General features: G+C 64.8%; 47 protein-coding genes (1 of these 47 running past the window's edge). 8 read left to right on the forward strand and 39 right to left on the reverse strand.

Annotated features, from left to right (window positions below; all coding sequences use genetic code 11):
• On the forward strand, positions 1-390 hold a 390-nt coding region (locus H7007_RS10615; RefSeq protein ID WP_287155240.1), incomplete at its 5' end, for an inorganic diphosphatase.
• A gap of 116 nt (positions 391-506) precedes the next feature.
• Here the strand turns inward: H7007_RS10615 and H7007_RS10620 are convergent.
• A complete protein-coding gene (locus tag H7007_RS10620; protein WP_287155241.1) occupies positions 507-1,691 on the reverse strand; it encodes a thiolase family protein in 1,185 nt (394 codons plus the stop codon).
• 397 nt (positions 1,692-2,088) lie between these two features.
• Here H7007_RS10620 and H7007_RS10625 point away from each other — a divergent pair, with 397 nt between their 5' ends.
• Positions 2,089-3,246 carry a hypothetical protein gene (locus H7007_RS10625; protein ID WP_287155242.1) on the forward strand — a complete coding sequence of 386 codons (1,158 nt, stop codon included), beginning with the start codon at positions 2,089-2,091 and terminating at the stop codon, positions 3,244-3,246.
• Positions 3,247-3,588: 342 nt separating this feature from the next.
• Here the strand turns inward: H7007_RS10625 and H7007_RS10630 are convergent, their stop codons facing one another.
• From H7007_RS10630 to H7007_RS10680, 11 genes are all read right to left on the reverse strand, one after another.
• The gene (locus H7007_RS10630; protein ID WP_287155244.1) at positions 3,589-5,049 is read right to left on the reverse strand and encodes a flippase; all 1,461 of its coding nucleotides are present in this window, start codon (positions 5,047-5,049) and stop codon (positions 3,589-3,591) included.
• A gap of 456 nt (positions 5,050-5,505) precedes the next feature.
• Positions 5,506-7,434: an acetate--CoA ligase gene (gene acs, locus H7007_RS10635; protein ID WP_287155245.1), complete on the reverse strand. Its 1,929-nt coding sequence runs from the start codon at positions 7,432-7,434 to the stop codon at positions 5,506-5,508.
• Between the two features lie 687 nt (positions 7,435-8,121).
• Positions 8,122-8,976, reverse strand: coding sequence for an SDR family NAD(P)-dependent oxidoreductase (locus H7007_RS10640; protein ID WP_287155246.1), 855 nt, complete (start codon positions 8,974-8,976; stop codon positions 8,122-8,124).
• A 239-nt stretch (positions 8,977-9,215) separates the two neighbouring features.
• Positions 9,216-10,067 (reverse strand): SDR family NAD(P)-dependent oxidoreductase, encoded by an 852-nt coding sequence (locus H7007_RS10645; protein WP_287155247.1) that lies wholly within the window; start codon positions 10,065-10,067, stop codon positions 9,216-9,218.
• Between the two features lie 193 nt (positions 10,068-10,260).
• Entirely contained in the window at positions 10,261-10,593 is a 333-nt protein-coding gene (locus tag H7007_RS10650; RefSeq protein ID WP_287155248.1) for a 4Fe-4S dicluster domain-containing protein, read from the reverse strand.
• 12 nt (positions 10,594-10,605) lie between these two features.
• A complete protein-coding gene (locus H7007_RS10655) occupies positions 10,606-11,361 on the reverse strand; it encodes a nitroreductase (protein WP_287155249.1) in 756 nt (251 codons plus the stop codon).
• Between the two features lie 220 nt (positions 11,362-11,581).
• Positions 11,582-13,084 carry an acyl-CoA dehydrogenase family protein gene (locus H7007_RS10660; RefSeq protein WP_287155250.1) on the reverse strand — a complete coding sequence of 501 codons (1,503 nt, stop codon included), beginning with the start codon at positions 13,082-13,084 and terminating at the stop codon, positions 11,582-11,584.
• Between the two features lie 14 nt (positions 13,085-13,098).
• Positions 13,099-14,238 carry an acyl-CoA dehydrogenase family protein gene (locus tag H7007_RS10665; RefSeq protein ID WP_287155251.1) on the reverse strand — a complete coding sequence of 380 codons (1,140 nt, stop codon included), beginning with the start codon at positions 14,236-14,238 and terminating at the stop codon, positions 13,099-13,101.
• A 146-nt stretch (positions 14,239-14,384) separates the two neighbouring features.
• Positions 14,385-15,629 (reverse strand): thiolase family protein, encoded by a 1,245-nt coding sequence (locus H7007_RS10670; protein WP_287155252.1) that lies wholly within the window; start codon positions 15,627-15,629, stop codon positions 14,385-14,387.
• Between the two features lie 52 nt (positions 15,630-15,681).
• Positions 15,682-17,403, reverse strand: a complete 1,722-nt coding sequence (locus H7007_RS10675; protein ID WP_287155253.1) for an AMP-binding protein — start codon at positions 17,401-17,403, stop codon at positions 15,682-15,684.
• 156 nt (positions 17,404-17,559) lie between these two features.
• Positions 17,560-18,237, reverse strand: coding sequence for a TetR/AcrR family transcriptional regulator (locus H7007_RS10680; protein ID WP_287155254.1), 678 nt, complete (start codon positions 18,235-18,237; stop codon positions 17,560-17,562).
• A 774-nt stretch (positions 18,238-19,011) separates the two neighbouring features.
• Here H7007_RS10680 and H7007_RS10685 point away from each other — a divergent pair.
• A complete protein-coding gene (locus H7007_RS10685; RefSeq protein ID WP_287155255.1) occupies positions 19,012-19,569 on the forward strand; it encodes an HDIG domain-containing metalloprotein in 558 nt (185 codons plus the stop codon).
• Positions 19,570-19,792: 223 nt separating this feature from the next.
• On the opposite strand, the gene ispF is transcribed toward H7007_RS10685, so the two are convergent.
• The 7 genes from ispF to radA form a co-directional block, all read right to left on the reverse strand.
• Positions 19,793-20,281: a 2-C-methyl-D-erythritol 2,4-cyclodiphosphate synthase gene (gene ispF, locus H7007_RS10690; protein WP_287155256.1), complete on the reverse strand. Its 489-nt coding sequence runs from the start codon at positions 20,279-20,281 to the stop codon at positions 19,793-19,795.
• Positions 20,253-20,978 carry a 2-C-methyl-D-erythritol 4-phosphate cytidylyltransferase gene (ispD, locus tag H7007_RS10695; RefSeq protein ID WP_287155257.1) on the reverse strand — a complete coding sequence of 242 codons (726 nt, stop codon included), beginning with the start codon at positions 20,976-20,978 and terminating at the stop codon, positions 20,253-20,255. Before ispD ends, ispF begins: the two co-directional genes overlap by 29 nt.
• A gap of 252 nt (positions 20,979-21,230) precedes the next feature.
• The gene (locus tag H7007_RS10700; RefSeq protein WP_287155258.1) at positions 21,231-22,298 is read right to left on the reverse strand and encodes a PIN/TRAM domain-containing protein; all 1,068 of its coding nucleotides are present in this window, start codon (positions 22,296-22,298) and stop codon (positions 21,231-21,233) included.
• 142 nt (positions 22,299-22,440) lie between these two features.
• Positions 22,441-22,926: a CarD family transcriptional regulator gene (locus H7007_RS10705; protein ID WP_287155259.1), complete on the reverse strand. Its 486-nt coding sequence runs from the start codon at positions 22,924-22,926 to the stop codon at positions 22,441-22,443.
• 175 nt (positions 22,927-23,101) lie between these two features.
• Positions 23,102-23,497, reverse strand: a complete 396-nt coding sequence (locus tag H7007_RS10710; protein ID WP_287155260.1) for a nucleoside triphosphate pyrophosphohydrolase family protein — start codon at positions 23,495-23,497, stop codon at positions 23,102-23,104.
• A 127-nt stretch (positions 23,498-23,624) separates the two neighbouring features.
• Positions 23,625-24,698 carry a DNA integrity scanning diadenylate cyclase DisA gene (disA, locus tag H7007_RS10715; protein WP_287155261.1) on the reverse strand — a complete coding sequence of 358 codons (1,074 nt, stop codon included), beginning with the start codon at positions 24,696-24,698 and terminating at the stop codon, positions 23,625-23,627.
• A 119-nt stretch (positions 24,699-24,817) separates the two neighbouring features.
• Positions 24,818-26,179: a DNA repair protein RadA gene (radA, locus tag H7007_RS10720; RefSeq protein ID WP_287155262.1), complete on the reverse strand. Its 1,362-nt coding sequence runs from the start codon at positions 26,177-26,179 to the stop codon at positions 24,818-24,820.
• A 585-nt stretch (positions 26,180-26,764) separates the two neighbouring features.
• On the opposite strand from radA, the gene H7007_RS10725 reads away from it, so the two are divergent.
• Positions 26,765-27,154, forward strand: a complete 390-nt coding sequence (locus tag H7007_RS10725) for a hypothetical protein (RefSeq protein ID WP_287155263.1) — start codon at positions 26,765-26,767, stop codon at positions 27,152-27,154.
• 163 nt (positions 27,155-27,317) lie between these two features.
• Here the strand turns inward: H7007_RS10725 and H7007_RS10730 are convergent, their stop codons facing one another.
• From H7007_RS10730 to greA, 3 genes are all read right to left on the reverse strand, one after another.
• A complete protein-coding gene (locus H7007_RS10730; protein ID WP_287155264.1) occupies positions 27,318-29,792 on the reverse strand; it encodes an ATP-dependent Clp protease ATP-binding subunit in 2,475 nt (824 codons plus the stop codon).
• Positions 29,793-30,234: 442 nt separating this feature from the next.
• Positions 30,235-31,761 carry a lysine--tRNA ligase gene (gene lysS / locus H7007_RS10735; protein ID WP_350340645.1) on the reverse strand — a complete coding sequence of 509 codons (1,527 nt, stop codon included), beginning with the start codon at positions 31,759-31,761 and terminating at the stop codon, positions 30,235-30,237.
• Complete coding sequence (greA, locus tag H7007_RS10740; RefSeq protein WP_287155266.1) at positions 31,758-32,279, reverse strand: transcription elongation factor GreA; 522 nt, start codon at positions 32,277-32,279, stop codon at positions 31,758-31,760. The genes lysS and greA overlap by 4 nt, the downstream gene beginning before the upstream one ends.
• Before the next feature lie 722 nt (positions 32,280-33,001).
• On the opposite strand from greA, the gene acs (H7007_RS10745) reads away from it, so the two are divergent.
• Both acs (H7007_RS10745) and H7007_RS10750 read left to right on the forward strand, forming a co-directional pair.
• Positions 33,002-35,092, forward strand: coding sequence for an acetate--CoA ligase alpha subunit (acs, locus tag H7007_RS10745; RefSeq protein ID WP_287155267.1), 2,091 nt, complete (start codon positions 33,002-33,004; stop codon positions 35,090-35,092).
• A gap of 5 nt (positions 35,093-35,097) precedes the next feature.
• Positions 35,098-36,180, forward strand: coding sequence for a phosphotransacetylase family protein (locus H7007_RS10750; RefSeq protein WP_287155268.1), 1,083 nt, complete (start codon positions 35,098-35,100; stop codon positions 36,178-36,180).
• A gap of 449 nt (positions 36,181-36,629) precedes the next feature.
• Here the strand turns inward: H7007_RS10750 and H7007_RS10755 are convergent, their stop codons facing one another.
• The 13 genes from H7007_RS10755 to H7007_RS10815 all read right to left on the reverse strand — a co-directional run bounded on the left by H7007_RS10755 (position 36,630) and on the right by H7007_RS10815 (position 51,179).
• Complete coding sequence (locus H7007_RS10755) at positions 36,630-37,556, reverse strand: murein hydrolase activator EnvC family protein (RefSeq protein WP_287155269.1); 927 nt, start codon at positions 37,554-37,556, stop codon at positions 36,630-36,632.
• Between the two features lie 201 nt (positions 37,557-37,757).
• Positions 37,758-38,678, reverse strand: coding sequence for a peptide chain release factor N(5)-glutamine methyltransferase (gene prmC / locus H7007_RS10760; RefSeq protein WP_287155270.1), 921 nt, complete (start codon positions 38,676-38,678; stop codon positions 37,758-37,760).
• A complete protein-coding gene (gene prfA, locus H7007_RS10765) occupies positions 38,671-39,753 on the reverse strand; it encodes a peptide chain release factor 1 (protein WP_287155271.1) in 1,083 nt (360 codons plus the stop codon). The genes prmC and prfA overlap by 8 nt, the downstream gene beginning before the upstream one ends.
• Positions 39,731-40,690 carry a DUF1385 domain-containing protein gene (locus tag H7007_RS10770; RefSeq protein WP_287155272.1) on the reverse strand — a complete coding sequence of 320 codons (960 nt, stop codon included), beginning with the start codon at positions 40,688-40,690 and terminating at the stop codon, positions 39,731-39,733. Before H7007_RS10770 ends, prfA begins: the two co-directional genes overlap by 23 nt.
• A gap of 33 nt (positions 40,691-40,723) precedes the next feature.
• On the reverse strand, positions 40,724-40,966 hold the full coding sequence (gene rpmE / locus H7007_RS10775; protein WP_287155273.1) for a 50S ribosomal protein L31: 243 nt from the start codon (positions 40,964-40,966) through the stop codon (positions 40,724-40,726).
• Between the two features lie 536 nt (positions 40,967-41,502).
• The gene (gene rho, locus H7007_RS10780) at positions 41,503-42,768 is read right to left on the reverse strand and encodes a transcription termination factor Rho (RefSeq protein WP_350340646.1); all 1,266 of its coding nucleotides are present in this window, start codon (positions 42,766-42,768) and stop codon (positions 41,503-41,505) included.
• A 58-nt stretch (positions 42,769-42,826) separates the two neighbouring features.
• Complete coding sequence (gene fsa / locus H7007_RS10785; protein WP_287155274.1) at positions 42,827-43,474, reverse strand: fructose-6-phosphate aldolase; 648 nt, start codon at positions 43,472-43,474, stop codon at positions 42,827-42,829.
• A 170-nt stretch (positions 43,475-43,644) separates the two neighbouring features.
• Complete coding sequence (locus H7007_RS10790; protein ID WP_287155276.1) at positions 43,645-44,604, reverse strand: ATP cone domain-containing protein; 960 nt, start codon at positions 44,602-44,604, stop codon at positions 43,645-43,647.
• Positions 44,601-45,929 carry a 2,3-diphosphoglycerate synthetase gene (locus tag H7007_RS10795; protein WP_287155277.1) on the reverse strand — a complete coding sequence of 443 codons (1,329 nt, stop codon included), beginning with the start codon at positions 45,927-45,929 and terminating at the stop codon, positions 44,601-44,603. The genes H7007_RS10790 and H7007_RS10795 overlap by 4 nt, the downstream gene beginning before the upstream one ends.
• A 373-nt stretch (positions 45,930-46,302) precedes the next feature.
• Positions 46,303-47,133, reverse strand: coding sequence for a metallophosphoesterase family protein (locus tag H7007_RS10800; RefSeq protein ID WP_287155278.1), 831 nt, complete (start codon positions 47,131-47,133; stop codon positions 46,303-46,305).
• A 72-nt stretch (positions 47,134-47,205) separates the two neighbouring features.
• On the reverse strand, positions 47,206-48,399 hold the full coding sequence (locus tag H7007_RS10805; protein ID WP_287155346.1) for a cofactor-independent phosphoglycerate mutase: 1,194 nt from the start codon (positions 48,397-48,399) through the stop codon (positions 47,206-47,208).
• 90 nt (positions 48,400-48,489) lie between these two features.
• On the reverse strand, positions 48,490-49,545 hold the full coding sequence (gene thrC, locus H7007_RS10810) for a threonine synthase (RefSeq protein WP_287155279.1): 1,056 nt from the start codon (positions 49,543-49,545) through the stop codon (positions 48,490-48,492).
• Positions 49,546-49,877: 332 nt separating this feature from the next.
• On the reverse strand, positions 49,878-51,179 hold the full coding sequence (locus tag H7007_RS10815; RefSeq protein WP_287155280.1) for a homoserine dehydrogenase: 1,302 nt from the start codon (positions 51,177-51,179) through the stop codon (positions 49,878-49,880).
• Positions 51,180-51,668: 489 nt separating this feature from the next.
• Between H7007_RS10815 and hxlA the strand changes: the two genes are divergently transcribed.
• Entirely contained in the window at positions 51,669-52,967 is a 1,299-nt protein-coding gene (gene hxlA / locus H7007_RS10820) for a 3-hexulose-6-phosphate synthase (protein WP_287155281.1), read from the forward strand.
• Positions 52,968-52,980: 13 nt separating this feature from the next.
• Here the strand turns inward: hxlA and H7007_RS10825 are convergent, their stop codons facing one another.
• From H7007_RS10825 to H7007_RS10840, 4 genes are all read right to left on the reverse strand, one after another.
• Complete coding sequence (locus H7007_RS10825; protein ID WP_287155282.1) at positions 52,981-53,826, reverse strand: hypothetical protein; 846 nt, start codon at positions 53,824-53,826, stop codon at positions 52,981-52,983.
• 34 nt (positions 53,827-53,860) lie between these two features.
• Positions 53,861-55,111, reverse strand: coding sequence for a diaminopimelate decarboxylase (gene lysA / locus H7007_RS10830; protein WP_287155283.1), 1,251 nt, complete (start codon positions 55,109-55,111; stop codon positions 53,861-53,863).
• 23 nt (positions 55,112-55,134) lie between these two features.
• Positions 55,135-55,554: a secondary thiamine-phosphate synthase enzyme YjbQ gene (locus tag H7007_RS10835; RefSeq protein WP_287155285.1), complete on the reverse strand. Its 420-nt coding sequence runs from the start codon at positions 55,552-55,554 to the stop codon at positions 55,135-55,137.
• Between the two features lie 285 nt (positions 55,555-55,839).
• Positions 55,840-56,691 carry a deoxyribonuclease IV gene (locus H7007_RS10840; protein ID WP_287155286.1) on the reverse strand — a complete coding sequence of 284 codons (852 nt, stop codon included), beginning with the start codon at positions 56,689-56,691 and terminating at the stop codon, positions 55,840-55,842.
• A 711-nt stretch (positions 56,692-57,402) separates the two neighbouring features.
• Here H7007_RS10840 and H7007_RS10845 point away from each other — a divergent pair.
• Positions 57,403-57,671: the 5' end (the start) of an MBL fold metallo-hydrolase gene (locus H7007_RS10845; protein WP_287155287.1), read on the forward strand. 415 nt of this gene lie beyond the right edge of the window; only the first 269 of its 684 coding nucleotides appear in the window; it begins with the start codon at positions 57,403-57,405; its stop codon lies beyond the right edge, outside the window.

Consider the following 57,671-nt stretch of genomic DNA (forward strand, 5'->3'; position numbering starts at 1 on the left):
AAGCTCGACCGCGTGCTGTTCAGCGCCGTACATTACCCGGCCGACTACGGCTACGTGGAGGGTACCCTGGCCGAGGACGGCGACGAGGTGGACATCCTGGTCCTCCTCGACGAGCCCACCTTCTCGGGATGCCTCATCCAGGCCAAGCCCATCGGGCTCCTGCTCATGGAGGACGAAAAGGGCGTGGACAACAAGGTGCTGGCGGTACCGGTCAACGATCCCCGCTGGTCCCCGTTCACGGACATCGACCAGCTCCCTCCCCATCTGCTGGTGGAGATCGAGAACTTCTTCCTCACCTATAAGAAGCTGGAGGCCAAAGAGGTGCGGAGTAGGGGATGGCGGGATTCCGTCCAGGCCAGGGAATACCTCATACGGTGCAGGAGGGAATGAGAGTCGGGGAAGCTCGGAAAACCGGCCTCGAGAGGCCCCGAGAGTGGCCTTCACTGCCGGAAAACAACGGGGGCGCGGAGACTCCGCGCCCCCGCTCTATTCCCTGAAAGACCGGCTTATTCCACCTTCTCCCAGAGGGTGGCATTGGCGTTCCCGAAGCCGCCGCACAGGGTGGCGATGGCCCGCTTGGCCTCCGGGAAGTCCTTCTTCATGATGTTGCTCAGGGTGATGACGATGCGGCACCCGGACTCCCCCAGGGGATGGCCGAGGGCCAGCGCCCCGCCCCAGACGTTGATGTTGTCGAAGGGGGCGTTGTGGCCGATGCCCAGCTCGCGGATTACCGCCAGGGCCTGGGTGCCGAAGGCCTCGTTGAGCTCCCAGAGGTCGATGTCCTTGACGGTGAGACCCTTACGGGCCAGGAGTTTCTGCACGGCGTAAACCGGGCCGATGCCCATGACCGTGGGGTCGCAGCCGGCCATGCACCCGCCGCCGTAACGGAGGTGGTAGGAAAGGCCCAACTCGTCGGCTTTCTCCCGGCTCATGAACAGGGCCGCGCAGGCCCCCACGGTGAGAGGGGAGCTGGTGGCCGCGGTGACGATGCCATCGGGCTTGAAGGCCGGCTGCATCTGGGCCATCTGCTCCAGGCTGGGATTGTCGCGGATCCACTGGTCGCGATCGCAGAGGAACTCGTTGCCGTTCTCGTCCAGGGCGGGAATGGGCACGATCTCGTCCTTGAACTTCCCGGCGTCACGGGCGTCGCGGGCCCTGATGTGGCTCCAGTAGGCCATGAGCTCCGCGTCGGCGCGGGAGACGTTATAGATCTCGGCTATCTTCTCCGCCGTGGCCCCCATGGGCAGCTCCAGGGGATTGTAGTACTGGGCGATGCGGGGCGGGATATCCATGCCCGCGGCCATGGGCACGTTCATCATGTCCTCCACCCCGGAGGCGATGAAGATCTCCCCCTCCCCGGCCATAATGGCCCGGCAGGCGTGCTCGATGGCCGACATGCCCGAGGGGCACTGCTGGTTGATGCCGTTGGTGGGCACGCTCTCCGGAAGCCCGGAGGCCAGCCAGCCCAGGCGGGCGATGTCGTTCTGCATACCCGTCTGATTGGCGGTGCCGCAGAACACCGCGTCCACGTCCTCCGGCTTCACCTGGGGATTGCGCTCGAAGAGCGCCTTGTAAACATAGGTGAGGAGCTCGTCCGGACGAAGGTGTCGGGCCCATCCCTTCTCCTTGTGCGCCCGGAAGTTAGGGGTCCTCACGCCGTCCACCAGGACCGCTTCCCTGATCTCTGCCATGTCTCTTACCTCGCTTTCCTCTTCTCCGATACTTACCTCGAAAACACCTCTTGACGGAGATGGCCCTTCCGGCTTCGCCAGCCGTTCACGGCCGCTCTTGCCGGATCCGGACCTCCGCGATCCCGACATCTGGCGCCCGCTCCGCACCTCCGGAAGGTTTACCGGGGATGCAAATAAGGCAGGGGATATTATAACAGATTTATGACATCCGAGTACCCGAAATGCGGTATCCGGGGACTAGGCCCCGGCCCCTCTTCGAGGGCCGCGTTTCCCGCTGCCCTAAGGGTCCTTGCCCTTCCGGATCCACCCCCCGCGCCCGCTCCCGTCATGCCCTGCTCCCGTCCTTTATTGTAGAATGACGACATACACCCGGCCTGCTGGAGTCGACCGGGGTGAGGTGGGATGCAACCTGGGGCACGGCCCTCCGGTAAACACGGACATCTTCGGCACCTTCAGGGATGCGCCGGGCATGAAGGGAGGAGCCATGGAAGGCATGGAGTTCTGTCCGCGATGCGGGACGCCCCGCCAGTTCGTGGACAACCACGAGTGGCTGGAGAACGGGGTGATAGTGCAGAGGGGAGACCGCAGCCACCGTATGGTGCTCCTGGAGAGTGCCAATCTGGACCACCTGTATCGAGGCATAGAGGAGATCATAGGCCTGCCCATCGAGCGCATCGTCATCGAGACCAAGCGCAGGGCCACCCGCGAATACATCGACCGCCTGGTTCCGGAGGAGGTCAAGGATATGGTGGCGCGCAAGGAATTCGACATGAACCTCCTCATCCAGGCCAATAACAACCTCGCCCGCATCATGGGATACGGCGACGTGCAAGTGCTGGGATACCGTTTCGAGCAGGACGAGGGCGACTTCATAAGGCAGAGGGTGAGGAACCCCTACTCCATACCGCTGTGGTGCGGGGACCTGGCGGGAGCGACGGAGGCGGTAACCCGTCGCGACAACGACGTCGAGTACAAGATCGTCTCGCCCGGCGAGGTGGAAATCAACGCTTTCCCGGCGGAACACCCTCCCCAATTCCAGGGCCGACTCCAGCTCAAGGAATACCATCTCCTCGCGGGCGATGTGGAGTTGGATCGGTGCGGCACCTGCGGCGGCCCGGCCGGCCTCTCCGCCTTCAAGTGGAACCTGGAAGAGGGGACCATCACGGACCTCGCCACCGGGAGGCGCCTGGCCATGCTCGGACCCGCCTACCAGGAAGCCGTCTTCGATGAGCTGGAAAAGGAGCTCGGAGAGGATATACCCCGTATCATCGTCGAGGCCCAGAGGCGCTTCGTCAGGTCGGGATTCTATAAGGCGCAGGAGATCGAGAGCGAGGAGCAGTTCCGCAGGCTGCTGGCCCTGCGCGGGCTGGGCAACCTCCGCACCCTATCCCTGAAAGACGGCCGTCTCCGCGTCCGCCTGGAGAACGCCGCCCTACACCTCATGTTCGTGGGACTCCTGCAAGGGTATGTGGAGACCATCACCGGACGGGATTCCTCGGCGGAGTGGGAACTCTCGCCGGAGGGGGTCCTGGAACTGGAGATAACCGCCCGCTGATGCGGCTCACGAAATCCCGCACGCTCCGCCGCGACATATGGTCATGGGCTCCGGAGACGGAGATGACCGCCCTCCGACAAAGCGTGAAACGTACGGCGCACCGAACCTCTCGCTCCCGCAGGAGAAAACAGGTTTTCACTCGCCGCTTCCGGCCGGATACGGCACCTCCCGGCGCCGTCCTCCCCGCAGGCCCGAGAACACCCCGCGGGTAATGGGCCCACCCCGGATATCCCGCACGACACACGCTGGTCTAATTCTCAGGTCTCGAGATCGCCCCGCTGGTAATGGGCTCACCCGTGTGCGGTACCCGTCCGCGCGAATCCCTCGAGCAGGCTTTTCGCGTCAGGCCCGGGAAACGGCGCGCCTGGGAAGCACGGACATGAATATCCTCCAGTCCGCGGCGTCGAAGGTGCGCAGGGCGAAGAGGGCGCCCAGGTAGGCGGCCACGTACACCGAGGCCAGCCCGAAGAAGGGGAGGGCCGAACGCAGGGGAAGGCACAGGAGAGCGGCCGTCAGCGCGGCCAGGGCGGGCTTCCAGTTCCCCAGCATGCGGGGGTGGACGCGCACGTGCTTCCAGGCGAGGAGGAGTACCAGCCCGAGCATGGCCGCTTCGGAGACCAGGGTGCTCACCGCAGCGCCCATGAATCCCATGACCGGGGCCAGCAAAAGGCAGAGGAGGACGTTCACCCCCGCGCAGGCGAGGATGGCCAGCATGCTGAGCCTGTGCTTGTAATGCGCGTTCAGGAGGTCGATGAGAGGGATGTAGGTGAAGCTGAAGAGGGGGATGGCGGCCAGAACCCAGAGCGCGGAGCGGGCGGAGGCATAGGAATCCCCGTAAACGGCGCTTATCACCTGAGGGGCGAAAAGGGCCATCATCGCGCAGAAGGGGAGGCTCACGCAGGCCAGATACTTGACCACCCTGCGGATCACCTCCCGGTTGCGCTGGGCCGAGGTCCTGCCTGTTCTGGAAAGATATGGGAACACAGCGGTCATGCAGGTGGCGGGCACCACGGCCATGGCCCAGATGATGCGGTAGGCGGAGCTGAAGAGGCCGGCTTGATAGTCGCCCTTGAAGGCGGACACCAGGACGGTGTTGGTGTAACCGAAGAGGAAGGTCACCAGGCCGATGACCCCGAAGGGGAGCGCGCCGGCCACCATCCTCTTCCAGAAGGCCAGGTCGAGGGTGAAGACGGGCTTTCCCATCTTCCGGGTGAGGATGATGAAGTCCACCCCCATGGAGACCACCGCTCCCACCATCAGGGCATAGGAGATGCCCACCAACCCGAAACCCCGCAGGAGGAGGACGGAACCCACGCCGAAGGTCAGCAGGATGTCCACCAGGTCGGAGAGGGCCTGGTATTTCATGACCTCGAAGGCCTGGAAGACGGCATCGAAGAAACGCCTCAGGCCGGTGAAGACCACGAAGCTGAGCCCGATGAGGAAAAGGGGAAGGCGAGTGTCGGAGGACCTGGCGGTCAGGGCCACGATGGCGTAGATGATACCCGCGCTGGCCACGCCGGTGATCAGCCTCAGGACCGTGAGGTCCCCGACGTAGCGGGCCACCTCGCCACGGTTGGCGGCCAGCTCCCTCACCACCAGCTTGGGCAGGCCCAGCTCACCGATGATGAGCAGGATGTAGGCCAGGGAGAGGGCGAAGGAATAGGCCCCGAAACCCTCCGTTCCCAGCCTGCGGGCCACGAGCACGGTGAAGATGGGCATGAGTATCGCCCGGAAGGTCCCCCCTCCCATGATGAGAATTATATTTCTGGCGATCCTCTTCCCGTCTTCCAAACCGCGCTCCATCGGCCTTCCTCAGGCTTCCTCGCTCGCCCGGAGGCGAGCCCCTGCCGGCGGCGCCTCCTCCCCGCATAAACACGGCGGGGACTCACCCCCGCCCAAGGGCTCCGGGAAGCCGGAGCCACCGGACAAGTATGAAGCCCCCGTTTGGTTAAGTCAATCGGCCGTCGAGAAGTTTTTCCTTAACGGATCAAGCAAAAGGCCCGTCGCTCGGTCGCCGTGGAGATTATCTCCTGGGAGGGGGCAGGGGTCCTCCCGGTGGAGGGGGCAGGGGTTCCGCGCCTGGAGGCCCCGTGATCGCAGACCCGCATATTCCCGGCTTTACGCTATGGCCCCTGGATTCCTCGCACGGGTTCTGGGAGACCTTGTAAGGCCCCGGAAACGGTTACCCCCGGCATGGAGGTCAACGGCTTCTTATCCTTTAACGCCCGCGGGATTCGGGCCATCCGTCCTTTGGAAGGCTCATTCCTCCAGGGTGGACAGGTCGCCGACCTCCTGGCCCAGCTCCCGGGCCTTGAGCAGACGGCGCATGATCTTGCCGCTGCGCGTCTTGGGAAGGCTGTCCACGAAGGCTATCTCGTCGGGCACGGCGATGACCCCCATGGTGGAGCGCACGTGGTCGCGCAGCCGGTCGGCCAGGTAGTCGCTGCCCTGCACCCCCTGAGCGAGGACCACGAAGGCCTTGATGCGCTCACCCTTGATCTCGTCCGGAAGGCCGATTGCCGCCGCCTCGGACACCGCCTCATGGGATACCAGGGCGCTCTCTATCTCCATGGAACCCAGGCGGTAGCCGGCCTTCTTTATCACGTCGTCAACCCTTCCCTGAATCCAGAAGTAGCCGTCCCCGTCCACACTGGCCGCGTCGCCCGCGAAATACTTGCCCGGAAATCGGCTCCAGTAGCTCTCGTATTTCTCGCGGTCACCGTGAACGGCGCGCATCATGGCGGGCCAGGGGTTGAGGAGCACCAGGTACCCTCCCTTACCCGGGGGCACCGGATTTCCCTCCGCGTCCACCACCTCTGCCCTCTGCCCCAGAAAAGGGCGACCCGCGGAGCCGGGTTTGAGCGGCAGGGGCACCAGGGGAGTGATCATGTGCATCCCGGTCTCCGTTTGCCACCAGGTGTCCATAATCGGGCAGCGGTCTCCGAAGGCCTTCCGGTACCAGATCCAGGCCTCGGGGTTGATGGGCTCCCCAACTGAGCCCAGGAGGCGCACCCTCTCCATGGAGAACTTGGCCGGCCAGGCCTCCCCGAAATGCATCAGCGCCCTCACCGCAGTGGGCGCGGTGTAGAGAACGGACACCCCGTAGGCGTCCACGTTGTAGTAGAGGCGCGCCGGGTCGGGGTAATCCACGGCTCCCTCGTAGATGAGCTGGGTGACACCGTTGAGCAGCGGCCCGTAGACCACGTAGGAATGGCCGGTTATCCAGCCCGGGTCCGCGGTGCACCAGTAGACGTCCTCGGGCTTGAGATCGAGGACCAGCTTTGTGGTGGCGTAAACTCCCACCATGTATCCCCCGTGAACGTGGACCACGCCCTTGGGCTTCCCGGTGGTGCCCGAGGTATAGAGGATGAAAAGCGGATCCTCGGCCTCCATCTCCGCGCACGGCTGGTAGCGTTCGGCAAGGGCCAGAGCTTCGTCCAGGTATACGTCCCTCCCGGTGACCATCATCACCCGGTTACCGGTCCGCCTGACCACCAGAATCCTCTCCACGCTCGGGCAGTAGCGGATGGCCCTGTCCACCACCGACTTGAGCTCCACCACGCTCCCGCGGTAGAAATAACCGTCGGCGGTGATCACCAGCCTGGCCTCCGCGTCCTGCATCCTCTCCGCAAGGGCCTTCTCGCTCAAACCGGAATAGACGAGGGTGTGCACCGCGCCGATGCGCGCCGTGGCCAGCATGGCCACCACCTGCTCCGGGATGCGCGGGAGGTATATGGCCACGTGGTCTCCTTTCCTCACCCCCATACGCGCCAGGGCGCTTGCCAGGCGATTGACCTCATCATATAGCCTGGAATAGGAATAGATCCGCCGCACCCCGTTCTCTCCCTCCCAGTAGAAAGCCACCTTGTTGCGCACCGGGGTCTCCATGTGGCGGTCCAGACAGTTGTAGACGATGTTGCAGCTCGCTCCCTCGAACCAGCGGGCGTCGGGGCAGTCCCAGCTGAGCACCTTGTCCCAGGGCCGGAACCAGTGCAGGTGGGAGGCCATGTCCTCCCAGAACTCCTCATAGTTGTCGGCCGCCCAGACATAGAGCTCCTCCAGGTCGGAAATCCCCTTCTCCCGGGCATAGGACATGACGTTGGAACCCAAAACCTCCTCGGGACGAGGGTGAAAGAGCCTCTCCTCCTTTAGCACCCGGTCCGTGGTCTCCCAGTCCATCTCCGACATGTCCACCCTCCTCGCTTCTTCATGCGTCATGAAACCTTCATCCGTCATGAGACCGTCTCCACCGTCCTTTCGGGTTGCGCACGGTCCCTCCCGGGTCTTTTACGGATCCCGGTTTCCGGCTCATGCCCCCTTCCCAATCATCACATAGCCTTCATCCTCCATTATTCGCCCCATGACGTTGATCGAAACGCGCTCCGTCCGAACTCGCCCACCCCCGTCGACCTGTCTGAAGAGAGAGGAATAAGAATGCCTTGGCGCGAGAGGCGACGACAACGAGCCTTAGTTCAGCTTCCAGGTCATCAAAGGGAGCTATGAGCTCCTACGGTACGTCTGGAAGCAGGTTGCCGCCGGCCGTCTGACACGGGCCTTCCCGCCATGTCCAACCTCGCTGCCGGATACCTTGATCGGCAGGCGCCGCCGGCCCTCCCTTGATCCACGAAAAGAAATCTCTCGAATGAGGACATCGGACTCCATACCGATGTCGGCAGCTTGTGTAAAAACCGGAAATTTCCAGGATTTCCAGGAGAGGTAGATACCGTGCCCTTCCCGACGAAGTTCCCACTTGTGAGACGAACCATTTTACCGACAGGGGGAATTCCCATGTCCATCAAAGGAGATCCGTACCTCCCCGCAAGGAGAACGATCCCCGCCACCCGAACCGATGCCGGCTCCGGCGAGTCCGGCGGCTCACAGGAGGCGGCGTCCCACCAAAGAGGCCACCCGGAGGCAGGACATTGGGGCCAAACGCTTGAGATAGTAGAGGAGGTAGGCTTCCCTCCCCAGGAGGACGAGGAATTTCCCTTCCGCCACCGCCTCCACAATCTTCCTCCCGGCGACCTCGGGGGCCATGCCCCTCTCCCGGAGTATGGCCGCATAGCGCTCCTCGTTCTCCCGCTGCTTCTCCGTGCGGTAGTGATTGCGGCCCCGAAAACCTATATCCGTGCTTATGGCCCCCGGGCAGACTACGGTCACGCCCACCCCGTGGTTGCGCGCCTCCGCCCAGAGCATCTCCGAGAGCCCCATGACCCCGAATTTGGTCACCGTGTAAGCCACGTGGAGGGGCAGGGCGGCGAACCCGGAAACGGAGGCGACGTTCACGATGTGACCCTCTCCGCGCCGTATCATGTGGGGGAGGAAGAAGCGGCACCCGTAGATCTCGCCCATCAGGTTCACGCCCACTATCCACTCGATGTCCTCCACGGGAATGACGTCCAGCTCACCGGAAACGGCCACCCCGGCGTTGTTCACCAGGATGTCCACCCCGCCAGGAAGGGAATTCAGTTTGTTGGCAAGTTCTTCCATGCGAGAGCGCACGGAGACGTCCACGGTCTCCGTCACGCATTCGGCACCAAGGGCACCGACCTCCCCGCGCACTCTCTCCAGACCCTCCGCGTCCACGTCCACGGCCACCAGGTCGCAACCCGCCCGGGCCAGGGCAAGCGCGATCCCCCTTCCCAGGCCCGAGGCGGCACCGGTGACCACAGCTCTCCTCCCCCGGAACCAGTCCATGCCTTTCCTGCGCGGCAGATTCGCTCCGGTCATCGCCCGGGCCTTCTTTCACCCTCTCGAGATACCACCTTCGCTCACATCCGGGAAGGTGGATCGGAATCCTCGCCGTCCGGTAAGCTCGCGTCCGCAAACGAGGGCGCAGGGCCCTCGCTCCCACTCATGAGCATCTCCTGCTGTGCCTGGATGAATCTTCCGGCAAGCGCTCCGGCTCAGGGGACTCGGCCTCATGACAAAAGAATGCTTTACCGTCGACGGCACGGGAAGTTCGCGGGTCACTGAACGAGCCCCTTGCGCGCCATCCACAGAAGGAGACGCCTCCCCAGGTCGTCCCGGTTGAAGAAGGCCAGCGCCCCGTGATAGAACCCGGGCCGCAGGCGCTTCAGAGCCCAGAAGAAACGCCCCGAGAACTGAGGCACGACGTAGAGGCGCCCGCGCTCCACGGCTCTCACCACGGCCTCCGCCACCTGTTCGGCACTCATGCGGGCGAAGCGGAATGTGGTCTCGGCGAACTCCTTCTCGAAGGCGTCGGTATAACGCATGCTCTCCAGGAGGCGGGTGTTGAAGAACATGGGGCAAACCGCGGTCACCTCGATGCCGAAAGGAGCCAGCTCACTGCGCAGGGTCTCCGAAAGGGCGACGACCGCCGCCTTGGTGGCGTTGTAGGGGGCCATCTCCAGGAGGGTGAGGAGTCCCGCCGCCGAGGCCACGTTGACGATGTATCCGCCGCCCTGGGCCTTCATGCGGGGGATGAAATAATGGCATCCGTAGAGTACCCCCCAGAAGTTGACCCTGAAGACCCATTCCCAGTCCTCGAGGGGGATGTCCCCCACGAAGCCGGTGGACACCACCCCGGCGTTGTTCACCAGCACGTCCACGCCTCCCCAGGAGCGGAAGAAGTGCTCGGCCATGGCCTCCACCTCCTCCGGCCTTCCCACGTCCACCCGGTATGCCTCGCCTTCGCCGCCCCGCGCCCGCACCAATTCTAGGGTCTCCCGCGCTCTCCCCTCGTCGATGTCCGCGGCGCCTATGCGGCACCCCCTGGAGGCCAGGGCCAGGGACAACGCCCTGCCCAGCCCGGACCCCGCCCCGGTGATCACCACCCTCTTTCCGTCGAGCTTGTACATCTGCGCCCCCTTCCCTTCTATCCCGGTCTGTCACGGACCGCCGACCGCCTTCGCGCCTGACACAAGCCTCGGTGTGGCTCCTGAAAATGCGCATCCCATTTTTCACCGAATTGTGGGGGGAGGAATGGCGGCCCTTGAGATGTGCCGATCTCCCCAATACCCCACAGGGTATCACAATTCAAGACCTGACCCCTTAGAAGTTCCTTGGTGGGACCATCTCCGCGCGGTGGAGCACCTTGTAGAAGCCGCCGAAGTCGTATCCATGCGCGGCCTTGATAGCCCCTCGCCTGCAGATGGCGGCGCAGTCGTTGCAGGACATGCAGTCGGGGACCATCCTTTCGATCATGTAGGCCTTGCGGTCCTTCCCGATCCCGGCCACGTAAAGGCATGCCCCGGGGCAGATGAGGGCGCAGTTACCGCACCCGTTGCACTTCTCGTGGTCTATGACCACCTTCCCCACCCGGCAGGCTTCCGGGTCGTTGTAGGTGGGGATGGTCATCCTCTCCCTGAACGTGAGGTAACCCATTGCCTTACCTCCTTAAAAGACGGCTCTCTTCCTTCCGTCCTCCCACCAGTCGATCTCGTGCAGCTCACGGGCCACCATGCCGTCGGGCTCTCCCACGGGGTAACCGAGGGCTATTCCCTCCATCAGCCTGTACGGCCACTTTATACCCAGCTTCCTCTTCCACTTGGTGCCGAACTTGAAGAGCTCCACGAAGCCCACCCAGCAGGTGCCCAGGCCCAGGGAATGGGCCGCCAGGACCATATTCTGCCCGCAGATGCCCACGTCCACCTGGGGCTTGGAGACCCCCCGCCGGTCCATGAGGACGAGGATGACCGTGGGGGCGCCGTGAAAGAGCCTCAGCTTCCCGTCGGCGATGAGCCGGATGGCCCCGAAGGGTATGGGGTGCAGCTCGTTGGGCATGAGGCGTATGTATACCTGCGACAGGAACCAGGAGAGCCTCCCCAGGGGGCTGCTCTCCCAGTCCAGCAGGAACTTCAGGAGCCGGCAGCGCAATCTAACATATTTTTCCATCTCCTCCAGCATCCCCGGGTCCCGGATGACGATGAACTTCCAGGGCTGGGAGTTGCCCGCGGAGGGCGCGAAGCGGCCGGCCTCCAGCACCCGGCGCACCAGCTTCTCCGGGACCTGCTCCTCCTTGTACCTGCGCACGCTGCGCCGCTCCAGGATGACCCTCTCCACGGGGTTCCATTCCATGCCCTCGTGCCAGGTGTACATCTCGCCGAACGAGACGTCCCTGCGGCGCTTCTCCTCGGTTGCCTTTTCCATCATGAGCCACTCCTAAGATCCCACTCTCGAGTCCGGACGCGACCGCGACGTTTCCCCCGATAGTTCGCCTAAAAAGGCGGCTTCTCGGCCTCAAGCCCCGCTCCGCGGATGGCCGGGATCCCGGAGTCGGGGCCCGGCCCATGCCGTACCGTTTCCCGCCCCCGTATCCCCGTCCACCCGTGAGGGCGGTTATCCTCCCTCGGGCGGTCCGTCTTCGACCTCCTCAGTCCTCGAAAGCCCTGGCCTCCGGGGCCGCGGGAGCCACAAGGCACTTGAAGACGTTCAGCCTGTTGAGCTGGTTGGTCCCCTCATATATCTGCAGGAGCTTGGCGTCGCGCAGACATTTCTCCGCTCGCCGGTCGTGGCGCAGCCCCGCCTGGCCCATGAGTTCCAGGGCCAGCTGGCAGTTCCTCACCCCCAGGTCGGTGCCCGCCACCTTGGCCAGGGATGCCCATCCCGAGGCCCGCCTGGCCTCCGCGTCGCTCTGGCCGTCCATGACCAGCTTGCGGAAGACGGCGGTGGTGGCTTGCCTGCTGTTGGCCGCCGGCATCCACCGGTCGAACATGGAGGTGGGTATCAGGCGGTTGTAGTAGTAGAGGGGTTTGAAGCTGAGCAGCTTGGCCATGCCGTACATGCTGTTGGAGTAGTTCGCCTCCATGTAGGAGAGCCGGGCCAGCGCGGCGTTCTTGTACATCTCCGCCAGCAGGCACTGCGCCCATTCGTGGTTGATGAGGGGTTTTCCGGCCACCTCCGTCTCCCGGGCGAAGCGCAGGGCGAGCTCGAAGGCCCCACGCGCCACCCCCGCCCCCATGGCTCCCACCCCGGGGCGGGTGGCGGAGACCACGAAGTCGATGAGCTGCATGCCCAATTCCCGCGCCCCGCGCTTCATCCCCGTGAGCTGGGAGGCGGCCACCAGCAGGTTCTCGTCGGGGATAAAGCAGTCCTCGAAGACCAGTTCACTGGCCGGACAGCCCTTCTGGCCCATCTTCTTCTCCATGCGCCCGAAGAAGAAACCCGGCATACCGTTCTTGACGGCGAAGGCGATCATGGTCTCGTCCGGCCTCTCCAGGTCCTCGCAGGCGATGAGGATGTGCCAGGTGGAGAGGTGCCCGTTGGAGATGAATATCTTTCGCCCGTTGACCACGTATCCTCCCTCCACCCGGCGGGCATGGCAGCGGACCCGTGCCCGGGCCAGGAGCTCCACCTCCTCGGCGTCGGTGCCGGCCTCCGGCTCGGTGACCGCCCCCGAGACCAGGCACGGCCGGCCCTCCCTCTCCCCCTCCACCACCTCGCGGCTGATCATGTCTATGAGTCGTATGTTCCAGGTGGCCACCAGGATGGAGTAACCGAAGTAATGCACCCCGATGAGATTGGTGATGGCCAGGCATTCCGAGGCCAGCTCCTCCACGAAGGGGGATATGCTGCTCAGGCTCCATCCCTTCCCGCCGAAGAGCTTGGGAATCCACATGGTGAAGAAACCCCAGCGGTTGGCCTCCTCCACCAGCTCCCAAGGGAGGAAGGTGGGGTCTTCCTGCATCCTGCGGTCCAGCTCCAGAGCGTAGCTGCGGGCCACGGTGCGGTTGAAGCGCCGCGCCATCGCCACCGCTTCGCGGCATTCCTCCACCACCCCCGCGGGAATCCTCTCCATGGCCACCAGGCTGTGCATGGTGTCCGTGAAGTCCGGGAACTCCTGGAGCAGTTGCGAGGACTCGCCCTTCTTCGACATCCCGCTCACCCCCTTCAAGACCACGGGGATTCCCCGTCCACCACGCGGCGGATATAGCGGAGCCTGCGCATGGGGACCATGCCCAGCAGGGCCTGCAGTTGTTGGGCGTCGCGGAAACGTTTCTCCTGCCCGTAATCCTGCATGTATCCGTTCCCTCCCAGGATCTGGATACCGTCGCAGGTCACCTCCACGGCCATTTCCTGGACCAGGAGGGCGGCGGCCCGGGAGGCCAGCTCCCATCCCGGCTCACCTCCATCCACCGCCGCAGCCGCCCGTCGCACCAGCATCTCCGCCGCCTTGGCGCGCACGGCCATGGAGGAGAGGATCATGCGCACCTCGGACCAGTTGACTATCTCCCTTCCCCCCTGCATCCTCTGGCGCGCGTATTCCAGGGCAGCATCGAAGGACCCCTTCATCACCCCGCAGGAGCAGGCGGCGGAGGCGGCGCTCAAGCGGTCCGCCGCGGCCTCGAAATAGAGTTGCCCCTTCCCCTCCTCTCCCACCAGCGTTCCGGGCACGCCTTCCAGGCGCAGGTCCACGGCCGGGCAGGCGTGCAGGCCGAGGCTGAGGACGGGCTCGCTCACCCGAACCCCTTCCCCCTCCAGGTCCACCGTGAAGAGCGACCATCCGCCAGCGGCGGAGGCGGCGGGAAGGAGCGCCTTTCCGGCCACGTTCCCCAGCACCACATACTCCACGCTCCCGGTGAGCCGGTATCCCCTACCGCCCCTCTCGGCGACAAGGAGAGGGGCCGTGTCGCCCGGGTTGTGAAAGGAGGGAAAAGCCGGCAAGGCCTCGCGGAGAGAAGCCGCTTGCGCAAAGGCTCTCATCAAGGCCTTCTCCGAACCCGCCTGACGCAGCAGCTCCTGGGCCAGGGCCACGGTGAATATCGCTCCTCCCAGGCTGGCATCCTCGCGGCAGACCTCCTCCAGCACCAGGCACAGGGCCTGTACCGGCTCCGCCGCGCCACCCATCTTCTCGGGGAGGAAGATGGTAAAGAATCCCACCTCCCTTGCCTTGGCCAGAAGGTCCTCGGAGGGGGGAGCGAAGGGATAGTGGTCACGTTCCTCCCTCCCCTCCACGAGCTCGTTGAGGGCGAAGTCCCTGGCCATACCGTCCAGGAGCCTCAGTTCTTCGCTCAACTCGAGCACAGCCATCACCCCTTTCGTCGTCGGAAACGACGGCTACATCCCCAAACCGACCGTGCTTTCGCTGTATCTTGCCGGTTATTACCGTATTCCCACCGGGGAAAGGAGCCTCGCTCCCTGTCCCCGCCTTCCAAACGAACCGGGGAGATCCTCCGTCAAACCCTTTCCAGAATATGGATGCACATGGCTGCCTCACCCATCCCGATGAAGCCGCCGCCGTTCTCCGCCAGGGCGATGCGCGCCCCCTCCACCTGGCGGGGACCCGCCTCCCCGCGAAGCTGGGTCACCAGCTCGTGCACCTGGGCTATCCCCGACGCTCCGATGGGGTGGCCCCGGCACTCCAGCCCCCCGCTGGTGTTCACCGGGAGTCTCCCGCCGATCCTGGTGGCGCCGCTCTCGGCGAAGGGCCCGCCCTCCCCCTCGGGACAGAAGCCCAGTTCCTCGTACTGCATGAGCTCTCCGAAGGCGGTGGCGTCGTGTACCTCGGCGACGTCGATGTCCTCCGGGCCCAACCCGGCCTTCTCGTAGGCCTCCCTGCTCAGCCGGCGGCCTATGGATTCCAAGCCCGAGCCGGGAAGGGAGCCCGAGGCCAGGACGGAGGCCAGGACACGCACCGGCCGCGCATGCGGGTATTTCCTCAGGGCCCTCTCGGACCCGAGGAGGGCCGCCGCCGCCCCGTCACCTATGGGAGCGCACATGGAGCGGGTGAGGGGATAGGCCACCAGCGCGTCCTCCAGGACCTCCTCCACGCTCATGTCCCTCTGATACTGGGCCAGGGGATTGAGGGAGCCGTGGTGGTGGTTCTTGGCGGCGATTGTCGCCAGCTGCCTCTGGGTGGTCCCGTACCTCTGCATGTGGGCGCGTGCCCCCATGGCATAGACGTCCATGAAGCCGGAATGGCCGCCCTTCTTCTCCTTGCCCTCCGCACCGGCTTCCCTGGCCCTGCGCGCGGCATCGGCCTGGAAGGCCTCGATGACCTTGCGGGCGAACTCCACGTCCATGCCCGAGAGGAACCCCTCGAACATCTTGGCCTTGTCCTCCGGGAACCACGTCTTCTCCACCCCTATCGCCAGCACCAGGTCGAACTGCTCCGCCTTAACGCTCAGCCAGGCCTCGCGCAAGGCGGTGGAACCTCCGGCGCAGGCGTTCTCCACGTTGACGATAGGGATACCCTGGATGCCCAGAGGGGCCAGGGCCACCTGGCCCCGGATGCAGTGCTGCCCCGTGTTCATGCCCCAACCGGAGTTGGAGAACCAGGCCGCCTGGATGTCCCTCTTTTCTACAGGGAAGTCCTCGAAGAGGGCCTGCAGGGCCTCGGCGGTGAGCTGTTTCACGCTCTTCTCGGCGTACTTGCCGAAACGGATCATGCCCACGCCCAGGATGTAGACGTCGTTTCCCATCATGCCTCCTCGTTCCTCATCGCGGAGCGGCGGGCGATTGCCGCCATCCCTGTCACCTCTCGCCCGCCCTGGCGTCGTAGGTGTCCGGGGTCACGCCCATCCTCTCCAGCTCCTTCTTGATGACCCTGTGGGTCTCCGTCTTGGGCAGTTCTTCCACCACTCGCCAGTAGCGTGGGATGGCAAATTTAGCCAACTTGTCGGAGAGGAAGGCGGGCATGGAGGAGGGGTCCAGGGCCTTCCCCTCCACGGGCACCACGGTGGCCATGATCTCGTCCTCGGCAAGCTCGGAGGGCACGGCGTAGACGGCGCATTCCAGGACGTCAGGATGCTTGAGGATAGCCTGCTCCACCTCGTAGGCGGAGACGTTCTCCCCCTTGACGCGCATGGATTCCGTGTTGCGCCCCAGGAAGTAGATGTAACCCTTTTCGTCCGCGTAAACCAGGTCTCCGGTGTACAGCCACCCGTCTCTCACCTTGTCGCTGGTGGCTTCCGGGTTCTTGTAGTACTCGACGGAGCCCTTCCGCTCTCCCACCCAGCAGATGAGCTCACCGGGGGTACCGGGAGGGACGTCATTCCCCCGGTCGTCGATGATGCGGCACCTGGCGTTGAGCGGTTTTCCCATGGACCCCACGGGTGCGGTCCCGAAGTTGGTTATCAGGACGCCGCCCCCGTCCACCGCCCCGTAGCCCTCGAAGATCCTCACCCCGAAGCGCCTCTCGAAGTCCTCCCACATATCCGCCGGACAACCCGCGGAGAGTATGAAGCGCACCCGATGGTCCCGATCCGACGGTTTGGGGGGTTGCTTCATGAGGATGGGCATCACCGCCCCCAGGCCGTTGAAGGTGGTGGCCCCGTGGCGGCGGATCTCGTCCCAGAACCGGCTGGCGCTGAACCTCACCCCCAGGGCCACTTGGGCCCCGCAGTGCATGGAGGGGATCACGGTGAGGAAGAGGGCGTTGGCGTGGAAGAGGGGGTAGCAGGTATAGGCCACGTCCTTTCTTCCGGTCAGCAGGCGCCCGATCACGGATATGGCCTTGACGTTGCTGTTGTTGTAGCGGTAGACCACTCCCTTGGGGAGCCCCGTGGTCCCCGAGGTGTACATGATCACGCAGAGGTCCTCGGGGTTATAGGACACCGCGGGCTGCGAGGGGTCGGAGCCCGGCCCGTAGGCGGCATCTAGGTCCTCCATCCCCTCGGGCAACCGGAAATCTTCCGGGGCTCCCTCAAGGTTGACGACCACCTTCCTCACCTTCTCCACGCGGTCCGCCACGGCCTGGAAATAGGGGAGCAGGTCGTGGTCGACGACCACCATGGAGGCGTCGGAGTTGTCCAGCACGTAGGCCAGCTGGTCGCCGCGCAGGGCCACGTTCACCGGGACGGCATACATGCCCAGCTTCTCCAGCCCAAAGAAGACGTCCAGCCAGCGGGGCGAGTTCTTCATGACGATGGCCAAACCCATGCCGGGACCGCCACCCAAACTATGGAGGAAATTGGCAACCCGGTTGGCGTTGAGGTTCATCTCCCGGTAAGTGAACACGCGGTCCTGGAAACGGAGAAAGGGACGGTCTCCGTACCTCTCCGCCTTCTCCTCCAGGAGCTCGGCGTGGGACATGTCCCGGGCCAGGGTCAGCCCCTTCGCCTCCCGCATGCTGCGCAGGTTCTCCTTGAGCGTTCCGCGCCGGTATTCGTCGGCCAGGAACAGCGCCAGGGAGCGGGCCAGGCGCCAAAGCAGCCAGACCCGGCGCAGGTACATCCGCCTCTCCTCGGGAGTCATGCCATCACCCCTTTCTGCTGCCCCGAAGACGACTCATATCTGCTCACACGTCCCGTGAACTCTTCCGCTGCCCGGAAGCCGTTCGCCGTCTCTTTCCCCGACCGTTCCGATTCCCCGCTCCAGTCCTCCCGCGCCACCTGCCGCCCGAGGTAAGCGTCAGGAGAACAGGGGGGCCATGTACTTGTCCATGAAATGGGGGTCGTTTACCGCCTCCTCGTCCATCTCGGCCATGAGGATGAGGGTGAAATATCCTCCTACGAAAAACCAGGCCGCGATCTTGGGATCGATGCTGGGCTTGAGCTCCCCCTTCCTCTGCGCCTCCCGGATGACCTCCTCCACAGCCAGGCGGTTGATGGTGAAGAACTCCTCAAGCTCCCTCATGAAATCCTCGTCGTAGCTGTTGTTGAGGACGAAGGCCAGGAACTTGCGCATGGTGGGGTTTTCACGGATGAAGTCAAGATAGCTCTGCCCCACGCGCTTCAGCGACTCCAGCGGCTGCTCGCGGTAGTCCCGGTAAATGGCCCGGTAACGCTGCAGGAGCTGCTCTTCGATGTAACGGCAGCAGGCCAGAAAGAGCTCCTTCTTGCTGGAAAAATACTTGTAGATGGTGCCCTCCGCCACCCCCGCCTCCCGGGCCAGCACCGCCGTCGTCGCCCTCTCGTAATTGGTGCGCGAGAAGACGTCTATGCAGGAGAGGATAATGCGGGTGCGGCGGTCGTCCTTGCCCCGCGCCCCCTGCAGGCCCTCTCGACCTCCGGCACCTTCGACCCGGCCCTTTCCGGCCTTCGGCCGTTCCCAGCCCTTCACGCGCCGTTTCGTGCCATCGCTTCCCATCGCCCGCCGGCCTTCTCTTTACGTTGACGGAAAAGCCCGTCTAGTTCCTTATGACCCGCACCCGCCGACCAGCCTCCGAAGACAATTTAGTGAGTGAGTGCTCACTCAATTGTAATTTTTATAGCCCGATGTTTTTCCATTGTCAACCGTCCCACCGCTTTTGCTTGTTCTGCCAGGATCAAAGGGTTGTTCTCGTCTTTCAACCCCAAAAGCGCCTGCCGAGACGGTACCGCACCCATGGCTCGGAGGCCAGCGGAAGTTTCGAGCACGACAGATCGGGATATCGAGCGGATCCTCTCGCCCTCGTCTCCCCGCGGGCGTGATCCACAGGAACGTCCGGCGGGAGGGCGGGCCAAAAAGCACCGCGGCCGCATCCACCCCTCGCCGGAAGCCCGATCCGGGGTGGTCCACTTGCCCGCCGCCCGCACGGGAGCGGCCTTAAGGATTCAAAGAAGCACTTCGCCCCGGCAGCCCCTTCGGGACCTGATCAAAGACCGAAAGACTATTCCCCCTCATCCCGTCAAAACAAGCATGTTCACCCGCAGCAGGGGATCGTTCTTGCCGCACCAAATCGTGCTCCTCCCTCCTACCGGAGCGGAGAAGGCAGTAGGTGCTGGAAAATCCTTGGACTTGCGGTATCTTTTTATAGGCCACCAGCATGCCTTTTGTATAGGTCGCGGCCCCGGACCGGCCGGTGGAGACCGCCGCTCCACAAGCAGCCGTGGAGGCGGGAGGAGGGGCGGAAACGGGCCCCTTGAAGGGAGAGGAGGGACGATGCAGAGGGAAGAGGCGCTCGACCTGCTTCACGCCAACCTGAGTTCGGAGAACCTGCGCAAGCACTGCTACGCCACGGAAGCGGTCATGCGCCGGCTGGCGCGCGAACTGGGGGAGGACGAGGAACTCTGGGGGCTGGCGGGCCTCTTGCACGACATAGACCTGGAAATATGTGGCAATGATATGAGCACGCACGGCGAGGAGGCGGCGAGGTTGCTGGCCGGGAGTGGCGCTCCCCCGGAAATGGTGCAGGCGGTGCGCATGCATAACGCCGAGGGGTTGGGGCTCGGAGAGCGCGAGACCGTCCTCCAGCACGCCCTGGCCGCGGCGGAGACGGTCACCGGCCTCATCGTCGCCGCCGCCCTGGTCCTCCCGGAGAAGAAGCTGGCCGGGGTGAAGGTCGGTTCCCTGCGCAAGCGGATGAAAGAGAAGGCCTTCGCCCGGGGGGCCCGCCGTGAGGTGATCATGGAGTGCGAAAGGGCGGGATTCGATCTGGACAGGTTCCTGGCCCTGGCCCTGGAGGCCATGCAGGATATATCCGACCGGCTGGGCCTCTGAGCTCACGGCTCACGCCCGAGGGAAGCGCTCTCGCGCCGACGCATGCACTGCGTTTCCATCCCCTAAAAACTGCGGGCCGCGGACACCGTGCCCCTTCACCGGCCCGCTCGGCCCTCTTCGCCGCCCCCCCTACCGGAAAGGCCAAACTCCATGGGTAGACCCAGTGGAACCCCTACGCCACAGACGGCTTGCCCGCATGGGCTCCAAGCCCTTCGACCGCGCCTCAGGGCTCGGTTCTCTCCTCCACCAGGGCCACGGCCATGGCGGCGATCCCCTCCCCACGGCCGGTGAAACCCATGCCTTCCGTGGTGGTGGCCTTGATTCCCACCCTGCTCTCCGGAACACGGAGGATGAAGGCCAGGCGTTTTCTCATCTCCTCCACGTAGGGAGAGATGCGGGGCTCCTGGGCCGCTACCACGCAATCCACGTTCAACACCCGGAACCCGCGTTCCAGGACCACGCCCATGACCTCCTCCAGGAGCACCATGCTGGAGATGCCTCGAAAGGTGGGGTCGGTGTCCGGGAACCTCACCCCTATGTCCCTCTCTCCGCAGGCTCCCAGCAAGGCGTCCATGAGGGCGTGCACTAGCACGTCGGCGTCGGAATGTCCGGCCAGTCCCCGTTCATGGGGGATCTCCACCCCTCCGAGGACCAGCCTCCTTCCCTCCACGAAGGGATGGGCGTCAAACCCCAGACCCACCCGGCACGACAACTTGCAGGCCTCCCTTCTCCAGCAGCGCCTCGGCGATGAGCATGTCCGTGGGATAGGTGATCTTTATGTTGGTTATCTCCCCCTCCACCACGCGGACCCGGTAGCGGTATCTCTCCAGGAGGGCGGCGTCGTCGGTGGCCCATACCCCCTCGCGGAAGGCCCGCTCGTGGGCGTCAAGCAGGGCCTGGGCCCTGAAGCACTGCGGGGTCTGCACCGCCCAGAGGCGCCTCCGCTCGGGTGTCCTCAACACCCACCCCCCTTCCACCTCCTTGACCGTGTCCACCACAGGAACGGCGGTAATGACCCCCTCGCACTCCGCGTCGCGCAGCGCCTTCAGGGTCCTGCGGAAGAGTTCCGGGGTGGCCAGGGGCCGGGCGCCGTCGTGGATCACGATGTAGTCCACGGAACCGGACATGGAGCGCAGGGCATTGAAGACCGACTCCTGGCGGTATTCCCCGCCCGCCACCACCATGCTCACCTTGCGCAACCCGTAAGCGGAGACGATCTCCTCCTCCGCGCGCCGTATCTCATCGGCGTTGACCACGAGGACGATCTCCTCTATCTCGTCCACCGCCTCCAGGTTGAGCAGGGAGCGCGCCAGAACGGGAATGCCGGCCAGCTTGTGGAACTGCTTACCCTCCGGCAGTCCCACCCTCTCTCCCCTTCCCGCTCCGGCCACCACAGCACCGGCCTTCACTTCCGGTCAAGCCTCCTTCCGCGCCATCCCGCCCGCTTCCCCTTTCTCGCCCCCGCCGGGCGGCGTGGAGCTCTCGCCGTGTCCCTCCGCATCCCCAGAGTCTTTCCGGCCGACCCTTGTCTCGTCCGCTTCCCGAGGGCCGGCCCGGCCCTTGCTTTTCGCCGGCATCGGCCCATATCCCAGCGAGGGCATCCGCTTTTCAAGTCCTCGGCCGCCCAGCCTCATCCCGTGCGCCTCCGGAACCTCCGGCCGTCAACCCTCGCGGTCGCTGAGGGAGGCGAAGATCATCCTCCCAGCCGCGGTCTGCAAGGTGCTGGTGACCACGGTCCGGACCTCCTTGCCGATATGCCTCTTTCCGCCCTCCACGACCACCATGGTCCCGTCGTCCAGGTAGCCCACCCCCTGTCCGGGTTCCTTTCCCTCCCTTATGAGGGTCAGGGTGAGGGTCTCCCCGGGAAGGACAACGGGCTTCAGGGAATTGGCCAGCTCGTTGACGTTGAGTACCCGCACACCCTGGAGTTCCGCGATCTTGTTGAGATTGAAATCGGTGGTCATGATGGGGAGGTTCAACGCCTTGGCCAGGGCAACCAGCTTGGCGTCCACGCCGGAGAGCTCGGGGAAATCCGCTTCCTCGATACGCACCTCCACGCGTTCCTGCCTCTGCAGGGCGTTCAGCACCTCCAGGCCCCTGCGCCCCCTGTTCCTCTTCAAGGGATCCTCGGAGTCGGCCACCGCCTGCAGCTCGTTGAGCACGAAGCGGGGGACCACCAGCTGCCCTTCCAGAAAGCCCGTCTGGCAGATGTCCGCGATACGGCCGTCGACGATGGCGCTGGTGTCCAGGATGCGGGCGGCCACCGGCTTCCTCTCCTCCTCCGCGGCTAGGGCATGGCGGGAGGGGCGGAACAGCGCGATCAGGTCGTCCTTCTTCTGGACGGCCACTATATAGCCTATGACCCCGCAGACCGCATAGAGGACGACCGCGAAAAGCCATCCGGGGTAGGAACGAAAGAGGATCATCGAGGGCAGAAAGGCGATCAGGAAGCCGGCAATGATGCCCACCGCGCCCATAAGAAGGTCGGTGCCCGGAATGTCCTGTATGGCCACCTCGAAGCGGTTGAGCAGTTTGGCGGTGTACCTTCCGGCGGCCCCTCCCAACACGAAGCCAAGCCCCACGCAGACGATTATGGATACGATAAAGCCGATGATAGAATAGGTGGGGTCCAGGTTCTGCAGGTAGGACCGCTCCATCAGCTCCCCGAGCTCGTAGCCCCCGATCCCTCCGATGACCATGAATATCAATCGGACGATCAGGACTACCATGAACCCAGTTCTCCCCTCCGGGGTGAGGCAACCCTCCTTTCCTCGTCTTTAAGTCGACGCCTCCCCCTCCCTCACCGGGTAAGAAGATCGATGATGAAAAACCGGATGAGGGCGTATTAAATGATAACACCCCGCCGCTCCCTCAGGAAGGCGAGGTGAAGACCTCCTCTATCATGCGCAGGGCTTCGTCGACCTCGACCTCCACCGCGTACATGAGCTCGCTGGCCAGTATCTCGCGGGCCTGATTGAGCATTCGCTTCTCACCGGAGGAAAGCCCCTTTTCCATATCCCTGACCGTGAGGTTGCGGACCACTTCGGCCACCTGGAAGATATCGCCGCTGCGCAGCTTGTCCCGGTTCTTCTTGTAGCGGTGATTCCAGTTGCTGGGCATGGGAGTGCATTCCGCACTCAGGACCTCGAACACCTTGTTCACTTCATCCCTGCTTATGACCTTCCGGAGGCCCACTTCCTCGGTGTTGTCCGCAGGCACCATAACCTTGAGGTTGCCCTGGCACATGCGGAGTACAAAATAGGTCCTTTTCTCCCCCTCCACCAGGGTCTCGGTAACCTCTTCGATGACGCCCGCTCCGTGCTGGGGATAAACGACCACGTCTCCTACCTTGAACATTCCTCTCACCTCTCCAGACATACCGAGTGGCCCAGCCCTTTCCATGCCTTGGTGACCTCGTGGAAACGGGGTGGCTCTCTTGGGGTCTGGACTCACGACGTTACGGTCAGGTACCTCATGCGCTGCATCTTCTGCCGTTGCACCCGGAAATCGGCCTCGCGGCCGGTCGCCGCACTCAGGTGAGGCTGTAGACTCCCAGGGTCCTTATTCGGTCGTTCTCCCTTTCCAGAACGTTCTTGAAATCCAGATCCAATAGGCAACAGATGGCCGCCAGGTAAAAAAGCGCGTTCCCCAGCTCGGTCTCGATGACGTCCGTGCAGTTGGGGCAGAGCTTTCCCTCTATGTGGCTCTTCACGTAGTCGGCCACATGGGAAAAACTTACATCTGCGGGCAGTTCCTGCTTGCTGGCTTCCACACGAAGGCAACCGCAGGAGGTGACCGTCTTGGCCAACGCCCGGTTCACCCTGGTGGCCGCGTCCTGAAGCTTGGTCATGACGTCAAGGATGCTTCGATTGCGTACCAGGTGCTCGGATACCGTCTTCTGAAACTCGGCGCAATCGGCTTCCCGCATCTGACGACCTCCGCTCTTATCACCTAAACAATTATAGGGGCGCGCTTTTGCAGGTGTCAAACGGAGCTAATTGTTAAATATTACCATAATAGGGAAATGGGCTTCAGGAATCACTTTCAGGCCAACGTCAGGCGTATCGCTCCACCAGGGAGGCCTCGGCGATGCGACGCAAACCGTCCTTCACGGCGTGGGCGCGCGCCCTCCCCACTCCTTCCACTCCCTCCAGCATCTTCTCGGAGGCCTGCATTATGCTCTGCAGGTCCCCGAAGTTCTTCACCAGCCTCTCCACCACCGAACTGGGCAGGCGTGGTATCCTCTCCAGGAGGCGGTAACCGCGAGGCCTGAGCTGCAGGTCCAGCTCGTCGTGCACGCCGGAATATCCCAGCGCCTGCGCCACGCTGGTCAGGTGCAGGAGTTCCTCCTCGCTCAACAGGCCCAGGCTGCGCTCCACGGCTTCCGCAGTCTTCCCGCCCTCCGGGCGGTAGTCGCGGATGACGTTCCTCTTCTCCCTCTCCACCCCGGTCATGAGCTCCTCGAGCTGGAGCTCTATCAACCGTCCCTCCCGCCCCAGCTCGGCAAGATAGACGCGTATCTCCTCGGCTATCCTCTGCATCATCTCCGCCCTCTGGAGCACGCTCACCACGTCCTGCAGGCTCACCAGGTCCTCGAACTCCAGGGCGCCCAGCGTGGCGGAGACCTGGTCCAGGCGCGACTTGTATTTCTCCAGGGTCTGCAGCGCCTGATTGGCCTTGCTGATGAGTACGCGCACGGGAAGCACCACGTGGCTCCACTCGCCCTTGTACATGGTAACTCTTTCCATACGCTCGGAGACCGCGATGACCAGCTTGTCCGTCTGCCTTGCCACCCTCTCCGCCGTGCGGTGGCGGGTCCCGCTCTCCGAGGTGGGAATGGAGGGGTCGGGAACGAGATGGACATTGGCGAAACGGATGCGGCTCAGGTCCTCGTCCAGGATGACCGCCCCGTCCATCTTGGCTACTTGGTATAAACTGGCAGCGCTGAACTCGCAGTCGATGCGCACCCCGCCGTTGACCACCTGCATGACCTTCTCGTCGTCTCCCACCACGACGAGTGCCCCGAGGTGGGAGGCGATGATGCGCCCCAGCGCCTCCCGGAGCTCGGTGCCCGGGGCGATCAAGCGCAGCAGATGGAGGAAATCTCGGTCCTTCCTGTAACCTTCCATGTTCTCCTCTTCGAAAGAGGCTTCATGCCGCCGGATTTACCAAAATCTTTATATCACACCGCAGGAATGGTGAAAAATTGGCACCCGTCCCTGGCCGCAAGGCGGAGAGCGGCACCGGCTCAACGGTCCGCCGCGTATATCCCCAAGCGGGCCAAGGCCCCTTTCACGTCGTCCACCTCGAGGATATCCATGTCCAGGCGGCTTGTCCGCGCCCGTGACCTGGCGGAAAGGACCGCGGTGGAGAATCCAAGACGTGAAGCCTCCCTCAATCTCTCCTCCATCCTGGAGACGGGTCGGACCTCGCCCGTCAGGCTCACCTCTCCCACCAGAACCGTCCCCGGCGGCAGGGCCCTGTCCCGCCGGGAGGAAGCCACCGCGGCGCAGACGGCCAGGTCGAGCGCGGGCTCCAGGATATGCAGTCCGCCGGATATGCCCACGTAGACGTCCCTGTCGTCCAGCTTTATCCTCCCCTTCCTCTCCAGTACCGCGACGTCTATGGCCAAGCGCCGGTGGTCGATGCCCGTGGACACCCTCTTGGGGGCGGGGAGCCTGGAGGGGACCACAAGGGCCTGCACCTCGACCACCAGGGGGCGCCGGCCCTCCATGACCACCGCGGTCGCCGTCCCGGAAACCGGCTGGGGGCGCCGGTCCAGAAAATGGCGCGAGGGGTCCTCCACTTCCCGGAGCCCGCCGTCGGTCATCTCGAAGATGCCCACCTCGCTCACGGAACCGAAGCGGTTCTTCACCGCGCGCAGGACGCGCAGGGAATCGAAGCGCTCCCCCTCGAAGTAGAGCACGCAGTCCACCATGTGTTCCACCAGGCGGGGCCCGGCGAGGAGGCCTTCCTTGGTGACGTGTCCCACCAGAAAGACCGCCGACCCGCTGTCCTTGGCCAGCCCCTGAAAACGGAGGACGCATTCCCGCATCTGGTTCACCCCACCCGGGGCGGAATCCATCTCCGGGCAGCGCACCGTCTGCAGGGAATCCACGATCATCACCCGGGGCTCAAGCTCCCGGGCGGCCTCTTCAACCCTTTCCAGGTCCGTCTCGCACAGGAGGTAGAGGTCGGGATGGAGGCAGCCGATGCGCCGGGCGCGGGAAGCGATCTGGGCGGCGGATTCCTCCCCGCTGACCATGAGGACCTTCGCCCCGCCCTCGCTCAGCGCATACGCCGCCTGTAGGAGCAGGGTGGATTTGCCTATGCCGGGCTCGCCCCCCAGAAGCACGAGGGAACCGGGGACCACCCCGCCCCCGAGCACCCTGTCCAGTTCCGGAATACCCACCTGCAGGCGGGGAGCCTCGCCGCCAAGCTCCACCATGCGCAACGGCCGGGAGACTGCAAGCGTGGTACGCCGGCCGGGAGGTTCCCGGCTCTCCCTGGACATGGTCCCGAAGTTCCCGCAGGCCGGGCAGCGACCCAGCCACTGCGCCGAGCTCTCCCCGCATTCCGTGCAGACGTAAAACGCCCTTTCGGCTCCCATGCCCACCTCCCTCGCGCGACGACCCTCACAAGACTCCGCCCAGGCGCTCCCCGCACCGTCCTCCCGTGAGAAGGACCAGAAGCCTTGACCTCCAGCGTATCCGACACGGCCACCGCTACCCGCATTATAGGGTCCACCGGTGTCAAGCCGGGGAGTCCGCGGAAATCCGGGAACGAACAGGCGTCATGGCCTATACCCGACAGTGCAGCGAGGCGGAGCTCCGGCATTGTGGTCACCCGTCCCCCCAGCCGATGCCGCGCTGTGGCTCACAGGCCACGTCCTCACCCTCCGCCCGCCGCACGAGAGGGTGTAGGACGGCCCTCTGAACCGCTCTCTCCGGAGCACCGGTCCCGCACTCTTGCCGAACGAGGGAGCGATGCCTCGGGCACCGGCAACGGGGCGCGAGAGGCGGCGACGCCGGACTTCGATCCGCAGCGGCCTCGACCGGCAGGCACATGAAGGGTATGTTGAGATCCCTGGGGCGTGCTCCGGAGGGCTCAGGCAGGCGCAGCGGCGCGACGGCAGCGCGAACTGTTGTAATATCCCTGGTGATGTTCATGACGCGGGGGAAGGAGTAGGAAACGGGTGATGTTCATGAGGACGGGGAAGAAGACGGGATCCGCCGAACAGAGCAGGAGATCCGCGGTCATCGCCCTCCTTTCCGCCTTCGTACTCCTCAACCTGCGGGTGGCCGCTTACCACCTGGCGACCGAGGGCTGGAAGTCCGGCCTGGCCGAGATGGCTGTCTCTCTTTGGGTTATGCTCATGACCTACCTGGCCTGGGAGAGCCGCCGCCGGAGATCCTCGCCCTCCTGGCGCCGCCCCCACATGGCGGCGCGCGGTTGGCTGGCCCTCTTATCCGCAGTTTACCTGGCCTTGGGCCTCTATCATTTCACCCACCAGGGCGTCCGGTCGGGAACGGTGGAAACTGTGGCTTTCCTGCTGCTCCTCATCCTGTGCCTGGCGCTGGGCTGACCACGCTCCGGAGGCCCGCGGTGGCCTGAAGATAAAGGCGCGGCTTTGAACCCGGCTCCCGGCGGCGGCCGCCACGACCTTCCCCGCACGTATCGCGGCAAGGTAAAGGGCCGGAGCCCGCACAGGCACGGTGCGCGCGGGGTCCGGCCCCGCCGTCTCCAGCTCATGTGAGCTGCACTATGTCCGCTCCGCTCTCCGGGGCCTGCACCTTCTCGAAGGTGATCCGTCCCTCCCCGTCCGTGCCCACCAGGATGGTGGAGCCGGGCAGAAATTCCTTGGCCAGTATCTTCTCCGAGAGCGGGTCCTCGATGAGTTTCTGGATGGCCCGGCGCAGGGGCCTGGCCCCGTACACGGGGTCGTAACCCTCCTTGACCAGGACTTCCTTGGCGTCCTCGGAGAGGATGAGCTCCATGTCCTGTTCCGCCAGCTGGTCCTTGACCCGCTTCATGAGCAGATCCACGATCTGCTTGATCTGCTCGTGGGAGAGCTCGTGGAAGACTATCACGTCGTCGATGCGGTTGAGCAACTCGGGGCGGAAGGTCCTCTTCAGCTCCGAGAGCACCCGCTCCTTCATCTTCTCGTAGTCCAGCCCTCCCTCCTTCTTGGCCGTGAAGCCCAGGGGTGTGCCCTTGCTAATGTCCCTGGCCCCCAGGTTGGAGGTCATGATGACGATGGTGTTGCGGAAGTCCACCTTGTGCCCCTGGGAGTCGGTCAGCCGCCCGTCCTCCAGGATCTGGAGGAGCATGTTGAAGGCGTCGGGATGGGCCTTCTCTATCTCGTCCAGGAGAACCACGCTGAAGGGCTTGCGGCGTACGGCCTCCGTCAGCTGCCCTCCCTCCTCGTAGCCCACGTAACCGGGCGGGGAACCCACCAGGCGGGACACGGCGTGTTTCTCCATGTACTCGGACATGTCGATCTGGATGAGGGCCGACTCGTCGCCGAAGAGGAACTCGGCCAGTGCGCGGGCCAGCTCCGTTTTCCCCACCCCGGAGGGACCCAGGAAGATGAAGGAGCCGCTGGGCCTCTTGGGGTCCTTGAGGCCGGAGCGCGCCCGGCGTATGGAACGCGATACCGCCTTCACCGCCTCGTCCTGCCCCACGATGCGCTTGTGCAGCTCCTCCTCCATGCGCAGGAGCTTGCTGCTCTCCTCCTCGGTGAGCTGGCTCACCGGGATCCCCGTCCAGGAGGAGAGGATGTCCGCTATGTCGTCCTCGGTGACCTGGAGCTGGTGCGAGCCGAGGGGCAGCTTCCAGTCCTCCTCCAGCTGCTCCATCTCCTTGAGAATCTCTTTCTCTCGGTCCCGTAATCCGGCCGCCTTCTCGAACTCCTGAGCGGCTATGGCCGCCTGCTTCTCCTGGCGGACCTTCTGCAGCTTCTCCTCCAGCTCCCGGAAGTCGGGAGGAGCGGTCATGGCCCTGATGCGCAGGCGCGAGGCCGCCTCGTCGATGAGGTCTATGGCCTTGTCCGGCAGGAAGCGGTCGGTTATGTAGCGGCTTGCCAGTCTGGCCGCGGCCACCAGGGCCCCGTCGGTGATGGCCACCCGGTGATGGGCCTCGTAACGGTCGCGGAGCCCCTTGAGGATCTCGATGGTCTGTTCCACGGTGGGCTCCTCCACCAGGATGGGCTGGAAGCGCCGCTCCAGGGCGGCGTCCTTCTCCAGATGTTTGCGGTATTCGTCCAGGGTGGTGGCACCGATGGTCTGGAGCTCCCCACGGGCCAGGGCGGGCTTGAGGATGGAGGCGGCGTCTATGGCCCCCTCCGCGGCGCCCGCTCCCACCAGGTTGTGCAGCTCGTCGATGAAGAGGATGATGTCTCCCCGGCTGCGGATCTCCTTCACCACCTTCTTCAGGCGCTCCTCGAAGTCGCCGCGGTAGCGGGACCCGGCCACCAGGGCTCCCAGGTCCAGGGTGTAGAGCTGCTTACCGGCCAGGATCTGGGGCACCTCGTTGTTGACGATCTTCTGGGCGAACCCTTCCACCACCGCCGTCTTGCCCACTCCCGGCTCCCCGATGAGCACCGGGTTGTTCTTGGTACGGCGGGAGAGGACCTGCATGACCCTCTCTATCTCCTTCTCCCGGCCGATGACCGGGTCCAGCTTGTTCTGCATGGCCAGCTGGGTGAGGTTGCGGCCGAACTGGTCCAGCAAGAGGTTGCCCTGAGGAGCCGGCTCCCCCACCTGGGTCGTCTCTCGAGAAGCGGCGGAGGCGCCGGTCAGGAGCTGGACCACCTGATTGCGCACCCGGTCGAGGTCGGCTCCCAGCTTGGTGAGCACCTGGGCGGCCACTCCCTCGCCCTCCCGGATGAGGCCCAGCAGGATGTGCTCCGTGCCTATGTAGTTGTGGCCCAGCTGCAGGGCTTCACGCAGGGAGAGTTCGAGGACCTTCTTGGCGCGTGGGGTGAAGGGGATATGGCCTGTGGGCGCCGTGCTGCCCCGCCCGATGATCTCCTCCACCTGATTGCGGACCGCCTCCAGGCTGATGCCCATGGACTCCAGGGCCTTGGCGGCCACGCCCTCGCCTTCCTGTATCAGGCCCAGGAGCAGATGCTCCGTGCCTATATAGTTATGGTTGAGCATGCGGGCTTCTTCCTGGGCCAGGACAACCACCCGCCTCGCTCGGTCCGAGAACCTTTGAAACACTTTTTATCCCTCCACGTCAGGTCGTTTTCATCCTTAATTATCACACCTTTTATATCCTTTTCAAAGACGCTTCGCCATGGCGTCGGTCATGTCCTTTTCCCGCCTCCAGTATCCGCCGAAGAGCCTTTTCCGGTTCAAGAATCGGCCCCTCACACGACGGCCTTGACCCCGGAAAAGGAGGCCCCGCGGGCCGGACGGACGGACTTCGCCGCAGGACGGGTACCCCGGGGTCCGGAACGGCGCCCTCAAGGCCCGCAAGCCGAAGACGGACTGGACACCGGGTAGGCCATGTGAGCGGTCGGAGAAGAGAGGCTGGAGAGGGCGAGGAGGGCCCGATCCAAAAGCGAGAGTCCCTGCGCCCCGGGAGGGGACCTCTCCGGGGTCGGGGCGGGAGCGTACCATACCCGATGCCGAACGGGGCCGCGTGCGGCGCCCGAAGGGATCACACGGGACGCAGGTGGGGAAAGAGGATGACCTCCCGGATGGAATGGGAGTCGGTGAGCAGCATGACCAGCCTGTCAATGCCCAACCCCAGGCCTCCGGCGGGGGGCATGCCGTATTCCATGGCCCGCAGGTAATCGTAGTCCACCAGGTGCGCCTCCTCGTCGCCGCGTTCCCTCCGCCTGGCCTGCTCCTCGAAACGTTCCCGCTGATCAAGGGGGTCGATGAGCTCCGAGAAGGCATTGGCGATCTCCCTACCCGCGGCTATGAGCTCGAACCTCTCGGTGAGGAAGGGGTCGGAGCGGTGGGCGCGGGCCAGGGGCGAGACCTCGCGGGGGTAATCCATGACCAGGGTCGGCTCCCAGAGGTGGGGCTCCACCAGTTTCTCGAAGAGCTCCGTGGCTGTCTTGCCCGGACCCCATCCCTCCTCGAGGGGAACCTCGTGGACTTCTGCCAGCTTTTTCCATCTGTCCGGCGGCGTGGCGGAATCGACCTCCTCTCCCACCGCCCGGGAGACGGCCTCCAGGAGCGTCAGCCTCCGCCACGGCGGGGTGAAGTCGATCTCCCTCCCCTGGTAGGTGAACTTCAGGTCGCCCATGACGCGCCCCACCACCTCGGAGAGCATCTCCTCCAGGAAGGCCGCCAGGTCTAGGTAATCCACGAAGGCCCAGTAGAACTCGAGCATGGTGAACTCCGGGTTGTGCTTGTAAGAGATGCCCTCGTTGCGGAAGTTGCGGTTGATCTCGTAGACCTTCTCCAGGCCTCCCACCAGGCACCTCTTGAGGAACAACTCCGGGGCTATGCGCAGGTAAAGCTCCTCCCCGAGAGCGTGGTGGTAGGTGACAAAGGGACGGGCTGCGGCACCGCCCGGAATCAGATGCAGCATGGGGGTCTCCACTTCCAGAAAACCCCTCTCGTCGAGGAACCGGCGTATCTCCCCGATGGTCCTGACCCGGACCTGCAGCTTGCGCTTCACCTCCGGGTTCACCAGGAGGTCCAGGTACCTCTGTCGGTAGCGGAGCTCCACGTCCTTCAAGCCGTGCCACTTCTCGGGCAGGGGCCGGAGGCTCTTGGACAGCAGGCGGAATTCCTCCACCCTTACCGTGAGCTCGCCGCGGCGCGAACGGAAGACCGTGCCCTCCGCGCCTACCCAATCCCCGATATCCAGCTCCTGGAAAAGCCGGTACCCCTCCTCGCCCAGGGAATCCACGGAGGCCATGAGCTGGATCCTGCCCCATCCGTCCTCCAGGTCGGCGAAGGAGGCTTTGCCGTGGCGGCGCAGGGCCATGAGCCTGCCGGCCAGTGCCGTGCGGTAGTCGCTCGCTTCACCATTTTCCAGATATTGGTACTCTTCGTGAAGCTCCGCCGTGGTGTCGCGTCGCGTGTATCTCCAGGCGTAGGGCTCGATGCCCCTGGCCCTCCATTCCTCGAGCTTCTGCAGGCGCCTTATGACCTGTTCGCTCTCGTTGCGGAACGCGGGGGGAATGGCGAGGTCATCCGGGTGGTTCATCTCTTCGGACACGGTCATCTTTCGATGCGCAGGATGCGGTACTGGATGACTCCGGAGGGGACCTGCACGTCCACCACCTCCCCCGACCTGCGGCCCAGGATGGCCTTTCCCACCGGCGACTGGTCGGACAGGCAGCCCTGCCCCCCACGGGCCTCGGCGGCGCTCACCAGACGGAACCTCATCTCCTCGCCCCTCTGGACGTCCTCCAGGTAAACGGTGGAACCCAGGGTGACCTCACTGAGGTCTATCTCCTCCTCCCGGATGACGCGCGCGTTGTTCAGGATGCGCTCTATCTCCATTATGCGGCCCTGGACGAAGGCCTGCTCGTGCTTGGCGTCCTCGTACTCCGAGTTCTCCATGATGTCACCGAAGGACCTGGCCTGCTCGATGCGCTTGGCGACCTCCCAGCGCTTGACGTTCTTCAGGTAGTCCAGCTCCTCTTGGAGCCTCTTCAGGCCCTCTTCGGTGAGGACTATGTCGTCCTCCCTCTCCTCACGGTACTCGCCCGGTACGGTGGGCCTAAAATCGTCCTGCACGGCTGTTCATCTCCATTCGCGGCGAACTGACAGGAACAACGGAATGTAATTATAGGACAGCCCCGGAGGGGCAGTCAAAAAGAGGGAAGACGATACCTGGTGAGGGACTTCCTCAAGGTCCTATCGGGTGGGTAAGTACGGCGTGTTGAGTGTTTTTTTCGGGATTGCCGCCTCCTCCTCTTGGACAGCGACGCTCCCAGGTAGATCATGGAGAGACAACCCTCTCTTCCCGCAGATCCGTCCATTATATCAGGATGACATGCGGTCTCTCCTTCTCTTTCAAACCCTTAAGCGCCTAAACGTTGCGGTGGGACATGTTCAACGTACGGCCTCCGGCTTCCTGCCCTTCAACCGCCTCCCGGCAAAGAGGACGGGCTCTCTCCCGACTTCCCCCGCTCGGGAAAGCGCCGGCGAAACGGGCCGTCCTCACGAAAGGTCGTCGGGTTCTCCCGCTCCAAGGCAAGCGCGGAAAAGCGGCACGCACACGGAGGGCGTAAGGATCGTCGCCCGGCGGGATGACCGACCGCCGCTCGGGGCAAGCCGTGGAGCTAACCCGCCTGCTAACATATTCTTCCAATCATCGGCCGTGCAAGGAACGGTAGGGTTGGAGGAGAAAACGGGGAAGCGGCGGATATAATAAAAGAGCTCCCGGAGGAGGGGACGGAAAACCCCATTCCCCCGGCAAGGCGGAGGGCAAGGATCTGAATGGAAAGGGGCATGAGGTGGAGGCCTTTTTCCGGCCCCGGTCGGTGGCGGTCGTGGGGGCCTCGGAGAAACCGGGGAAGGTGGGGCGGGTGGTCCTGGAGAACATCCTGCGCTCCGGCTTTCCCGGCAGGGTGTACCCCGTGAACCCCAATCACGACACCGTGCTCGACCTCACCTGCTACGCGAGCGTCTCCGACCTGCCGGAGGCCCCGGACCTCGCGGTGATCATCGTCCCCGCTCCACTGGTGCGCGGGGTGCTCGAGGAATGCGGGACCCGCGGCGTCCCGGCGGCGGTGATCATCACCGCGGGGTTCAAGGAATCGGGGCGCGAGGGCTACCGCAGGGAGATCGAGCTTCGCGAGACGGCCCGGCGGTACGGCATCCGGGTGCTGGGGCCCAACTGCTTGGGACTGGCGGACACATCCACCCCCCTGAACGCCACCTTCGCCACCCGCGCGCCACTCCCGGGGAACGTGGCCTTCATGTCCCAGTCCGGCGCCCTGTGCACCGCCGTCCTGGGGTGGTCGGAGGAGAATCACCTGGGCTTCTCGCGGTTCATCAGCCTGGGCAACAAGATGGACGTCGACGAGAGCGACGTGCTGGAGGAACTGGAAAAAGACGCCAACACCTCGGTGATCGCCGCCTACCTCGAGGGGGTCCAGGACGGGGAGCGCTTCCTGGAGGCTGCGGCCCGCGTCGGGAGGAGCAAGCCGGTCATCGTCCTCAAGGCCGGCGTGACCCAGGCCGGCGCGCGCGCCGTCTCCTCGCACACCGGCACACTGGCGGGCTCGGAGAAGGCCTACAACGCCGCCTTCCGCAGGTGCGGCGCCCTGCGCGCGGAGACGGTGGAGGACCTCTTCATGCTCTGCAGGGGCTTCTCCACCCAGCCGCCCCCGCGAGGCCCCCGGGTGGGGGTGATCACCAACGCCGGCGGGCCGGGCATCATCGCCTCCGACGCCCTGGAGCGGAGCGGCCTGGTGCTGGCCTCCCTCTCCGAGGAGACGACCGCCGCCCTGCGCTCCGGCCTTCCCGAGGCGGCCAGCGTATACAATCCCGTCGACGTCCTCGGCGACGCGGGCCCCGAACGCTATCGCCTGGCGGTGAGCAGGGTCCTCCCCGACCCCGGCGTGGATGCGCTCCTGGTCATCCTGACCCCACAGGCCATGACCGAGGTGGAGGAGACGGCGCGGGCGGTCGCGGAGGAGGCGCGCGGCGCGGAGAAGACGGTTTTCACCGTGTTCATGGGGGGTGCTGAGTCCGCATGCGCCGAGGAGATACTCCGGGAGGCCGGCATCCCCAATTTCCAGTTTCCGGAAGAGGCGGTGAGGACCCTCAGGGCCATGCGGGAATACACCGAATACCTCTCCCGGCCGCACCGCACCATAGTGCGCTTCGACGTGGAGCGGGGGAAGGTCCGCGAGACCTTCGACTCCGTCCTGGCCCAGGGGCGCAAGGAGCTGGTGGAGGTGGAGGCCAGGGAGGTGCTGGCCGCCTACGGTCTGCCGGTGGCCCGTACACTACTGGCCACCAACCTGGAGGAGTGCATCCGCGCCGCCAGGGAGATCGGTTACCCGGTGGTGGTGAAGATAGCCTCGCCCCTCATCCTGCACAAGACCGAAGTGGGAGGCGTGGTGGTGGGCATACGCGACACCGACGAGCTGATCAACGCCTACGAGGCGGTGACCTCCGCGGCGCGCAAGTTCGTGCCCGAAACCTCCATATGGGGGGTCTTGGTCCAGGAGATGCTGCCCCCCTCGAGGGAGCTGATCGTGGGCATGAGCCGTGACGCCCAGTTCGGGCCCCTGCTCATGATCGGGCTGGGGGGCATCTACGTGGAGGTGCTCGGGGACGTGAGCTTCCGCCTGGCGCCGGTGAGCGAGGAGGAGGCTCTGGAGATGCTCCGCGAGCTCAAGAGCTACGGCCTCCTCAAGGGCGCCCGGGGGGAGAGGGCGGCGGACATAGACGCCGTGGTGGAGAGCATCCTGCGCATCAGCCAGCTGGTCACGGACTTCCCGGAGATCGCCGAGATGGATATAAACCCCCTGCGCGTGCTGGAGGAAGGCAAAGGCTGCCTGGCCGCGGACGCCAGGATAGTACTCAAGGAGTGAGCGAGATGGTTTACCTCTACCTGACCTCGCAACAGGGCCTCGCCGGGCTGCACACCCTGTGCATAGGGCTGGGGATGCGCTTCCGCGAGGACGGCTTCAAGGTGGGATACCTCAAGCCCCTGGGCAACCGCTACCACCAGGAGGAGGGGAAGGTTACGGACGAGGACGCAGCCTTCATGCGGCGCACCCTGGAACTCGAGGAGGAACTCTCGGACATCTGCCCCGTGGTGCTCACCCCCAAGCTGGTCAACGAGAGCCTCAAGGACGGCGCCGGCGACCTTCTGGCGCGGGTCAGAGAGGCCCTTTCCCGCGTGGAGAGGGGAAAGGACCTGGTTCTCCTGCAGGGCGCCTACACCTCCCAGCAGGGAAGGATGCTGGGCATCTCCGCCTTCGAGCTGGTCCCCGCCCTCGGCGCCAAGGTCGTCCTCGTGGAACGCTTCAACGACGCCTACCTGGCCGACAACGTCCTCCTGGCGCGCGACCGCTTCGGGGAAGCCCTGCTGGGGGTGATCTACAACATGGTGCCCGCCAACCGGGAGAGCCTCGTGCGCGAGCTCCTGGTGCCCTACCTGGAAAGGCACGGCATACCGGTCCTGGGCGCCCTCCCCCACGAGAGACACCTGGCCTCCATAAACGTGGCCGACCTGGCAAGGCTCCTGGGCGGGAAGATGCTCTGCGGCGAGGAACGCGGCGGCGCGATGGTGGAGGACCTTGTGGTGGGAGCCATGAGCCAGGAGCACGCCCTCTCCGTCTTCCGCAAACGGCGCAACTTCTGCGTGGTCACCGGCGGGGACCGCAGCGACATCCAGCTCGCGGCCATGGAGGCCGGGGCAAGTTGCCTCATCCTGACAGGTAACCTGTATCCTTCCAGCATAATCCTGGGCAAAGCCGAGGAAATGGCCATGCCCGTCATCCTGGTGAGCGAGGACACCTTCACCACCGCGGAGCGGGCGGAGATGATCATCCGCAGCGCCCGCACCCACGAGGAGAGCAAGCTGCAGGTGCTCCGCCGGCTGGTCCGGGAGCACGTGGACCTGGAACGCCTTTACGTTCTGGCCGGATTGATGGCGAGCGGTTCCGGAGTTTGAGAGGGCGTCCGCAAAGGTAACACGCCCTGCCTTCACGGCATCCTAAGCGGCAGGCGACAATGGATCTCCCCACGTCATGCCCGCCATATTATGGCGTACAATCCCGGCCTTCGCGAAGAGGCCAGCAAGCATCCCAAAATGGACCACGAGCGCGGCAACGGCATGCGGCATCTGCTCGACGGCCGGGGCGCCGCTCATAACGCACCGGTGACGGACCCGACAGGCATTGTTTTCCAGGCCCCGGAAAAAGTTGTTTATAAGCCAGCATGCCGTACTAACATGCGGTATTCAGAGGCTGACGACCACAGGGAACGGACTGGGGCCGACAAGGCCCACAAAGCTCAGATGCCCGAATACGAGTCGAGAACCCGATTCTTGCCCCTCCACATCTTACCTGGATAAGGGACGTCCTCTTCGCCGTTGGTGTTACCCGCAGCCGAAAGTCGCAGTCAGCGGTCGATGGCCACCAGTAGGGGATAGGGGTTGACCGGGCCCCCGTGGTTCGGGTGCCACTCGAAGTGTAGGTGGGGACAGCCGCGGGCGTTCCCTGTGTCCCCCACGTAACCGATGACCTGGCCGGCGGCCACGCGGCCGGAGGCGGCGAAACCCTGCAGGTGCATGTAATAGTAGAGATGGCCGTTGTCCCCGTGGAGGGCGATGTATAGGCCGGCGTTCCCGCCCCGCCTCTGCTCGACCACCCCGCTGGTTATGGCCACGCAGGGTGTCCCGTAAGCGGCCATGATGTCGCAGCCCTTGTGCGTGCGACCCACGGAGCGCGGGGCTCCCCAGTCGTTGACGTAGCTGTGGGGACCGGCCACCGGGAAATAGAGCCCGTTCACCGGGCCCACGTTCCAGGTCCCGCCACCGCCTCCGGCCGCTCCCCGATACCGCGAGCTGAGCAGGGCGGCCACCTCCCGGTCCAGCCCGGCCAGGATGGCCTTCTGCTCGTTGAGCTTGCTCTGGATGGAGGCGCGTTTGACCTGCAGGTCCCGGTAATAGGCCTGGTACTGCGCCCTTGCCTCTTCCAATTCCGCCCTTCTTTCCCGTATCTCGCTCACCAGGGAACGGGTGGCGGCGATGGCCTCGGCGTCGTGGTTGCCTATGCGGGACATGAAATCGTAGGAATGGACGAAGGTGTCGAAGTCCTCGCATTCCAGCAGCACGTCGAGGGCGGTGGCGTTCCCCTCCTTATACATGGCGACAATGCGGTTGGAAAGGATTTCCTTCCAGCGCTTCAGCTCGGCCTCGGCCGCCGAGAGCTGCGCTTGGTTGGCCTGTATCCTGGTTTCCAGTGAGGCTATCTTGGACTGCGTCTGGCTGAGCTCCGAGGTCAGCCGGTTCAGCTCCGCCTGCAGGGCGTTGAGCTGTCTTTCCACCGCCTTGGCCTGCTCCTTCTTTTCGCTTATGCTGTCCGCGGCGGCGGGAGGAAGCCGCAGGCCCATAAGGAGGCAGGGGAACAAAAGGGCCAATGAAAGGCGCTGGATCGTCCTTCCAACACGCCCGGACGCGCTCAAGACCTCACCTCCGTTTACCTGTTTCTTCCGCTGCCGGGCGTTTTCCTCCCGGACCCTATTATTCTAGGTAAAGCCGTCTCGGGGGGTCAAACGAGCCTCCACCATGCGGGGTCGCCCGTTGAGGTCCTCGTGGACCCTCACCTCAACGTAACCCATATCCCGGGCCACTACGGCCAGCTCGCCCATCTGGTCCTCGCCGCCCTCCATGAGCAGCCATCCTCCGGGCGTCAGCCAGGACAACGCTTCCCTGAGGATCCTCAGGTGCACCTCCGTTCCCCGGGGTCCGGCCACCAGGGCGGAGCGCGGCTCGTGTTCTCTGACCTCCGGTGGCAGGGACTGAAAATCCCCCTCCCGGACATAAGGCGGATTACTCACCACGAGGTCCACTGTCCCCCTCATATCCTCAGGAAGCGCTGAGAGGCAGTCCCCGAGGTGAAAGCGCACCACTCCCTCCATGCCCAGGCGGCGCGCGTTTTCCAGGGCCACCGAAAGGGCGCGGGGGTCGAGGTCCGTGGCGTGGACCACGGCTGCCGGGCACTCCCGGGCCAGGGAGAGGGCGATACACCCGCTTCCCGTCCCCACATCCACCACCAGCGGATGCCCGCCTGTCCCCCGGAGGAGGGCCAGGGCCCTCTCCACCAACATCTCCGTCTCCGGACGGGGGATGAGCACCCTCGGGTCCACGGAAAGCTCCAGGTAGCGGAAGAACGCCGTGCCGGTGATGTACTGCAACGGCTCGCGCCGGGACCTGCGCGCCACGGCGCCCACGAAGGACCGCCTTTCCTCCTCGCGCAACGTCCTCTCCGGGTAGGCATACAGTTCCACGCGCGAGCGTCCCGTGCAGTGGGAGAGGAGCCTCTCCGCGTTGAGGCGGGGTTTGGGAACGCCGCTGCGTTCCAGGAAGCGCTCCGCCCAGGTGAGCAGCGCCACGACCTCCGCGGCCGGGCGGGTCCATGCGTTTCCGCCTCTCACTCCCTCACTCACCGCTCCCCAACTCCGCCAGCTTCTCCGCCCGGTCGGCGGCGGCCAGGGCCTCGATAAGCTCGTCCAGGTCCCCGTCCAGCACCTCCTCCAGGCGGTAGAGGGTCAGGCCTATGCGATGGTCGGTGACCCTACCCTGGGGAAAATTGTAAGTACGTATGCGCTCCGAACGATCCCCCGTCCCCACCTGGGAGCGACGTTCTTCAGCCTGCTCCCTCTGCTGCCTTTCCTGTTCCATGCGCAGCAGGCGGGCGCGGAGGATGCGCATGGCCTTCTCCCTGTTCTGCAGCTGACTCTTCTCGTCCTGGCAGGTGACCACCACCCGGGTGGGCAGGTGGGTTATGCGTACTGCGGAATCGGTGGTGTTCACCGACTGACCACCGGGACCGGTGGAGCGGAAGACGTCGATGCGCAGGTCGGCGGGGTCTATCTCCACCTCTACCTCCTCCGCCTCCGGGAGCACGGCCACGGTGGCCGTGGAGGTGTGGATGCGCCCGCCTGACTCGGTGACCGGGATGCGCTGCACGCGGTGTACGCCCGACTCGAACTTCAACCTGCTGTAGGCTCCCTGTCCGCGCACGGAGAAGATGACCTCCTTGAACCCGCCCAGCTCCGAGGGGCTGGAGGAAAGCGGCTCCGTCGTCCAGCCCTGCCGGTCGGCGTAGCGGGTGTACATGCGGTAGAGATCTCCGGCGAAGAGGCTGGCCTCCTCGCCGCCCGCTCCGGCGCGGATCTCCATGATGACGTCCTTCCGATCCCTTGGGTCCACGGGGAGCAGCAGGACCTTCATCCTCTCCTCCAGCTCCCGGGCACGCCCTTCCGCCTCCCGCAGGGAGTCGCGCAGGAACTCCTGCATCTCGGGCTCCTTTTCCTCCCTCAGGAGATCGCGGGCCTCGGCGGCCTCCTGCAGGCAGCGACGGTACTCGCGCAGGAGGGTGACCACCTCGGCAAGCTCGGCATGGCTGCGCGCAAGCTCCGCGTACCGCTTTCGGTCGCAGTACACCTCCGGCTGCGACAGCTGTTCTTCCAGTTCCTGGTAAGTCTTTTCCAGGTTCTCAAGCCTTTCCAGGAAGGTCATCGCTCTCCCCTTGCGGCGAACTCTCCCTCTCCAGGAGCACTTTCAAGGCGGCGAGTGCCACTTCCGCCTGCTCCCGCTCCGGACGCCGGGTGGTCAGCCTCTGCAGGGCCAGGCCCGGAGCCACCAGCGGCGCGAGCCAGGGAGAAGGGTTCCTCTCCGCATACCTCATTATCTCATAGGAGATGCCGGCTATGAGCGGGATGGCCGCCACCCTCTCCAGGATGCGTATCCAGAGGTCGGGCCGGCCCAGGAGGGAATAGACCACCACGGTGAACACCAGGACCAGCAGTACGAAGGAGGTGCCGCAGCGAAGGTGGTCGGTGCCCTCGCGGAGGGCGAACTCGGGCTCCAGCGGATAACCGTGTTCCAGGAGGTGGATGGACTGGTGTTCGGCGCCGTGGTACTGGAAGACGCGGCGCATGTCCCGTGAAAGGGAGACCAGCAGGAGGTAGAGGACGAAGAAGGCCACCCGCATACCGCCTTCCAGGAGATTCCAGGCCCATGCCGGACTGCCGGGGCCCAGGATGCGGGGAGCCAGCCAGGTGGGCAGGGCGACGAAGACCCCAACGGCGATGGCCACGGCCAGCAGGAAAGAGGCCGCCTTCTGGAGCGTTCCCAGAGCGCTTCCTTCCTTGCCCTCCTCATCCAGGGCCAGATCGGCGGAGATGGAAAGGGCCCTCCAGCCCAGGACCAGGCTCTCGACGAGGACGAAGACCCCTCTCACCAGGGGCCGGTCCCAGGAAGGGTGCCGAACCAGGAAGGAACGCAGCGCCTCCGCCTGGGAATGTATGGAACCGTCAGGTCGGCGAACGGCCAGTGACCAGCAACGGCTTCCCCGGAACATCACGCCCTCGATGAGGGCCTGGCCGCCGATGCGTGGGGTCTCCCTGCCGGAGTAGGTCTCTCCGCAGGGATGCGCGGAGGGTTCGTCCTTCATCTCAACGGGGGCGAGAGGCGGATGTGGAGGGGCCTATCCCTCCACTTTCTCCGCTCCCTTCTTCTTCCGCTGCGGTCTGGCCTTCCCGTAACGCCGCTCGAAGCGTTCCACGCGCCCCCCGGTGTCCACCAGCTTCTGCTTCCCGGAATAGAAGGGGTGGCACTGGGAGCATATCTCCACCCGCAGAACGGGCTTGGTGGAGCGGGTCTTGAAGGTGTTCCCGCAGGAACAGGTCACCGTGGCCTCCACGTACTCGGGATGTATTCCTTTCTTCATCCTTCACGTCCTCCCTTATCGCTCACGACCCATAAAGTATAGCAACGCTCGCCGCCCTTGAACAGGAGAGGCCCGACAGGTCAGTTCCGGGGGTCTCCTCGACGCTCGGCACGGCCGCCAGAGGAGGGGCGCCCCTTCGCCGCTTCCCCGCCGAGGCGCACACGCCGGCCCTCTCGACCCGCGAGCCCGCGATTTTCCGTGACCCCTGTCCCTCCATGTCAGGCGTACCGCTGCGCCGGTGGGATGGGATGCCCCCATCGTCCAAGCCCGGGTGGCGTCTCGAGGCCTGTTTTTTTCCTCTGGCCCGGCAAGGCTACAGGCATGCCGGCGATTCACGACGGGACTAGGAAAACTGGCCTGGCCTCGCCCCGGCAGCAGGCCTCATTTCCCGCCGCCCCGCCCCGATCCCCGGAAAAGGGCGCAAAAACTCCCTTACCCCTTAACTGAGGCCTGCGCCTCTCTTCCCCTCGGGGAAGATCCGGGATCGGTCTCGGAGTGCAAGGCCGGCGTGGACCGGCTGCCTCCGCCTCCGGAACTCAGGAGATGGGCGACCTGGCTATCTCGTTCAGGAACTCCTGGTTGTTCCTGGTGCTGCGTATCTTGTCGATGAGCAGCTCAATGGCCGCGCTGGGGTCCAGGGCATGCAGGACGCGCCGGAGCTTCCAGACCACCTGAGCCTCTTCCGGTTCCATGATCAGCTCTTCCTTGCGGGTCCCGGACTTGTCTATCTCGATGGCCGGGAAGATGCGCTTGTCGGCCAGCTTGCGGTCCAGGTGCAGCTCCATGTTCCCGGTGCCCTTGAATTCCTCGAAGATGACCTCGTCCATGCGGGAACCGGTCTCCACCAGGGCGGTGGCTATGATGGTGAGACTGCCTCCGTCCTCGATGTTGCGCGCCGCTCCGAAGAACCGCTTGGGCGGGTAGAGGGCCGTGGAGTCCACGCCGCCGGAGAGTATCCTTCCGCTGGTGGGCGTGGCCAGGTTGTAGGCCCTCGCCAGGCGGGTGATGCTGTCCAGGAGGATGACCACGTCGTGGTTGTGCTCCACCAGCCGCTTGGCCCTCTCCAGCACCAGCTCCGCCACCTGGATGTGGTTGTCAGAGGGCTGGTCGAAGGTGGAGCTGATGACCTCCCCCTTCACCGAGCGCTCCATGTCCGTGACCTCCTCGGGGCGCTCGTCCACCAGCAGCACGATGAGCTTCACCTCCGGATTGTTGTGGGTGATGCTGTTGGCGATCTGCTTGAGTATGGTGGTCTTGCCCGCCTTGGGAGGGGAGACGATGAGCCCTCTCTGGCCCTTGCCGATGGGGGCTATGAGGTCGATGATGCGCGGAGCCACCTCCCCGTTGGGGGTCTCCAGTCGGAGCCTCTCCAAGGGGAAGAGCGGCGTCAGTTGCTCGAACTGTTTGCGCTCGCGGCAGACCTCGGGGTTGTCCCCGTTGACCTTCTCGATGCGCAGGAGGGCGTTGTATTTCTCGCTGTCCTTGGGAGGCCTGACCTGCCCCTGGATCTCGTCGCCCCTCTTCAAGTGGAAGCGCCTGATCTGCGAGAGGGAGACGTATATGTCGTCCTCGCTCGGCAGATAACCCCTGGTGCGCAGGAACCCGTATCCCTCGGGAAGGATGTCCAGGATGCCCGTACGGATGAAAAGGCCTTCCTCCTCCACCCGGCGGCTCAGGATGCTCTCGATGAGTTCCTGCTTGCGCATGCCGGTGATGCCGGTCATGCCCATCTCCCGGGCCATGCTCTGCAGGTCCGCCAGGAGCATGGACTCCAGCTTGGCTCTGTCCAGTGTCTGTTCCACTTTCTCACCTCCTTTTCATTGGGATGGCAGCGCCGGAAAGCGCCGACTCTCGCAACTCTCAGAGATCTCTGATCTTCTCATAATCTTCCAGAAATTTCTTGATCCCGATATCCGTCAGCGGGTGTTGCACCATCTTGACCATCACCTCGTAGGGGATGGTGGCGATGTGCGCCCCTGCCCGCGCCGCCTGGACCACGTGCATGGGATGACGCAGGCTGGCGGCGATGACCTGCGTGGGGATGTCGTAGGTGTCGAAGATGTCCACGATCTCCTCCACTACTGCCATCCCGTTGTTGCCCACGTCGTCAAGACGCCCTACGAAAGGGCTTACGAACGTGGCACCCGCGGCGGCGGCCAGAAGAGCCTGGTTGGCGGAAAAGACCAGGGTCACGTTGGTCTTGATCCCCTCCTTGGATAGTCGGCTTACCGCCGCCAGCCCTTGAGGGGTCATGGGGATCTTGACGTTGATGTTCTCGGCGATGGAGGCCAGTTCCCGAGCCTCCCTTATCATCCCCTCCGTGTCCATGCTGACGGCTTCCGCGCTCACGGGTCCGGAGACGATTCTGGTAATCTCTTCCAAAATCTCCCGCATGCCGCGTCCCTCCCTGGAGACCAGGGAAGGATTGGTGGTCACCCCGGAGAGCACCCCCCACTCGTTGATCTCTCGGATGTGCTCCACGTTGGCCGTATCCAGGAACAGCTTCATCTCCTACCTCCGATCGCCACGACAGGTGCTCGCGTCCCTGTCCAGCCCGTATCGTCCACCGTCCGCAGGAAAGCCGGCTCCGCCACAGCGCACAACCCCGCTTTCCTGCCCGCTTTTCATGCCCGCCTCAGGACACCATGTCCCAGCCGGGATCGCCGAAGGCACGCCTCTTACGTGGGGTTGCCCGCCTCCACCAGCAGCTTCTCCCTGCGGGCCATATCGTAGGCGGCGTTGATGATATATTCCACCACCTCGGAGACGGTGGTATCGAGGTCCACGCACTCCACGGTCCTCACCCCGGTTATCTCGGACATGTAAAGTATGTAATCCTGGATCTTCCTGATGTTCTCGAAATACTTGATATAGCGCATGAACGGGCGTGTGCCCTGGGTCTCCACCCCTCTCACGTAAAGGTGATCCCGGTGCATCTTCTCGTCGGACACCTTTATCACCAACGGGACTATGAAAGCCTCCGGGAACTGCTCCGGCGCGATGAAGCCGGGCACGATGTGCGCCCCTTCGATGATGATATGCGTCCCCTCGTTGAGGGCCCTCTTGATGATGGCCCTCACCCCCACCAGGACGGAGAGGCTCTGCTCGCGAAAACCGGCCACCACGGGGTCCACATGCGGCGGCAAGGGGTGGATGAGGGCCGTATCAGCATCGAAGGAGGAGGTGTGGATGGTGGGCATCAGCTCCCGGGAGAAGAAGGCCCGCATGACCTCCCGGATGGCATCGGTGGACACGATGCGTACGATGCTCAGGCGGTTGGCGATCATGGTGGCGATGGTGGATTTTCCCACTCCCGTCGAGCCGCCGATGAGCACCACCAGCGGCTTGTTCAGGCTGCTGAAGCTGATATACCGGGAATAGTTCTCCGCGTATTTCTTCCCCGCCCTCTTGAGGAGGGTCTCATAGATGATGTTGCGGAGCTCCCGGGCCTTTACCTCCAGCCTTCCCTCCCTGACGAGGAGCTCCTCGATCTCCGCGGCCACGAGATACGCCGTGCCGGGCGCCAGGCCGGAGGACATGATGGCGTTGGCGGTCAGCCCCTTGGAAAAAGGCACCCGGTGGTTCTCGTCGTCGAGGATGGTTATCCTCTTGGCGTTCTTTTCCTCTTTCTCCTTCATGTCCTCTCCAGCACCCTATCCCACACTGCCCGGAAGAAGCCCTCCAGGCTCTCCCCCGGGACTGCAGGCACAGGTAGATTGTGGAAGTAGACCACTTCCCTCCCCGTCTCCCCGGCATGCCTGGCTACTGTGTCCACGGCGGCGGCCTTGAGCTCGGTCAGGAAGAGCTCGGCGCCATCCGCTTCCTCCAAATCCCGCCTCAGCGACCGCCGGTCGGCGAGGTTGAAACTCGTCCCCACCACTTGGCAACCCGTCTCCTTCTCCAGGTACTCCCTAAGCACTGCTCCGGCTTCGGGAGGAGCGGTCACAACAAGGAACACCCTCTTTCCGTCGATGGGTTTCAAGGGATGAGGCCTGAAAACCGTCTCTATGGTTAATACGCCGTCCTTTATACGCTTTATCCTTTCGCGCAGCGATGACACGCGGCGGGGATCTGCGAAAGGTTCCTCAGCCATTGTAATTACAACCCCGTCGGAAATCAAGATACGGTACGGGCCCAGGTATTCGAGAGAATCCCTCGGATCCTGGGCGGCGCTGATCACGCAGATGGCGCCCTGCGTCTCCACGGGAGGGATACTCGAGCCGCTGCCCTCCATGACCACCGCGTCCACCGCCAGGCTCTCCGCCAGCCTGGCTGCCTCCGCGCAGTTGGTGATGAAGGGCTGGCCGGCCATCCCGCCTCCGCAGCGGCGTGAACCTATGGTGGTCATTCCGGTCACCATGGCATCCTCGTAATGATCCGAGGCGGCGTGGAGCCCCTTGGAAAGCTCCCTCAGAAGGTAGGGCCCATCGACCTCCTCCCCTCTCACCAGGTACGGCTCCGGAGGACCGCCCCGACCCATGGCCACCACAACCGGCCGGTAACCCCACCGCCTCAGGCAGCGAGCCAGCTCCGCCGACACCGCCGTCTTGCCGCACCGTTTCCCGGTGCCTATGACGGCGCAGGAGGGTTTGGTGAGCACCTTCTCCCGGCGGGGAGGACGGAACTCGAAGTCCGCCCCGCGGTATGAGGCCCCGTGGGCCAGGGCCACCGAAGCCAGGGCCATCCTGGTCCCCGAATCCACCACCGGAAGGTCGCTGAGGTCCACCACCACCTCCGGGCGCAGCCTCTCCAGGCTCGCGGCCAGCTCCAGGATAAGGTCGCCGGGCACCACAAGTTCCCAGAGCGGCGAGGAGAGGGCGCCTAGGTCGGTCACCTTCTCCGTCCCGCCCAGGAAGAAGAGTCCCACCGGGAGCAGGCCCGCCATCTCCTCCAGCTCGCGCACGGCGTCCAGGATCGCGGAGGGATGGTGTTCGCCGTCCACCAGGAAAAGGGCTCGACTCATATATCTCACCTTACATCCCGCCGACGACCGGGCAGCCACCCCCGGGTCCTACAGGCCCAACGAACCGGGAGGGCTTGCCGTATTAGCCGCCGACGAACGGGCTAAGGAAACCGCTCGTGCTCTCGAGTCCGATAGAGAAGAGCGCCATCCACGCGCACGGGTCGGTTCAGAGATGCTGACCTTTCCCCACCCGCTTTACTTCGAGACGTCAGGCACCGAACGGACGGCGATCCCCGACTACGACCTCGTCGACGACCGCCAGGGTGCGGGAACCGGGTACCACCGGTGGCCTCTCGCCTCACGAATTATACCCTCTGCGGATCCGCGCTCAAGCGGGAGAACAACTGGCGGCTCGCCTGCATGCCCCCAGGCCTCAGATGTCCGTACTGATTATCTCCCGCACCACTCCGGACAGTTCCCGTTGCGTCTCTCCCGCCCCGGCCCCGAACCGGGCGATGACGTCGCTACCCCCGAAGGGGTATTTACGCAGTACCCGAACGTCGTCCTCGCGGATTTCGATAAGGTTATAGCAGGGCTTGGTGTGGCCCCGCAAGCGCAGCGAGGATATGGTCCCCGCGTTGACCAGGTACATGTCCTCCAGCCTCCACACGTAAGGTACGTGCTTGTGGCCTGTGAGCACCAGGTCCACCCCGGCGTAGATAAGCAGCTCGAGTATGTCCCCGGCATCATAGACGATGTTCCGTTCCCTCCCGGTTCCCGGCACGGGCAGGAGGTGGTGGTGCAGGGCGAAGATCTTGAACCCGTCCGTGGATTGGAAATTATTGACAATCCATCCGTATTTCTCGCGCCCGATCTTGCCGTCGTCCAGGTCGGGCTCGCTGGAGTCCACTCCCATGATGAACACGCCCTCGTACTCCAGGCAGCGGAACAGGGGGCCAAAGAGTTCCTGGAAATGGAGGTAGCCCACGTTGCGGGAGTCATGGTTCCCGGGAACTATGACGATGTTCTCGCACTCCAGGTTGTCCAGATAGGACTTGGCGGTCAGGTACTCCTGCCGGAAACCCTCATTGGTGAGGTCCCCGGTCACCACCACTATATCCGGGCGGAGTTCGTTCAGTTCGTGAATGGTGCGGTTCATGAGGTTGGCCACGAAATGGTAGGACCCGATGTGGAAATCGGATATGTGGGCCACCACCACCGGCGATTTCTTAACCGGATAGGTCTTGGATGACACCCTCGACACTTCCCGAATTTACTCCCGGCCGCCCGCTTGGCATATGCCGCACCCGGGCGGTTTCTCCATCACTCACTCCCATTATAGCCCTTTCACCAGCATATCCATGAGTTTCCATCCCGGGATCTCCCGGTAGGTCCCCCTGCTCGCTTCCCGTTCGCTGAAAGCGCGTGCGGCGTCTGGGTCTCTTCCTCCCAGATAAAGGGCGAAGGGCACCGGTTCCGGGACATGGGTGCCCACCTCGACAGGAGTGGGGTGGTCGGGCGCGAGAAGGATGTGGAACTCCTCGTGTAGGCGGACCGATTCATCCAGCACCGCACCCACGATGTGGCGGTCGAAATTCTCCAGGGCTTCAACCTTGGCCTCCCAGCTCCTCTCGTGGCCCGCCTCGTCGGGGGCTTCCACGTGGACGTACACCAGATCCACCCTGCGCAGGGCGTGCAGGGCATAGCGCGCCTTGGCCTCGTAGTCGGTATCGTGATAGCCAGTGGCTCCCGGGACGGTGACCACCTCCAGCCCGGCATGGACGCCCAGGCCCTTGACGAGGTCCACGGCGGTGATCACCGCCCCGGTGAGGCCGAACCTCTCCCTCAGGGTGGGAAGTTCCGGCGAACGTCCCTGGCCCCAGGGCCAGATCATGTTCGCCGGCCGCAGGCCGCGCTCCCGGCGCCACCAGTTGACGGGGTGGTCCTCGAGGAGGCGACGGGAAAGCCTTATGAGCGAGCGCAACCGCTCCGACCCGGGCCCTTGAGGGAGGATCTCCTCTATTTTCCGCCCCACGGCGTCGTGCGGGGGAATACAGTTGTCCTCCAGGTATCTCAGCCCCCGCAAAACCAGGAGGTGCCGGTATCCCACCCCGGGGTGGAAGGCGGTGTAGGGATCCCCCAGTCTCTCTTCCAGGAAAGCGATGATCCGGCGAGCTTCTTCGGTAGGGATGTGTCCCGCGCTGTAATCCGCCAGCCTTCCTTCCTCCTCCGTAACCAGGTTGCAGCGGAAGGCCACCTGATCCTCGGCGAGCTTCACGCCCATGCTGGCCGCCTCCAGCGGCCCCCGCCCGCAGTAATAGACGCGCGGGTCGTAGCCGAGGAGGGAAAAATTGGCAACATCGCTGCCCGCCGGCATGCCTTCGGGGACGGTGACCGCCGTGCCGCAGATCCCGTTCTCGGCCAGGAAATCCATGTTCGGCAGGCGAGCCGCCTCCAGGGGCGTGGCTCCCCCGCGGGCGGCCACCGGGCGGTCGGCCGCACCGTCCGGCACAAGGACGAGGTACTTCATCTCCACCTCCCCGAGATCATCCCTCCTGAGCCGGGGGAACCCTTGGGAACGAAGGGCGGGGACCGGGTTTCCCGGCCCCCGCCGTGCGCCTCAGAGCCCCAGCCTATCCAGCACGGCCTCCAGGTCCGCGGGGACCGGCTCCGGTTCCTCCACCGTCCTCACCGCCAGGTCGGGGTCTTTCAGGCCGTGACCGGTGAGGACGCAGACCACCAGCGAGCCGGGCTTCAGGTCGCCGCGGCGAAAGGCCTTGTAAAGGCCGGCGACGGAGGCGGCCGACGCCGGCTCCACGAAGACGCCTTCCCGCTCCGCCAGCAATCGGTAGGCCTCCAGTATCTCCGCGTCGGAGACCATGTCGATGCGGCCCCCCGATTCCTCCGCCGCGGCCACCGCCTGTTTCCAGCTGGCCGGATTGCCGATGCGGATGGCGGTGGCCACCGTCTCCGGCCGCTCCACCACGTGGCCGCGCACGATGGGCGCCGCGCCCTCCGCCTGCCAGCCCATCATGCGCGGGAGGGAGTCCGTCTTCCCCGCCTCGCGGTACTCCCGGTAGCCTTTCCAGTAGGCGGTGATGTTCCCCGCGTTCCCGACTGGTATGAAATGGTAATCGGGCGCCCGGCCCAGGGCGTCGCATATCTCGAAGGCCCCCGTCTTCTGGCCCTCGATGCGGTGGGGGTTGATGGAGTTCACCAGCACCACCGGGTAGTCCTCGGCGATGCGCCGTACCATCTGCAGGGCCTGGTCGAAGTTCCCCTCCAGGGGTATCACCCGCGCCCCGTGAATGAGGGCCTGGGCCAGCTTGCCTAGGGCTATGGCCTGCCTGGGTATGATCACCGCGCAGGTGATCCCCGCCCGGGCGGCATAGGCCGCAGCCGAAGCGCTGGTGTTCCCGGTGGAGGCGCAGATCACCGTGCGGGCCCCTTCCTCCAGGGCCTTGGATACGGCCACCGTCATCCCCCGGTCCTTGAAGGAGCCGGTGGGGTTCAACCCCTCGTATTTCAGGAAGACCTGCAGCCCAAGCTGACGGCTGATATACCCCGCCTCCACAAGCGGAGTGTTTCCCTCCAGCAGGGTGACCACTGGCGTCTTGCCCGTCACTGGTAGAAATTCCCTATAGGCCTCTATCACGCCCCGCCATTCGCCGCGCAAGACCGACGACCTCCTTCCCACCCTCGTTCACCGCCTTTGGCCTATCCCCTACCCCTCCGCCACGGAGACCGGGCGAACGCTGCGCCCCCCTGCGCCCGGTCGCGCGTCCCTCCTCATGACCGGCGGCGCGCCGGCCGTCAGAACCGGCGCCATCCGTGACCCGGGTCCGCGATGCCTCCTCCGCGGAAGAGGGAGAGGTTTCGCCCCCGCCCCGCAAGCTCACGGGTACCGGCGCTCCCGTGATCCCTCTACATCGAACACGGCGTCCGGAAAAGCCGTGGGTCCCGCCGTCCCCGGGGATTCATCCTTCCTCTCCGGACGCCGGGAGGGGCTCACTCCTCCCCGGGGTCCTCCACGCGGATGAGGCTGGCCACCCTGTTGACCTCCTCCAGGCCCTCCAGGCCGCGCACCGTGGCCCTGATGTTCTCCTCCCTGACCTCGTGGGTGACCAGGACGATGCGTGCCTCCCTGCCCGTCCCGTGCTGGATGACGGACTTGATACTCACCTGGTTCTCGCCGAATACGCCGGCGATCTTGGCCAGCACGCCGGGCCGGTCGGGCACGTCGAAGATCATGAAGTAACGGCAGCGCACGTCTTTCATGTCCTTGACGGGCTTCTGGAAGAAACAGGTACAGCCCACCAGCCGCCCGCCGGTCAGGATGTTGCGCGCTATGGAGATGACGTCGCCCACCACGGCGCTCGCCGCGGGCAGGGAACCCGCCCCCTTTCCGTAGAACATGAGCTCCCCCACGGCGTCCCCGGACACGAAGATGGCGTTGTTCTCGTCCCGCACCGCTGCCAGGGGGTGGCGCTCGGGGATTATCGTGGGATGCACGCGAACGCTTATCCCGTCCGGCTCGTCCTTGGCGATGGCCAGCAGCTTGATGACGTAGCCAAGCTCGCGGGCAAAGGAGATGTCGTCCGGGGTGATGGAGGTTATGCCCTCCGCGTACACGTCGGAGAGGGTCACCCGGGAGTTGAAGGCCATAGAGGCCAGTATGGCCAGTTTCGCGGCGGCGTCCTTCCCCTCCACGTCGTAGGAGGGGTCGGCTTCCGCGTAGCCCAGCTCCTGGGCTTTGGCCAGCGCCTCGCCGAAGTCCAGGCCTTCCTCGCTCATGCGGGTGAGGATGTAATTGGTGGTCCCGTTCACTATCCCCAGCACCTGGTCTATCACGTTTCCGGCCAGGGATTCCTTGAGGGGCATGAGGATGGGGATGCCGCCGCCCACCGCCGCCTCATAGGCGAGGTCCACGCCCTTCTCCTCCGCGGCGCGCAGGAGCTCCTCGCCGTGGGTGCTCATGAGCTCCTTGTTGGCGCAGACCACGTGTTTGCCCCGGGATATGGCCTCCAGGATGAAGGTGCGGGCCGGCTCGATGCCCCCCATCACCTCCACCACGATGTCCACCTCCGGATCCCCTATTACCTCCATGGCCTCCGTGGTGAGCATCTCCTCGGGGACCTCCACGTAGCGGGGGTCGGACAGGTCCCGCACCGCTATACGCTTCACGGCTATGTCCTTTCCCACCCTCCGGGAGATGATGGAGGCGTTGTCCCGGAGGATACGCACCACGCCGGAGCCCACTGTACCGCAGCCTATCTGACCGACGACTATGGCTTCTTTCCCGTCCGACATGCTTCCTCCGATATCCGTCTCACTCCGTATGGCAAGAACCGGAATAAGGGTATTTTAACAGCCGGGAACGGGCGGCGCACACCTGGCGCCCGCATGATCGGGCGAGCGGCGGGCGCCCGATCATCAAGCCCCGCCTCGCCTGCCAGAGACTCTTCGATCGGAAACCTCCCCTCTTTCCGAGGGCCGTCACCTGCGAACTCCCGGCAGCCGAGAGCTGCGCAGCATCGCTGTCGTGGACACATCCGGGTCCCTCACGGCCGGTGTTCCCATGTCATCCCGCTGACCCGGCAGGAGGCAAGGCAAGGAGCGGTTTCTCCGCCACACCACGAGGCGATGCCGTATCCCTTCCGCGGGCGATTCGGGATTAATTAGAAATCCACGGAACGACCGCTCCAGCCATCCGGGAGGGCGAGAAAACGGATAGGAACTGGGCATCCTCCAGCACATCATGTAGCGGTGAAATGACCACCGTACTATAATCTATCTGCCATGAGGATAAAAGGACCCATACTGCAGGTGGCCCTGGACTTCGTGGACCTGGAGAGGGCCATTAAGGTCGCCGAGGAGGCCGTCGCCGGAGGCGCCGACTGGATCGAGGCCGGAACCCCCCTCATCAAGAGCGAGGGCCTCAACGCCGTGCGCGCCCTGCGCGAGCGTTTTCCCAACCACGTCATCGTGGCGGACATGAAGACCATGGACGCCGGGCGGGCGGAGGTGGAGGCGGCGGCCAAGGCAGGGGCCAACATCATCGACGTCCTGGGAGCCGCCTCCGACGCCACGGTCAAGGAGTGCGTGGAGGCGGCCAACAACTATGGGGCGGAGATCGTGGTGGACCTCATAGAGGTGGGGGACCCCGTGGACCGGGCGCGGGCGGCGGAGGCGGCGGGCGCCCACTACATCGCCGTGCACACGGCCATCGACATGCAGATGCGGGGTGTGGACCCCTTCGAACGGCTCCGGCTGGTAGCCAACTCGGTGAGCATCCCCGTTGCCGTGGCGGGGGGCATCAACTCGGAGACGGCGGCGCGGGCGGTGGAGAGCGGCGCGGACATCGTCATCGTGGGCGGGGCCATCATCAAGAGCAAGGACGCCCGCCGCGCCGCGGAGGAGATAAAACGGGCCATGCTAACCGGGCAGGCGGTGAGGACCGACCTCTACAAGCGCGTCAACCTGGAGAACGTGCGCGAGGTCCTCCTCAAGGTCTCCACGCCCAACGTCTCTGACGCCATGCACCGTTCCGGGGAGCTGGAGGGCATCCTGCCCATCAGCCCGGGGATGAAGATGGCCGGGCCGGCGGTCACCGTGCGGGCTTACCCGGGAGATTGGGCCAAGCCGGTGGAGGCCATCGACGTCGCCGAGGAAGGGGACGTCATCGTCATCGACGCCGGCGGCGTGGGTCCGGCGCTGTGGGGAGAGCTGGCCACCCACAGCGCCATCCAGAGGAAGCTGGCCGGGGTGGTCATCGACGGCGCCATCCGGGACACGGTGGAGATAAGGCGGCTGGGATTCCCCTCCTTCGCCCGTCTCATCACCCCCACGGCGGGGGAGCCCAAGGGCTTCGGGGAGATAAACGTGCCCGTGACCGTGGGCGGCAGGAAGATCTTCCCCGGGGACTGGCTGGTGGGGGACGACGACGGCGTGGTGGTCATCCCCCGGGACAAGGTGGTGGAGATGGCCAACCGGGCCATGGACGTCCTGGAGAAGGAGAACCGCCTGCGGGGGGAGATTGAGGCCGGGTCCACCCTCTCCCAGGTGGCCTACTTGGAGAAGTGGGAGAAAAGGAAATAATTACCACAACCCCTCATTCCTGCCTTCGGCGGCGCCACTTGCTCAGCCATTGCCTTTTGGCCCTCTCCGCACGCTCCTCTTCCCCGTGCGGCTCCTCTCCCTCCTCCTCGGGCGGCGGCGGGGGGGTGACCTCCTCCTGTATCGCCTCCTCGGTGAATATGGCTGCGCCGCGGTAATTGGGGACCTCCCAGACCAGGGCCACCAACGTCCCCTGGGCCCCCTTCCTCTCGGCGATGGCGGAGAGGAAGAGTGCCGCTTTACGGGCTTCCCTGGCCCTTCTCAGGATCACGCCCACATCCCTCGCTCCCATCACCCGGGACACCGAGGGGTTGCAGAGGACGACCACGTCCCCGGGGCGCACCTCTGTCTCCCGTATCTCTATCCTTTCCCCGGCCGCGTCCCCCAGGAGTCCTCCCTCCCCCTCCCAGGCGCCGAAAAGGGCGTCCGTCTCCTCGCCCCTGTGGACGAAGAGGGAGTTCCCGCCGCAGCGCGCCGCGTAAAGCCTCTGGGTGTCGGCCAGGACCAGAAGGAAGTCCAGGCGGGGCCCGTCATCCCCGTAATTCTCGACGATGTGGCGGTGGATGTGGCGCAGTGAATTGCGCAGGACCACCCGGCAGTCCGTGGACCGGACCACCTCCTCCCGCCGGCGGAAGAACTCGTGGAGGAGGCCAACAGCGTAACGCCGGACCTCCAGTTCTTCCGGGGTCTCCCCCTCGGAGCACACCGAGGCGGCGAAGACCGGCCCGCCCGACTCTCCGGGTTCCATCTCCAGGGCGAAATAGGGAGCGTCCGGAGGCCTCACGCGCTCCCCGCTGTTCACCACGCCGACATCGGCTTCCCTGACCGCTATGTGGCTCACCCCCTCTTCGCCGACAACCCCGCCGCGAGGCCCTCTAACCCGGGACCACCCTCTCGCCTCTCACCAGGTCGTCCATGGTCTCCCTTTCGCGGACCACCAGGAAATCCCTTCCATCCACCATCACTTCCGCGGCCCGGCGTCGTGAGTTGTAGTTGGAGGACATGACGAACCCGTATGCACCGGCGCTCATGACCGCCAGCAACTCTCCCGGTTCCGCCCGGGGCAGGGATCGGTCCCGGGCCAGGTAATCCCCGGTCTCGCAGACCGGCCCCACCACGTCCACCGTCTCCTCCTCCCTCAAGCTCTCCACGACGGGAAGTATGCGGTGGAAGGACCCGTAGAGGCTGGGGCGGATGAGGTCGTTCATGGCGGCGTCCACCACCAGGAACCTCTTCTTCCCGCTCCTCTTGCGGTAAAGGACCCTGGTAACCAGCACGCCCGCGTTGCCCACGATCATGCGTCCCGTCTCCAGGATGGCCGTGCAGCCGTGCTCCTTGAGCACCGGGGCCAGAACCCTGGCATAATCCACGGGGTAAGGGACCTCCTCCTCATCGTAGGGGATGCCGAAACCGCCCCCTATGTTTATGTACCGGATCTCCAGGCCCTTCCGGCGCAGGGAGCGCACCAGCTCGCCGGTCCTCTCCAGGCTCTCCCGGAAGGGCTCCACATCCGTTATCTGGGAACCGATGTGCTGATGCACTCCCACCAGGCGCACGTGCTCCAGTGCCGCCGCGCGCTCCAGGACCGCAGGCGCCTCCTCCATGGTGATGCCGAACTTGGCCTCCTTCAGCCCGGTGGCGATGTAAGGATGAGTGCCGGGGTCGACATCGGGATTGATCCGCAGGGCGATGTCCGCCCTTTTCCCCAACTCCCCCGCCACACGGTCCAGGAGGAGCAGTTCCCCCTCCGACTCCACGTTGAACATGAGGATGCCGGAACGCAGGGCGTAGGCCATCTCCTCCGCCGTCTTCCCTACCCCGGCGAAGACCACCCTCTCCGGCGGGATGCCCGCCTTGAGGGCCCGGTAGAGCTCCCCGCCGGAGACGATGTCCGCGCCCGCCCCCTCCCGGGCCAGCACGGAAAGCACTCCCAGGTTGGAATTGGCCTTCACCGAATAGCAGATCAGGTGCGGGACCTCGGCGAAGGCCTGGTCCAGGCGCCGGTAATGGTCGCGAAGGGTACGCCTGCTGTACACGTAGACCGGGGTTCCCACCTCCTCCGCTATGCGTGTCAGGGGAACCTCCTCGGCGTGCAGTACGCCGTCCCGGTATTGAAAAGCGTGCATCTCTCAACCCCCGCCTTCGAGCTTCACTCCCCGATGAAGGTGATCACCAGGGTGCGTTCCCTGGGCACCTCGTCGAAGTCGACGAACACCAGCTGCTGCCACCTGCCCAGGAGGGGCCTGCCCTCCTCGAAGGGCACGGTGACCGAGGGGCCCAGAAGGCCCGCGCGGACGTGCGAGTGGCCGTTGGCGTCCACTCCCCTGCGGTTATGGTGGTAATCGCGGTCCGGAGGCGCCAGGAAGTCGAAGAGCTCCTGGAAGTCCCGGCACACGCCGGGCTCGTGCTCCAGGGTGGTCACCGCGCCCGTGGCCCCGGGCACGAAGACGTTGAGGATGCCGCTCCGCAAACCCGTTTCCCGCAGCAGAGCGGACACTTCCCCGGTTATCTCGACTATCTGCGCGTTCCCGCCGGTCTTGAACTCCAGGCGCCTGTGGACTACGGCCATGCTTTTCTGTCCTTTCTCCCTTATTTTATTCGCCACTGGCGGCGGGGGTCTTGACTTCCCCCGACCATATTAGCACCTCTTTCCCGCAGAGATAGGCCATGACCGGGACAGGGGGCCGCTCAAACTCCTTCTCGCTTTCCCCGAATCGAGCACACCGGCGGTGGTCCCGGATGGCAGAAAGGCGGGCAGGTGAGATCAAGCTATCAGATGAAGCAAGGGGCCCGACGCCGTTCCCGCAGGGGCCGGTGCCCGGTTGCACGACACCGCCGGCACACGCGCCCGGAATCAGCGCGCACCCCTTCCCGCGGCCTGCCTCAGCCGCCGCAGGTTCTCCCGGTCCCACTCCACGGTCATCTCCGGCGTCTCCAATATCCAGGGGAGCTTGCGCAACGCGGGGTGCCGGGCCAGTATGGAAAAGGTTTCCATACCTAACCTGCCCTCGCCTATGTGCTCGTGCCTGTCTACCCGGGAGCCCAGGTCGCCCTTGCTGTCGTTGGCATGCACCAGCTTCAGGCGCTCCAGCCCCACCTCCTCGTCCAGCTTCCGGAGAGTGTCCTCCAATCCCTTTCTGGTGCGTATCTCGTAGCCGGCAGCGAATACATGACAGGTGTCCAGGCAAACTCCCAGCCTCCGCTCGTCGGGAAAGGCCCTGACGATCTCCCCCAACTGCTCGAAAAGATGCCCCACGCTGTTCCCGGAGCCTGCCGTGGTCTCCAGGAGAAGCGGCACCCCTTGAGGGCCCCGTCGCAAAGCCTCCCTCACCGCCCGTATCACCCTCCGTACGCCCTCCTCCTCACCGTCACCGCCGTGGCTTCCCAGATGGGTGACCACGGCGGAGGAACCGAGCCTCGCCGCGGCCTCCATGTTCATGACCAGGGAGGCTATGGACCTGTCCCTCACCTCCCCCTCGGGGGCGGCGAGATTGATGAGATATATGGTGTGCACGAAGACGGGCTCGATCCCCCCACTCCGGCAGCCCTCCCGGAAGGCGTCGATATCCCCGGGGAGGATGTCGGACTGTTTCCAGCCCCGGGGATTGGAGACGAATACCTGGATGGTCTCGCAGCCCCTCTCCACGGCGCGGTCCACCGCTTTGCTCAGGCCTCCGCTTATCTGAATGTGGCATCCCAGACGCATCCGAACACCCCCACACATTACCAGCCGACAACTGGAGAACGGCCGGGCGAACCCCTTGTCTCCATTCCGCGAACCGCCGTTGCCCCCAGTGCCCGAATCCCTCTTCCGGATCGAACTCCCTACGGTATCCATTTTATTACTCACCCCCCTCACCCGGGACGCTCTCCCCTCCGGCGGGGCCGGAGGGCTCCGGGTCACCATGCTCGAAATCCGTTGCCCGCAGCACTCCCGTCACCGGTTCCCCTTTCCTCCTTGTTTCATCCCCTTACCTTTTCCGCGTTCTGCGGAGCAGGTAAACATCCCCAACGGACGCAAGTGGAGTCGTGGAAGGATCGATCCCACCCCAGGAGGCCTGCCCCTTCCGCCGCCACCGGCCGCCGCACCGCGGTCGCCGTGCAGGATGCCTTCCGCGCGGGTAATCGGCGGGGCTTGCGCCGGTCGAGCTCGTTCGCCTTCTGCGCTCCCTCCGTCCCCGGCTCCCGCGGGCACCTGCCTCCGCCGCCCATGAGGATCCCTTTCCCTCCCTTTAGGTTCGCTGCCTTACCGGGGCTTATCCACCTCTCCTCTCCTCGTGGTAAAAAGGACTTATCCGCCGCTTCACCGCGGGGGAAGAAAGGCGGCGGGGGATCGAACCGGGAGGATGGGGAAGAACGGCTCGGCATCTCGGCGGCCGTAGCCGCGCCCCGTGAGGATGTGGAGGTGATAGGGGTCATGAGACCGGAAAAGATAACCGAGGGCGTGTACATCGTGGGGGGGCCGGAGATTACCTCCCCGGACGATTGCTGCGTGTACCTGGTGGACCTGGGCCGTCCCATCCTGGTGGATGCCGGAGCGGGCCGTTCCGCACCCCTCCTGGCACGAAACCTGGAAGAAATCGGCTACTCCGCCAGGGACCTGAGCCTTCTCGTCCTCACTCACTGCCACATCGACCATGTGGGAGGGGCCGGTTATTTTATGGAAAAATATGGGGTCAGGTTGGC

Origin of the sequence: Candidatus Solincola tengchongensis (assembly GCF_015711935.1) — a bacterium.
Taxonomy (GTDB): domain Bacteria; phylum Actinomycetota; class Geothermincolia; order Geothermincolales; family RBG-13-55-18; genus Solincola_A; species Solincola_A tengchongensis.

Bases quoted from the DNA above. Each gene is read 5' to 3' on its own strand.
- H7007_RS10795 (WP_287155277.1), bottom strand. From the start codon at position 45,929: ATGAGTCGAGCCCTTTTCCTGGTGGACGGCGAACACCATCCCTCCGCG.
- H7007_RS10685 (WP_287155255.1), top strand. From the start codon at position 19,012: ATGCAGAGGGAAGAGGCGCTCGACCTGCTTCACGCCAACCTGAGTTCG.
- acs (WP_287155245.1), bottom strand. From the start codon at position 7,434: ATGTCGGAGATGGACTGGGAGACCACGGACCGGGTGCTAAAGGAGGAG.
- H7007_RS10790 (WP_287155276.1), bottom strand. From the start codon at position 44,604: ATGAAGGAGAAAGAGGAAAAGAACGCCAAGAGGATAACCATCCTCGAC.
- H7007_RS10710 (WP_287155260.1), bottom strand. From the start codon at position 23,497: ATGCGGGAAGCCGATTGCGCCGAGTTTCAGAAGACGGTATCCGAGCAC.
- H7007_RS10655 (WP_287155249.1), bottom strand. From the start codon at position 11,361: ATGATGGAAAAGGCAACCGAGGAGAAGCGCCGCAGGGACGTCTCGTTC.
- prfA (WP_287155271.1), bottom strand. From the start codon at position 39,753: ATGACCTTCCTGGAAAGGCTTGAGAACCTGGAAAAGACTTACCAGGAA.
- H7007_RS10675 (WP_287155253.1), bottom strand. From the start codon at position 17,403: ATGACTCCCGAGGAGAGGCGGATGTACCTGCGCCGGGTCTGGCTGCTT.
- H7007_RS10805 (WP_287155346.1), bottom strand. From the start codon at position 48,399: ATGAAGTACCTCGTCCTTGTGCCGGACGGTGCGGCCGACCGCCCGGTG.
- H7007_RS10660 (WP_287155250.1), bottom strand. From the start codon at position 13,084: ATGTCGAAGAAGGGCGAGTCCTCGCAACTGCTCCAGGAGTTCCCGGAC.
- H7007_RS10770 (WP_287155272.1), bottom strand. From the start codon at position 40,690: ATGAAGGACGAACCCTCCGCGCATCCCTGCGGAGAGACCTACTCCGGC.
- H7007_RS10815 (WP_287155280.1), bottom strand. From the start codon at position 51,179: ATGTCGGACGGGAAAGAAGCCATAGTCGTCGGTCAGATAGGCTGCGGT.
- rpmE (WP_287155273.1), bottom strand. From the start codon at position 40,966: ATGAAGAAAGGAATACATCCCGAGTACGTGGAGGCCACGGTGACCTGT.
- H7007_RS10650 (WP_287155248.1), bottom strand. From the start codon at position 10,593: ATGGGTTACCTCACGTTCAGGGAGAGGATGACCATCCCCACCTACAAC.
- disA (WP_287155261.1), bottom strand. From the start codon at position 24,698: ATGGAAGGTTACAGGAAGGACCGAGATTTCCTCCATCTGCTGCGCTTG.
- H7007_RS10835 (WP_287155285.1), bottom strand. From the start codon at position 55,554: ATGGCCGTAGTCCACAGGCGCCTGGAGTTCAAGACCGGCGGGAACGCG.
- H7007_RS10620 (WP_287155241.1), bottom strand. From the start codon at position 1,691: ATGGCAGAGATCAGGGAAGCGGTCCTGGTGGACGGCGTGAGGACCCCT.
- H7007_RS10750 (WP_287155268.1), top strand. From the start codon at position 35,098: ATGGTTTACCTCTACCTGACCTCGCAACAGGGCCTCGCCGGGCTGCAC.
- H7007_RS10670 (WP_287155252.1), bottom strand. From the start codon at position 15,629: ATGGGAAACGACGTCTACATCCTGGGCGTGGGCATGATCCGTTTCGGC.
- lysA (WP_287155283.1), bottom strand. From the start codon at position 55,111: ATGCACGCTTTTCAATACCGGGACGGCGTACTGCACGCCGAGGAGGTT.
- fsa (WP_287155274.1), bottom strand. From the start codon at position 43,474: ATGAAGCTGTTCCTGGATACGGCCAACGTGGAGCACATCCGAGAGATC.
- H7007_RS10630 (WP_287155244.1), bottom strand. From the start codon at position 5,049: ATGGAGCGCGGTTTGGAAGACGGGAAGAGGATCGCCAGAAATATAATT.
- H7007_RS10840 (WP_287155286.1), bottom strand. From the start codon at position 56,691: ATGCGTCTGGGATGCCACATTCAGATAAGCGGAGGCCTGAGCAAAGCG.
- H7007_RS10665 (WP_287155251.1), bottom strand. From the start codon at position 14,238: ATGGCTGTGCTCGAGTTGAGCGAAGAACTGAGGCTCCTGGACGGTATG.
- radA (WP_287155262.1), bottom strand. From the start codon at position 26,179: ATGGGAGCCGAAAGGGCGTTTTACGTCTGCACGGAATGCGGGGAGAGC.
- H7007_RS10705 (WP_287155259.1), bottom strand. From the start codon at position 22,926: ATGTTCAAGGTAGGAGACGTGGTCGTTTATCCCCAGCACGGAGCGGGC.
- H7007_RS10680 (WP_287155254.1), bottom strand. From the start codon at position 18,237: ATGGGAAGCGATGGCACGAAACGGCGCGTGAAGGGCTGGGAACGGCCG.
- hxlA (WP_287155281.1), top strand. From the start codon at position 51,669: ATGAGGATAAAAGGACCCATACTGCAGGTGGCCCTGGACTTCGTGGAC.
- lysS (WP_350340645.1), bottom strand. From the start codon at position 31,761: ATGACCGTGTCCGAAGAGATGAACCACCCGGATGACCTCGCCATTCCC.
- H7007_RS10700 (WP_287155258.1), bottom strand. From the start codon at position 22,298: ATGGTAGTCCTGATCGTCCGATTGATATTCATGGTCATCGGAGGGATC.
- H7007_RS10640 (WP_287155246.1), bottom strand. From the start codon at position 8,976: ATGACCGGAGCGAATCTGCCGCGCAGGAAAGGCATGGACTGGTTCCGG.
- H7007_RS10645 (WP_287155247.1), bottom strand. From the start codon at position 10,067: ATGTACAAGCTCGACGGAAAGAGGGTGGTGATCACCGGGGCGGGGTCC.